This window comes from Pseudomonas sp. FSL R10-2189, from assembly GCF_009600325.1.
GTDB classification, from domain to species: domain Bacteria; phylum Pseudomonadota; class Gammaproteobacteria; order Pseudomonadales; family Pseudomonadaceae; genus Aquipseudomonas; species Aquipseudomonas helleri.
This window is the reverse complement of the sequence record NZ_WIVZ01000039.1, coordinates 1-51,135: the sequence shown is the minus strand read 5'-3', so window position 1 is coordinate 51,135 and position 51,135 is coordinate 1. Positions and strand designations below refer to the sequence as shown.

The following is a 51,135-nucleotide window of genomic DNA, read 5'->3' as shown; positions in this document are numbered from 1 at the left end:
ACCTCAAAGGCATCGCCTTGCAGAGGCTCGAAGGTAAAACGCAGATCGCTTTGACGGGGCATGGGCGCTCCTGAGGCACGCTACCGCGCGCCCCGTCATGGCAACGGGGCGGGCGATGGCGAACACATAAAACTGCCTGCCAGAGCGGGCAGAAACAGCGGTGGGTTAAACCGGCTTGCGCCAGTCGTCTGAGGCTTCGGTCCCTGCAACCACGTGGCTCCAACTGACCTTGCGGTAGGCCAGGCTGGTCTTGATCAGTTGGGTGTAGTTGGCGTTATCGCTGTCTTGGGCGTGGGGCAGCAGGGTGTGGATTTCGACGACGGTGGCGTCTTCCAGCTTGGTGGTGAAGAAGTGCTCCTGTTTGCCATCGGTTGAGGTACGGAACCACTTGACCTCAACGGTGGGCAGCATTTCGCCGGTGGCCAGCGCCTGGTAGAGCATGGGCGAGGCCTTGCTCAAGGCACTGGTGAAGATCAGCGGTTTGTGTACCCGTTGCCCCGAAGGCTGGCCGCTTTGCGGGTCGGTGGGGGTACTGATCAGGTGGTCGACTTCCTGGGCCAGAATTTCGTCCTCATGGCCTTCCACATACACGTTGCCCACCGAGTCGCCGGTAAACGCGCCTTTGGTGATGTGGCCCTGGGTCTGGCCGTGGATGCTGATGTAGGCAGGTGTTGGCATGACAAACTCCTTGTAACGATCAATAGAACAACCCGATGGGGTTGCTACCGTCGGTGTGACGGCATGGGTTTATGGCCCGGTAAGGGCCAAGGGTTTGCAGGCGCCCGACGCGGGCGCGCTGAAAATCGGCTACAGCGTGAGAATCCGGTCGAGGGAAACCAGCACTTGCTGGGTGATGCCGTGCAGGCGCACGGCGTACACCGTGTACGCCACGACCAGCACCGCACCCGCCATGGCCCAGGGTGTCCACAACGGCCACGCGCGTTTGATGCGGTAGTTACGCGGGGCGACGTGGGTCAGGGGTTCGGTCAGGCGTTTGGGCGTCTCGCCGCGCAGCGGGCGCAAGAGGCCGTGCAGGTGATTGATGATCCGTTGCAGTTCGTCATCGCCTCGGGGCACGTTGCCGTGTTTGCCCTTGAGGCCCGTGCACAGGCACAGGTACATGAACTCCAGCACATGCTGGTATTTGGCGGCGTCGGTGGCCATGCGGGCGAGCAGGGTGAAGAACTTCTCGCCGCCCCAGGATTCATGATGAAACACGCTGAGCAGCGAGCGCGTGCTCCAGTTTGAACACCTGCCCCACGGCGTGCTCATCACCACTTCGTCCACCAGCAGGCACAGGCTGTAGGAGTATGCCTTGAGCGCGCCGGGGTCATAGTCCAGCGAATTGAGCTCTTCAATGATCGTGCTGATCTGGTTATGCAGGTCGCGGTAAAGCGCGTTGATATCGGCATGCCGGTCCAGGTGGCGCAGGCGTATCAGCAAGCCGATCAAGGGCATGGCCGGGTCGCACAACGGGTTCCAGGCCAGGCCGCGCAACTCGAATTCAGGGTCGGCCAGGTACGTTTGCGTTTGCTCTGTGATGACTGGCGGGGCGGGGGTAACCGCGTCCTCAAGCGCTTTGATGGGGGACTCAGACGTGGTGTCTTCACTCATTTTTTTCACTCCTGATCGCCCAGAACTGCAGTTCCAGTTCAGGGAAGTCGCCGGCGACATGGAAGCCAAACCCGCTACCCGTGCTCAGGCTCTGCCAGCCAGGGTGATGACGGTCGAGTTCGAAGTAGCTGAAGCCGGCATGGAACGGCAGATGGCGCGGCGCCACGGGCAGCGGGATCAGGGCAATGCCCGGTAACTGCAAGCTGACCAGTTCGCCCAAGGCTTCGGTGGCGCTGATCTTTATCTGTTTGGGCAACTGCTCGCGCAGGGTTTCCAGCGGCAGATTGGCGCGTACCGCGAGGATGAACTCGGCAGTGTCCAGCAGGCGCTTGTCGCCCAGCAGCGCAGTGAGCACGCCGAATTCCTGGGCGACGATGGGCAGCGACACGGCGCGCGGCTGCAAGACGGTCCCCAGCGCCCGGCGCAAGGTGTGCTCCAGGGGTTTGAAGCAGGCCCGCAAGTTGTCGTGCTGGTAGGCCGGGTACTCTTGGGGCAGGTGGCCCTCGTCGGTAAAGGTCACCAGTTCGCCGCAGGCCTGGGCGAAGGTGATGTACAGCCGCTCCGGGTGGACATGGCGTTGCCGGGCCAGGTGCTGGAACAGCGGGTACATCCGGTTGAGGGTTTGCAGCAGGTTGAAATCGGTGACATCGGCCACCCCCGATTGCCCCGACGAGCCGATGCGTTCAGCCAGGTTTTTGGCCCGCTCACGGATCTGCCCGGCCACTTCCCCGAGGTAGCGTTGCAGCACCGGTACGGCCTGCAAGGACACGCAGGTGGGGTAAAAATGCTCGTCCATCACCAGGCTGCCGTCCGGGCGTTTATCGAGGATCTTGCCCACGGCGATACAGGTAAAGGCACTGCGGTCTTCGTCCTCAAGCATCAGCTTGAGGTTGGGCACGGCCACGTTCATCGTGGTCACATCGCCGACTTCGCTGTGGGTGTCACGCACATCCACCTGCTGGGCCAGGTAACGGCTGTTGGCATAGCCTTCGGGCCAGCGTATTTCCAGGGCCTGAGCCGACTTGAGCGGCAGCGTCAGGAACACGGTCTGGTTGGCCGCACTGCTGTGGGTAATTTCCAGCGGGGTGGGCGGCGCCTGATCAGTGGGGATATCAAAAATGCTGCCGTCGGGCATGATTCCGCGTGCCCGGGTCAGGGCGATCTTGCCAAAGCTCAGGTACTCGCTGTTGAGCGCCAGTTCGCTGAAACCATAGAGCGTGTCGTTGAGGCTGTTGAGGCGTTGCTGCACGGCCGCTTCGGCGGCGCGGGCCTGTTGCTGGAAATGCTGGGGTTTGACAAACAACCCCTCGTACCAAATGACCGGGTGACGTGAACTCATCAGTGGGCTCTCTGCGTGAAAGGGGGTGAAAAGGCATTCATCGGGTTTCCCCTTTGAGCTCAACGCTGGCGGCGTCCAGTTGCACCAGCAGCGCGTATTGATGGCCCTTGGGGTCTACGCGCAGGGTCTGCTTCCACTGGGCGTTGTCGGCGTCGTAGTAGTGGGCGATCACCGCGATAAACCGCGTGTCTTCGTCCAGGCTCTGCGGGTCGATAAATTTGAATTGGCCCGGCTGCAGCAGGTAGTCGTCGGCGCGGATCCAGGTGCTGCCCAAGGTTTTTTTCAGGTCATCCGTCAGCGTCTGGAGACTGGCGTTGCGCAGCAGGCTGTCATCGCTCAGTTGCAGCACCTTGAACCCGATGGGGCTGGCGATGGAGCGCGGCGCTTCAGTGTCTTGCGGGGTAGACAAACTGACACCGGGGGCGTTGTAGTCACCAAAGGGCGAGGCTTCAACCACCGACATTTGCGCGCCCTCGTCGGGCTCCGGCAGGCCCGCTGACTGCGGCGTGACGGTCTCGTGAACGTGATCCAGCAGCGCTTGCAGTTGCTCGGTCAGCGCCTGCGGGTTGGCGGCCTCCACGTTCACGGAATAGGGCGAGCGAATCGGCGTTTCAGCGGGCCCGGCGCCGGGGATGATCAGGCGCTGATTGACGCTGTGGCTGGCATACAGGCTCAACGAATAGCGGCTGGGTTGATCATCAGGCCCGCCCACCGGGATCGAGGGCGTCCAGATCACCTGGCCGATCTTGCCGAGCAGGGTGCAACCGACCAACGCCAGGCAGCCCAGCAGCAACAGGGCGAAGCGGATATGGCCGCCCATGTGCGTGCTGTCGAGGTGCACGGCGCGGTGGGGTTTTGCGCGCTCGACGCGGGGTATGTCAGCGCTGGCGTGGGCTGCAAAATCCAGCACGTCGTGCAATGGCGGCGCTGCGGTTATCGCCCCCAGCGCCAGCAGCGGGTCGCTCTCCCGGGCGGGGTCCAGAGGGCGACTCAACTGCTCGAATTCGTGGCAGATGTGCGTGTGTGTGTCTGTCGGGGGCAAAAAAGGCAACGTGTGGGCGTTCCAGTCTTCAAGGCCATCCCGGCGACCGGTGAGCAGTTCAGTGAGCGAGCGCTGGCTCAGGTGGCGACGGTCGTCTGCCAGCTCATGGGCATCCAGGTGTACGGCAATTTGGTAGTCGCCGATGTGTAAAAAATCCCCCTCGTTCAACTGCACGGTGGTGCCACGGCCCAAGGGCAGGGCATGGCCGTTGGCATAGGTGTGGCCGCAGTGATCGGTGACGCAGGCGCGATTGCCCAGCCAGTGGATCTGGCAGTGGTAGGGGCGAACGCTGCGGCTGCGGTCGTTGAGCCGCCAGTCGCAGTCCGCACTGCCGATGCTGCCGCCGTGTAAGGCAAAACGGTGGGTGGGCTGGCAACCGTGGAGCAATTGCGCGGGGTTGCTGATGACCAGCGTGAGGTTCATGCCCGCCCCCTGATCCGTACCACAGCGGGGTGACGGTGTGCCTGGCACTCGATGAAACTGGTCCAGCCCAAGTGAGTCCCGCCTTCGCGGCGCAGGTTGAACGGCGGCACGTCTTCTTCGCGCAAGCCCAGTTCCACGTAATAAGCCGGTACGTCCCGCGCCAGAAAATCCAGCAACTGGCGCAACCGTGCACACTGACTACCGCTGGGCAGGAACTCCCGAAAGCGCTTTTGCGACAGGTTGGGGATCACCAGGGTGAACTGGCTGGCGCGTGTGCGGGCACGGTCGCCGATGGTGAAGTTCTCCCCGAGTACACCGTTAAGTGAGCCGAGGGCCACGCGATGGCGCTTGAGCAAGGGCACCGAGCGCGGTTCAAACTCACGGATGTAAACGCCGTGCAGATCAAAACAATGCTCTACAATCCCGCTCACCACTGACGGCGCACGGCTGCGGCTGGCAATCAACCCGGCAAAGCTCAACAGACGCCCCCAGGGCAGCGGTGTCGCGCCGCGCAGGTCGTTGTCATTGAGGCCAATCAGGGAAAACACATAGCGCGAAAAGCGGTCGCGAGCGTTTGCCTGGAAGCGGATGTAGTAGCGATATTTTCGCCAGCTGTGGTGCAGCAAGGTCAGCAGGCGATGATTGAAAAAATCGAGGAACTCGGGGCGAATGCCACGGCCCTGCGCTTGCTCATAAGCCAGACGGTCCAGGTAATAACCGGGCAGCGGCGAGTCGGCGCCCTGCAAGCCCAGAAACGTGGTTTGCACGCGGTAGCGCTCGTTGCCGAGCGTTTCATCGACACGCTCGGCAACGGTCAGGTCCGAGGCCGGAAAGCCCATGCCCGCGTGGCTTTGCAAACGAACCCGGCGACGGCTGGCGCGGCTTGCAGGCTGGGCTTCGAGGTCATCGTCGTGCAGCGCGTGCAGGTGTTCCAGCAGACGATGGAACGAGTAGTTCCGCGCATCGGCCAGGAGCGTGTCGGCTAGATCACGGGTTGTCTGCCGGTCAACAGTGGCCATTCATAGCACTCGTTGTTAGTGGTATTGATCACTTCCAGCTTGTGGAAGGAGTTGATGCTTGCGTAGAGCGCGAAGAAGTGCGAAAGCACGCTGGCGAACAGGTACAACTCGCCCTCGCAGAGGAACGCCTGCTGGTCCAGCTTCAAGCGGGTGTGCAGGCCGCGCACGGGCAGGCCCTTCATCAGCCAGTCAATGGGCGTGGTGACGGCTTCGCCAATCCCGTCCAGGCGCTTGCGGGTGGCGCGGGTCTGTTGCAGGTCGTGCAAGGCGGCAAAGTCATAGGCGCGGATCACCGCCTTGAGTGGCTCTGCCGAGAGCAGCGACAGGTAGTTCAGCGACAGGTTGGAAATCAGCGTCCAGTGCAGGCTGGCGTCCAGCACCGGGCGATACGAGCGCGTGGGCGCGATCAGATTGGTGTAGGTGGCAAAGGACGGCGTGGTTTCGGTCGACAGCGACACGTCATCAATGCCCAGCGCCTGGGGTAAATCACGGTTGCTGCAGGTCAGTTCGATGGACGCGGTTTCATGCTCGCCGATGTAGTCGCGTTCATCGCCACGCACAAAGGCTATGCGCTGCTGCAACCCTTCACGGCCGTGGGACTCTTCGATGTGGGTGCGAAAGTACAGCGCCGTACGGCCCTGGGCGTGTTCGATCTCATGCTGAAAAGACTCAAAGGGCGTGAAGGTGCGCAGCGGGTCACCCTTGTGTTCTTTGTCGCTGGCGCTCCAGCCAGCCACGCGGTCAACACTGAAAATCTCATAGGCGTCTGGGCGCTGCCCGGTGGGGATGACCCGCTGTTCCAGGCTGCGCCCGTCCAGGGCAATGGGTTCGGCGTCGTGGCTGAACAGGTTGACCGCCGGGGCGCAGAACAGGTGCAGGTCGTGGGTCTGCAAACGAATGTCGCCGGGCATGGGCCGGGAGAACTGGAACTCGAAGCGGATCTCATCGGTGCTGATGGCGGGCCAGGCTTTGCCCAGGCGGGTCAGGCTGAAGAAGTGAAAGCGCTGCGGGAACACGAAGTATTCCTGCAAGATCCGGTAGCCGTCGAAGACATTGCGCGGGTAGGGCAGCAACGCCTCTTGCGGGGTAAACCCCGGAAAACCGATGTCTTGGGGGTTCAGCCCGTAGGCGGTGCCATTGACGTACAGGGTCACGCTTTTGAGGTAGTGGGCGATCCACAGGTACAGGGTTTGCGCCGTGGCATTGCCACCGCCAAGGTGAAAATCCAGTTGATCGCAGCCCAGGCTGCTCAGCGGTTGCCGGGTCAAGACGCTGAGGTCGATGCGCACCACCGAGGCTTCACGGCTATGGGCATCACTCACGCACTTGACCGCCAGCGGGTACAGGCTGACCTCGGTGCAGGTGCGAAATTCGCAACTGATGCCGTCCACCGGTTTGGCAAACAGCGGTGTGCCTTTGGGCAGCACCTGGCGCTGGCTGATGGCGTCGGGCAGCGGTTTGAAACGCACGATGGTGCAACTGGGCAATGGCCGCAAATAGTTGGGCCAGAGCATCTGCAGCAGCGGATGCGTCAATTCCGGCAGGTCATCGTCTATCTTCATGCCGAGCTTGGCGGTGAGAAACGCAAAGCCTTCCAGCAGCCGTTCCACATCCGGGTCATTGGCCTTGTCACCCAAAAACTGCGCCAGTTGCGGGTTGTCCTCGGCAAACTCACGGCCCAGCTCACGCAGGTAACGCATCTCTTCGGCAAAGCGTTCTTTCAAGCCCATGGCGTCCCCCTTTATTTAACGCGGGTGTAGCCGTCGCGGCCGTGCATGGCCACGTCGATCAGCACCCTTTCGTCCTTGTGGTTGAGCTGCACCTGGCAATCGAGGCGAAAGTTCAGCTCCAGTGGTAAATCCGGGTCGGGCTGATAGCGCACGCCAACGACCTTGATCCTCGGCTCGAATGCTTCGATCGAGCGGCGTATGTCGGCGCTGATGGCGATCACCAGGTCAGAGCTGCCTTGGGCTGCGCCATTGAAGTCGCGCAGGCCCAGTTCAGGGCTGCTTTGCGAGCAGCCCTGGCGGGCATTGAGTACGTGCTCCAAATGGCGCTTGATCGCGTCGATACGCTGGCGGGCCTGTTCGTCCGCGGTGCCCGGGCGGTAGCGCGGTGCATCAGGCTCCAGACGTTCGAACAGGCTGGCGCGGCCCAATTACTGGGTGTCCAGCCGACCGACCAGTGAGATCTCGAAGTTCGCGCCCATGTACTTGAAGTGCGGGCGGATCGACAGCGACACCTGATACCAGCCCGGATTGCCGGCCACGTCCTGCACATCAATCTGGGCCGCACGCAACGGGCGACGGCTGCGCACATCGGCTGAAGGGTTGTCCTGATCGGCGATGTACTGCTTGAGCCAGGTGTTGAGTTCGCGCTCCATGTCCTGGCGTTCTTTCCAACTGCCGATCTGCTCGCGTTGCAGGACTTTGATGTAGTGGGCCAGACGATTGACGATAAACAGGTAGGGCAATTGCGTGCCGAGCTTGTAGTTGGTCTGGGCTTCCTGACCTTCGCGGGTCTTGGGGAAGGCTTTGGGTTTTTGAATGGAGTTGGCCGAGAAAAACGCTGCGTTGTCGCTGTCCTTGCGCATGGTCAGCGGGATAAAACCGGCTTCTGCCAGCTCATATTCCTTGCGATCAGAAATAAGCACTTCGGTGGGGATCTTGGCTTGCAACTGGCCCAGTGATTCATACAGATGCACCGGCAGATCCTCTACCGCGCCACCGGATTGCGGGCCGATGATGTTCGGGCACCAGCGGTAACGGGCGAAGCTGTCGGTGAGTCGGGTGGCCATCAGAAAGGCCGTGTTGCCCCACAGGTAGTTGTCATGCTGACCGTCGATGGCTTCGTCGTAGCTAAAGCTGCGCACCGGGTTTTCCAGGCCGTCATAGGGCGTGCGTAACAAAAAGCTGGGCAGGGTGGCGGCGATGTATTTGGAGTCTTCCATCTCGCGCAAGCTGCGCCATTTGGTATGGCTGGGGCCTTCAAAGATGTCGTTGACCTCTTTGATCGATGGCAGGTCCTGGAAGCTTTTGAGGTTGAAGAATTCGGGGCTGGCGGCCATCACGAACGGTGCGTGGGCCATGGCGCCTACAGAGGCCACATAGCTGAGCAAACGGATGTCCGGTGACGAAGGGCCGAAGGTGTAGTTACCGATCATGGCAGCGATGGGTTCACCACCAAACTGGCCGTAACCTGCGGTGTACACGTGCTTGTAGAGGCCGCTGCGGGTGATATCGCCAGCGTTGTCGAAATCGTCGAGCATTTCTTCTTTGGTGACATGCAGCACGTCGAGCTTGATGTTCTCGCGAAAGTCCGTGCGATCCACCAGCAGTTTCAGCCCGCGCCACGCCGATTCCAGTTGCTGGAACTGCGGCTGGTGGAGGATTTCATCCATCTGCTTGCTCAAGGCAAGGTCGATTTCGCTGATCATCTGATCAACCCGGAACTTGTTCACGGGCTGTTCGTGATGGCCGCTTTGCAAGATCTCGCTGATGAACGCGGCCACGCCTTGTCTGGCGACCGCATAGCCTTCCTGGGCCGGGGTCATCATGGTGTTGGCCAGCAGTTGATCGAGTAGCGAGGTGGGGGCATCGGTCACCCGGATTTGGGCGTTGGCACTTTCCATCGGCATGGGTGGTACTCCGTTTTATGAACTCGGTTTCGGCAGTCGCAGGGCAGTGAACAGGCAGGTAACGCTTGGCGTTTGGGCCTAGGCGTCAGGCGAATCCTTGGGGGCAGGCAGGGTCAGGTTCAGTTCGCGAATAAGCCGTTGGCGCGAAGCATCGTCAGCCAGCAGGCTTTGCAACTGTTTGCGGAAGGCGGGGGTATTGCCCAGCGGGCCTTTTAACGCCACCAGCGCGTTGCGTAACTCCAGCAGTTTGTTCATTTCAGGCACTTGGCGAGCGATGGCATCGGGGCCGAAATCGTTAATCGACTTGAACTGCAAATTAATGCTCAAGTCGTTCTCGATATCGTTGGTCAAGACGCAAGGCACTGCCATTTCCAACGTTACTTCAGCTTTGGTCAGTACGTCGTTGAAGTTGTCTTTATCGATACGTACGGGTTGTCGGTCTTCAAGGGCGGACTCTTCGCCGTGGCCTTTAAAGTCACCGGTTATCAGTAACTTTAACGGTAATTCAACTTCGGCCTGTTGATCGCCTGTGGCCGGAATGTATTTGATGTTGATGCGTTCTTTTGGAGCCACGGAACCGTGATCTTTCGACATGGGAAAAGTCCTTTTCATTCGAAGGTAGCCCTATTAGGAACCGATTTCTCTAGGCCTGTCATGTCGGCCAAAGCCGTTAGTTGTGTGGCTTTTCTCTGTAGGAAATTACGATTGTGAGTTTGGTAGTACTTGCCCTACATAGTTGCAGGAGGTCGCTGAGAGATATGTCTGTTAATTGCACTAATAGCGTTATTTGTGGAGTGTTTTACTTGCTACTTAATTGCCGGTTAGTCCACGCTCCGGACAATTAAGGCGTTATACGTCGAACTTTTTATCAGCGAGAAAGAATCTTGCGCGTTATGTCATGCCCATCATTCATACAGGAGGTGCAAATGCGAATAAACAGAGGGCGGGCATGGGCGCTAGGCGTCTCTCTATTAGTGCTGGCGGGGCAACAGGCATTGGCCATGCCAGCAGCGCGAGACTGTACGACCGTTGTGTCGTCGTTAAAGCGTCTGGAATGCTTTGATCAGGCGGCCGGAACGCCGATTCGCAGCATGGCGCCACAACCCATCACTTATGTGGGGCGAATGTTGCCCATCGTCGATCTGGTGCAGCGCAATGAGGCCCAACGCAGCCCCGGTGACTTCCGCTTTTTGATCTCCCACTGGCCAGAGCTGGAGGATGATCGAGCACAACGGGTGGTTATTTCTGCCCCGGCCCTGGGAGCGTTTGCCCCCCGGCCGACCCTGGCCATCAGTTGTGAATCCAAAATCACTCGCTTGCAACTGGTGCTCGATGAGCCAAGCAAGCGCAACAAACTCCACATCCAGCTGTTTGCAGATGACAAGCCGGTTTCTAACGCGACATGGCAAGTGATGGATGAGGCGGGGCTGGTGGTCGAGTTCAGTCGGGGGTTACCGACCATTGCGCTGTTGCGGCAGATCATGGGCAGCCAGCGTCTGGAACTGAAAAGCACGCAGGATGTAGCCCTGAATGGGCTGGTGTTTGACGCGCAAGGCCTGGACGCGTTGATTGCGCAGGAGCGTCAAGCATGCCGCTGGTGATCGAGGTACCGGCCGATATTGTCCCGCTGTTGCTGGCGCCGATTGAACCGGAACAACCCGCCGGGTATTTCGATATCGAGGACGAAACCTATCAGGCAATTGATCAGGAAATGATCAAGCTCGGGGGCTTGCGTGAGGCCAGCATCGACTGGCCGTATATCGATGAAGCGTCCCGCCAGTATCTGGCCAGACAGTGCAAGCACTTGCGCATCCTCGGGCATTTACAGGGGGTGTGGCTGCGCACCCGGCAGTGGGCGCGCTGGGCCGATGCCATGGGCTTGCTGGCAGGTGTCGTCGAGTTGTATTGGGACAGCGCCCACCCCAAGCCCGGGCCGACCGGCTACCTGGCCAAGCGCAAACAGATCAAGCGCCTGCTTGAAGAGTTGGGGCAAGCCTTGTCGGGCCTCGACCGCAGCAGTTTTGCCCCGGTGCATCAGGCCATGGCGGAGCAGGCGTTGCTCGACCTTGCGCGCTGTGCGGTGGCGGCCAAGCTCGACCCTGCACCCATTGAGGCGCTGCAACGGCAGTTGGCCAAATACAGTGAACCGCCGGTGCCTGAGTCGGCCAACCAGGCCCCGTCTTCCGGCGTCCTGAACCCGACCTTGTTCACCCGCACCAGCGCGCCGCCCGTGGGCAGCGAACGTGAGCAACGGCGTGCCTTGCTGGCAATGGCCGAGCAACTCAATCAACAAGACCTCTATGACCCGGTGGGCTATCAACTGCGCCGTTTTGGCCTGTGGGCGCACCTGCATGCTGCCCCGGCCATCACCCGCGACCGCCGCACAGAATTGAGCGCGGTGCCTCAAGACATTGTTGACGCGTATCAAGAAGCGCTGGGCGCCAATGCCCTTGAGCCCGCCTTGCTGTTGCGCATTGAAAAAAGCGTCGCGGCCTCGCCGTACTGGTTGCGTGGCAGCTACCTCGCGGCCCAGGTGGCCTCGCGCCTGGCGATGGATGACGTGGCCTTGGCCGTGCGCCGCTGTTGTGAGCGGCTGGTGTGTCGGCTCCCGGCTTTGCTTGAGCTGAATTTCAGCGACGGCACGCCCTTCGTCGACGCGCCAACCCAGGCCTGGATCAGCGGTGCCGACCAGCGCGAGGGCACCAGCAGTGCGGTGCCTGAGTACGCGGGCCTGCGCGACGAATTGGTGACTCAACTGAATACCGAAGGCGTTGAGGTGGTGCTGCTGCGTTTGCAGGCATTGCACGCAGCCCATGAAGCCCCGCGCCAGCGCAGCCACACCACGGTAATCGCCGCTGATTTGCTGGGGGCCCGTGGCCTGTCCTGGCTGGCCGATGACCTTTACGCCGGGGTGGCTCGGGTGATGCGCGAAACCAGCGCCCAGGCGTGGGAACCCGAGTTGTATCAGAAGTTGGCCCAGCACCTTGGCAACCCCTCGTTGATCAAGGCCGTTCAGGAGTAGGAGCAGTTTATGGAAAGGGTCTGGAGTTACATCAAGCGTTGGGGTTGGCCCGTGCTGCGGCATTTCAAGCAGGCTCTGGCGCTGATGGTTGTCCTCGGCGTGGTCTTTGCGCTGATCGGCATCTGGTGGCTGGGACCGCACTGGACATGGCGCGAGCATCAACCCTTGGCGGCACTGGCGATGCGCGTATCGGCCAGCGTTGTGGTGGTGGTCGTGCCGCTGTTGTTCTGGGCCTGGCGGGTGCGTCAACGCTTGCTCAGGCTCAATGCCGAGCACGCGCGTGAAGCGGCGGTTGTGCTGGATCCCTGCCTGCCTTATGTCGAGGCGCAGGAGCGTTCACTTGATCAAAGCCTGAGCCATTTATTGAACAATATGGAGCGTCGCCGTTCGCTCTATCAATTACCGTGGTACCTGGTGCTGGGCGAAGAAAGCGCGGGCAAGACCAGCCTCGTCACCCGTTCAAATCAGAGCTTTTCCCTGTCCCATATCAACAGGACGGGGGCCCGCGCGCAGCCGGAAGAAAAACTGGCGTATGCCATCGACTGGTGGATCGGCGACGAAGCCGTCTTGATCGACCCGCCGGGTGAGTTGCTCACGCAACCGAAGCCCTTGACGCAAGAACAGCGCGCCGAGCAAGCGCAAGAACCGGTGGCGGCCAAAGGTAAAGTCAGGCCGGTATTGCCGGCGGACACTCACCCGCGCCTGTGGCTGCACCTGCTGGACTGGCTGGGGCGCAATCGCAGCCGCCGCGCCCTGAATGGGGTGGTGCTGGTGATCGATGTACAAGCCTTGCTGATGCAGCGCCCCGAAGCGCGCAAGGCTCGCGCTAACGTGCTTCGCACACGGGTGTATGAATTGACGCGGCACTTGGGCACACGCCTGCCGGTGTATGTGGTGCTGAGCAAATTTGATCTGCTGGAGGGCTTTGAGGAGTTCTTTTCTCAGCTGTCGCGCCGGGGCCGTGAAGACTTGCTCGGCTTTACCTTCAGCCTGGACGCTGTCGACGATTTCGATGCATGGCTGGCGGAGTTGGCGGAACATTACAGCGCATTTGTCGAACGCCTCAACGAGCAGGTTTTTGACAGCCTCAGAGGCGCCCGCTCACTGGAGGACCGTGACCGGCTGATGGGTTTTCTGCGCCAGTTGGCAGGGCTGCGCCCGGCACTGTTTGGCTTCTTGAATGAAATGCTTGGCACCGACCGTTTCACCACACCGGCGCTGGTCCGGGGCGTGTATTTTTCGTCAGTCTTCCAGCAGGGCACCCTGAGCAATGCGTTCGTTAGAGAGGCGGGCCAGCCCTACCACCTGCCGCCACCACCTGCCGAGGTCAAGCCTGCGCAGGGCAAGGCCATCTATTTTGCCCAGCAACTGTTCAAGCAAGTGATCTACCCCGAAGCGGGGCTGGCCGGTGACAACATCAAAGTCGCCCGCAGCAAGCAACGACTGCTGATCGCAGGTTTTGGCGTGGCTTCGCTGGGCTGTTTGCTGGCGGTGGGCTTGTGGCAGTACTACTTCACCGTCAACCGTGACAAGGCTGCGAACGTTTTGGCCAGAAGCCAGGAGTTCAGCACCGGGGACATTGACGCCAGCCTCGATGCCACCGGGCGCAATTTGCTGGCACCGCTGGACCAGATCCGTGACGCCGTCTCGGTGTATGGCGATTACCGTGAGGCCTGGCCGTTGCTGTCCAATATGGGGCTGTATCAGGGCAGGGCGATTGGCCCGCGGGTTGACGAGGCCTATTTGAACTTGCTGTCCCGACGCTTTTTGCCCGCCATCGCCAGCAGCGCCCTGGAGGCGATCAACATTGCGCCTGCGGGCAGCAATCAGCAATTGGTGGCGTTGCGGGTGTACCGCATGATCGAAGACCGCCAGAACCGCCGCCCGGAGATCGTCGAGGACTCGGTTGCCAAACAGTGGCAGCGCGCGTATCCGGGCCAGGGGCAACTGCAGGCAGACCTGATGCGCCATCTCAATTACGCGTTGAAATATGCCGACGCGGACTTGCCGCACTACCGTGAACGGATCGCCCAGGTGCAGCAGCAACTTCGCCAGCGGCCCATGGCTGAGCGGGTGTACAGCACGTTGAAACAGGATGCCCAAGAGCGCTTGCAACGCCCGCTGGACTTACGCAACGAGATCGGCCCGGCTTTCGATATTGTTTACCGCCCGTTGGTGGTCAGCGCGGACACCGATGGCAGCGAGTTGCAGTTGGCGCCATTGCTCACCGCCAAGGGCTTCAAAGAGTACTTCGAGCCCGGTACGCAAGACATCATTGAGCTGGCCATGATCGATCAGTGGGTGCTCGGTGAGCGCCAACGCCTGGACTACTCGCCAGAAGACCGCAAGGTCCTGACCCAGCGGGTACGTGCCCTGTACAGCGCTGACTACGTGGACAGCTGGCGGCGGGCGCTTAACCAGTTTGTGGTCACTGACTTTCGTGACCTGAGCCATGGGGTTGCCGTGCTGGAGCAGGTCACCGGCCCGGCGGCGCCGTTACGGCGTTTGCTTGAAACGCTGCGCGACAACACCGTGATCTACCCGGCCGTGCCGTTGATCGAGGGCGCTGCGGTGGTCAGCCTGGACAAAGTGCCCGAGGGCCCGCAACAGGCGGCGGGTATTCGGCGGGCTTTTACCGACTTGGCGCAGTTGATCATTCCCCAGGGTGAGCGGCCTTCCTACTATGAAGAGACCCTGCGCGCCATCGGCGCCGTGCATGACTATGCCAAGGCCGTGCACGACAATCCTGACCCCGGCAAAGCCGCGTTGAAGACCGTCCTCAATCGCTTTTCGCTCAGCGGCAGCGACCCGATTGCCAACCTGCAACGGGTTGCCGTGGGCTTGCCGGAACCGATGAACCAGCAGGTCAAAAAACTCGCGGACCAGACCTCGCAAGTGCTGGTGGTAGCCGCCCTGCGCGAGCTGGAAAAGCGCTGGGACAGCGAGATCTACAGCTTCTATCGTGATCGATTGGCCGATCGTTACCCGTTCAAAACCACGGGTGAAGACGCTTCGCTGGACGACTTTGAAGCCTTTTTCGGGCCGCAAGGTCGCTTGCAACAGTTCCATGATCAGTACCTGGACATCTTCCTCAAAGACAACCTCGACGTGCTTTACTCCGAGAGCCTGGGCGGCTACCTGGTGCGCAGCGACGTGCTGGAACAGTTGAAAAAAGCCGAGCGTATTCGCGACACCTTCTTTAACCATCGCGGGCATTTGGCGGTGCAACTTACCATCGAGCCGCTGGCTCTGAGCACCACGCGCCTGAGCAGCCTGCTCAGCGTTGACGGCCAGTTGATCCCCTACCAGCACGGCGCGCCACAGCGCACAGGGTTGGTGTGGCCCAACGACCTGGGCAATGCCAACGGCAGTCAACTGACCCTGGTCAACAGCAGCGGCAACACCGCCAGCCTGAGCTATCGCGGCCCGTGGTCACTGTTTCGGCTGCTCAGCCGAGGCCACCTCAACGGCCGTACCGACACCAGCGTCGACCTGACCTTCGCCATTGCCGACGGGTTGATGCGCTACCGCGTGGTGGCCGAAAAAGCCAACAACCCCATCACCCAGCGCACCTTTGAAGGCTTTGCCTTGCCCAGAACCTTGCTGGAGGAACGCCGCCAACCCAAGGACGGCGACAACGTCACGCAGTTGTCAGGGCGGTTCAAGCGTCTTGCCCTATCTATGTAGCACCTGCCTTCGTTCTCCCTGAGTAGGTTGTTGGCTCCGCCCACCCACTCAGGAAGAGCATATGCTCGATGAAAATCCTCTACTGAACACCCATGTGCTGCCGCCGTTTTCAATGATTCGCGCTGAGCATTTGGTGCCCGCTGTTGAACACATCATTGCTAAAAGCCAGACAACCGTAGCTGGCATTATTGCCAGCCAAACTTCATTCCCGACCTGGGACGATCTGGTGCTGGCGATGGATGAGGTAAAGGCCCAACTGGAAGAAACGATTCAAATAATTGACGTGCTCAGCACTGTACACACCCATCAGGAATGGGCTGATGCAGTCAGTCTCTGCGGGAGCCTGATGACGCAATACAAACGGCAACTCGCGCAAAACACCACGCTGTATGCGTTATACCAGGCCCTGGCCAACAGCCCGATTGCAGCGTTGTTCAACAGTGCGCGCAAACGGGTACTGGAAAAAATACTGCTCGAATATCGCCATGCCGGGCTTCACCTCGGCCCGGTGCACCAAGAGCGGCTGCGTGAATTAAAGGACGAAACCCGCCTGCTGGAACAGACGTTCAGTGCCCATGTGCAGCAAGCCACTCAAGCCTGGGGCAAACACATTGAAAACGAGTCGCTGCTAGCGGGCCTTGCGGCACCGTTAAAGCAGCGTCTGGCGAGCGCGGCGCAGCATAAAAATCTGACCGGTTGGTGGCTAACACTGGATGACGAAGTGTTTCACGCCGTTATGCTGCACGCGCAGAACCGGCCCTTGCGCGAGGAGGTATGGATCGCCCGTTACACCCTCGCCACAGCGCAGGGCCCGCAACCTGAACAGTTGAACAACGATGACGTGTTGACCCGGCTGCTCAGCAACCGCCATCAAATCGCAAGGTTGCTGGGCCATGAGCACTTTGCCCAATTGGCCCTGCAAGGGCAGATGGCGTCGTTGACCGATGAGGTCATGAACTTCTTGCGTCATGAACTCGAATCACAACGCGCCACGTTTACCCTCGAGAGAGCGCAACTCGAGGCCCTGATGGTGGAATACGACATTCCTCAGCTCGAACCCTGGGATTATGAATACCTTGCCCAAATACTGCGCCAGGCCGACGGCGTGTCCCAGGATGCGCTGAATGTGTATTTCCCGTTGCCGACGGTTGTGCAGCGTCTGGTGCAATTTACCCGGCGGTTGTTTGGCGTTGAACTGGTTGAACAGACGCAGTTCGACCGTTGGCACCCGGACGTGCGCCTTTACGAGGTCATGGAACATCAACAAATCCTCGGCTACTTGTTTATTGACCCTTATGGCCGCCAAGAGACTGATGGGGCCGTTGAAGTGCTGACGCTGCGCAACCGCCGAATGACGGCCGAAGGACGACCCCGATTACCGATTGCTGTGCTGTCCGGCCGGTTCGCAAAAGGTGACGCTGAGCAACCCTGTTTACTGAGCCACACGCAATTGCGCAGGCTGGTGCATGAATTTGGCCATTGTCTGCAGCACCTCTTGACGGGGCAGGGGTACCGGGAAATTTCCGGGATCGGAGGCATGAGCCCTGATGCGATTGAATTTTCCAGTCAGATCATGGAGCAGTGGTGCTTTAGCGACGAGTTTCTGGTCTGGATGTCGGCGCATTATCAGACTAACGAGGCGATGCCTGCTGATGTGGCGCAGCGGTTAACGCGCGTTGTACACACCCAAACCAGTTGGGCCACGGCCAATGTATTGCTGCTCATGATGTTTGATGTCGAGGTCCATCGCACTCAAGGCGATGGGCGCAGCCCACACCAGGTATTTGAGGTCCTGAATACGGAAGTCGGGCACTTGAAGTGGCCACATGACGTGAGTCCGTACAACAGCAACGGGTTGATGACATCACCCCATGTGGCCCGAGGCTATTCCTATAAATGGTCCGGTGTGTTGGCCAGCCAGGCGTTCGAGCAATTCAGCCATCGAGGCCTGTTTGATGCAGAGACAGGGCAGGCCTTTCGCGATGCCTTTTTTACCTATGGCGATGGGCGTTCCTTGAAGGACTCCATGGAGGCCTTTCTGGGCGCCGACAGGGAAGACCGTTTTCTTCCGCCATCCGCCGCGTTGCTGCGAGTCGACAATACCCAGGACGTTGCGACTTTGATGGGGCAATTGACGACTTCGCAGCAGCAGATGATTGAGTTGAATGACGCTTTGCCACGGCCTGCCGACATCGCGGCGCAGCATTTGAATAACTGGTTTAAAACCACGTTCCCCGCGCTGGCGGACAGTGTGGCAGTGAAGGATGTGTCTGTGTGCACGGTGCATGAAACGCTCATCCCTCAAGTAGACCGAGTGCCTGATGGGCCACTGTATGGCCGCACGATCATTTCCAGTGTCCCCCTGGATGTGTTGTTCTGGCAGGCGGCTGCCGGCCGCTTGAATACCGGCGAACTCTTTCTCAACCTGCAAAATATTGAAATTGTTCATCAAACCGGCAGTGTCACGCAGGCACCGGCGGCCCTGAACAGCAACGATGCCAAGAGTGCCTTCGAGCGGTTGTTGGTAGAAACCCGGCCGTTGTCATTCGAACGCCAATGGGAACATGCCCTTGAACACTTCTGGAGCAAAGCAGCGGGTTTCACTCAGAACCGCCCTGCCAATGAATGGCTGGCAGATCAGTTAAGCCACCAGTTAATGACGCAGGCCAATCTTCATGCGCTGGACGGAACGCTGGAGGCGCCGCTGCACCATGCCGTGACCGACTACGCGCTCTCGGCACCCGAGGCAGAGGCACGCGCAAGCCTGCTCGCAACCGTTCGGCCAGGTGTGTTCTCACTGGCCTACACACCGCAGAGGTGGCGGGTCAGTTTGCCGGTCCGCAACTGTGTGGTGTTTACCGCGCGAGACAACGACGTTGAGCAGGGCGCAGCGCTGCTCTGGCGTCTGGGTGAGCCGCTGGAAGTGTTCTACAGCCTGGCGCAACTGAAGGTGAATGTGCAGGAAAGCGGCGATACGATTGGCGAGATCACGCATCGACCGTTGCCGGGTAACTTCCTGGCTCAACAAGTCATGGAACTGCGTCAGGCGCAAAAAAAAGCTGTGCTGCAAGCGCTGCTCGACGGACCAAACGAAGGGGAGTCGGTCAACGACTGGATACAGCGTGTGGACGAGGCCGCAGACCTTAGCGACCGGCTGGACCTTGCCGTCCCGATGAATGCCCGGCAACTCAAGCAATCACTGAGTCAGTTGAATACCTGGCTACATGGCAGTCGCCACGCCACCGGAAAGGATCGTGTGGCCTGGTGGAAGGCTTGCAGGGCCTGGCAACAGGCCGTAACGGATGCGCAGTCTCTGCCAGCAGACCCGGTAACGCTGGCAACACCTGAGGCCATCGAGGGGTGGACGCGCACTGAGCTTGAGCGATTGATCAAGGAAAAATACCCGCCAGCCGACCCGGATCGGGTTTTTCTGACGATCGAGAAACGCGTCGTAGATCCCCATGCGCCTACGGGGGCATCTGCGTTCGGCTCGGGAGTGGCACTCTCAGGGCATCAGAGGATTATTTTTGACCGGCGTTCTTTGACGCAATGGGCCATCTCCAATATGACGCCGGATGAGAGCAATGCTCGTGATCACCTTGAGGAGGGCCCGCTGGACTTTGACGCCATCCGCGATCTGGTGAAATCAGCCAATGTCGGGGTAGTGCTTGACGCATGGATTATTGGTGCAGCCCGCCGCACGCAGACGTTATGGATGTCGCTCAAAGCCAGGCAGATGCGGGTTGAGGTACATGCCGCCCACTTGTCAGGTGATCTCAAACATGACGCCAGCAATACCCGGTTGAACCTGGTGCTTGCCGCTCTTGATGGGCGTCAACCTCAGGAGCGTAACAAGGTCAATGACCAAGAGGTGGTGGTTTATCAGATTAAATGGGGGAGCGGCACCCTGAGGGATATTCTGGCGTTTGGCGTCAAGGACCTTGAGAACCGCCCCTCATTAACGTTGTACACGCCCGGGGCTCCGGATGCCCGGGTGTTCCGGGATGCCGATGCTGATTCGTTCGCAGATCTGATGAGTGCGGTGGTGACGGCCCTCACAGCAACACGAGAAATGACCCTGTGGGTGATTTCAAAATTACCGCTGTCAGCGCAAGCCGACCAGATTGCCAGCCTCGAGTCGAAGGAGCCCGAGCGTCCTTTGAGTGAAAAGATTGCGCAGTTTGTGCTGGATATTTTTTCGCCCATCAAGTTTCGAGTGAACCTCGGTTTTCCTGCTCAGGGTGCGATTAGCGCCGTGGACATCGACCTGTTCGAAGCCTTGTATGAAACACACATTATTCATGCGCGAGATGCTGCCAACGTGTTGACGGTTTCCCATGCCGAGCGTGACAGCGAAGCGGCCCAAGTCGGGCGCAGCAAAGGGTTAGTGCTGGTGCTGGGCATGATCTCGATACCTCAGGTAAACCGGCTCGGTGGACTTCTGGGGCGGGCTGTCATTCCGACCATGATCGGCGGTGCTGCGGTGGTGTCCATCAAGGATGAAGGTGGCAGTGGCAGTCAGTGGCTGAGTGATTTTATCGGTGCCATGGGGGAGGTGGTCGCAGAGGCGGGCGAAGACCTTATCATGAGTCGGGCAGCGGGCAGGCGCGGTAACAAATACGCAGGCAAGCGTTATATGACGCTGACGACGTTGCCTCGCATGGTGGATCCATCATTGCGGCCTTTTCTTCTGGAGGGGTTTGATGGAAGCGGCCTTCAATCCGAGGGTCGGAATGTGTATCGCGGTCGAGACGGGCAGGGCTATGTAAAGCTTGACGGGGGCTTTTACAAAACCACTGTGCAGGGCGGTGAGCGGTTTGTTTATAGCCCCAGGAACATTTCTAACAGGCGCACCGTGGTTTGGGAAAATGGCCGTTGGCAAGTCGAGGCTCCGAATCGTTTATTGGGGGGCGGCCCGGTGATGAGCCTGTTCAGAGCCCCGGAAACACCTCAACAGAAAAAATACAATGCGCTGCTTGAGGGTTACCTGGTGGACCGTTACAACCCGCCCAGTGACATGGTACGAGAGGCGGCAAGCGTGATCGGGGCCATGCCCCAGGTGCTGGCTCAGCGGGTGCTGGATGAGAGCATCATTGATGCACGGGTGAGCGGTATTGAGGCTTACCGGTCGTTGATGAAGCTGCTGAACCGCCAGCGTCGACTGCCACCTGAATACAAGGCCTCGAGCGATACGCTGGTGTACAAACTGGACGTGTGGAGTGCGATCCACTCGGCAACGAGGGACTTTGAAGCCGGTGTGCCAGGCTTGAAATTTTCCGATGTCCAAAAAACTAAAATTTTCGATATGGCATTGCCTTACAGAAATGCCTATTACGAAACGACCGGTATGAACATAGCGGTGATGCCGGACAACGCGACAGGGGCTGTGTTTATTGGCATTACACCTCTGCGCGGAAAAAAAAGGCGCGAGCTGGACAAAATCAACAAGGATTACAACGACCTCACCCTTTCATTGACACCGAAGATTGTCAGTACGCTGCAAGCGCAGTTTCCGGGGCAAGGGCCAGAAACAGTCACTGCGCTGGAGCGCTATCTCGCAGTACCAGAAAATGTTGAGCATCATCGAAAAATCACTCGCATGTTATTGAGAGAGGAAATGCAAGCGCGGGGCATGCCAGGGTTGCTTACCGAGATCAGAAACAAGCGCATCCCTTACTTTGTTGCCATCAAGGGGACAGCGCAGCAAAAAATCATGATGGCCACTGCCCAGGAGATTGATCACTTCTCGCAAAACCTGATCAAATACACCGAACCCTTTGAGATTCAAGCCGTTACACAGACGGCGACGCATAAAGTGACAGGCAAGTTACCCACGCCATCCACGACACCCGCAGCGTCCGAAGGGCCTGTTGCTGACAGGTTTTCGGTCAACGTAAGCCCGCTGGCTGAAGCGCAAATGGCTTACGACAGCTTCCCGGAAGCGGCCCGGATCAAAATGACCAGCATCATGGATGACATTCGTGCGGGCCGTGTGACCAGCAAGCGAATCAATGGTTATTACTGGTATGACATGTCCCAGTTGGATCCTGGCAGTGGCAGGGGGGCTTGGCGCGCTGCGTTTGAACGCAAGGGCGATACGTGGGAGTTGCAGGGGTTTTATGACTATCACACCCATCGGGCTGCCACGGTGTGGAGTTACTGACGCGTAATAAAGTCGATAAACGCCCGCACACGTTGCGGTACGTGGCGCGCGTGCGGGTACAGAAGGATAAACGGGCGCCGGGCACCGCCGAAGGCGCTCAACACTTCACACAGCTCGCCGCGTTCCAGTGCCTGCTGCACCGTGAAACGGTAGGTCTGCATCAGGCCTGCACCGTGTTTGACCAGTGTCACTGCGCCCAGGTAATCATCCAGGCAGGCGCAGTTACCTGAGGTTTCCAGCTCAACCCACTGACCGTCCCGCTGAAACGCCCACGGCAAATTGCGCCCGCTGCTGGGGAGCTGGTATTGAATGCAGTCATGTTGGGCCAGTGCTTCCAGCGAGGTGGGCGTGCCCGCTTCGCGCAAGTAATCAGGGGTTGCCACCACCACCAGTTCGGCCTCTTCCAGAGTACGGGCGATCAGCCCGGAATCGGTCGGCGCCTTGCCTCTGATCGCCAGATCAAAACCGTCATCGGCAAAGTCGATGTTGCGGTTGCTGATGTGCACATCAACTTGAACGTCAGGGAATTGCCGACGAAACGCAGGCAACTTCGGCAGCAACCGGTAGTGAGCATAGGGCGTGGGCACACTGATGCGTAACAAGCCGGAAGGCTGGCTTTGCTGGCCGGTGACTTCTCGCTCGGCATCGACCAATTGCGTCAGCGCCTGTCGGCATTGCTGGTAGTAAAGCCGCCCGCTGTCGGTGAGGCGCATCTGGCGAGTGGTGCGCACAAACAAACGCACCCCCAAGCGCTCCTCCAGGCGGGCCACCGAACGACTCACCGCTGCCGGTGTAACCCCGGCCAGATTGGCCGCTGCCGTGAAGCTGCCGGTTTCGGCTGCCAGGCAAAACAGTTCAATACTGCCCAGTTGAACATCATCGAAGTGACGGGTCATGGCGCGGCCAATTGATTACATGAGGTATTTATTCAAATGCCATGGGCCTCATTTTTCAAGTGTAAAACCTGGCCTAGAGTGCCTCCACCTGTAAGGCATACGCCTTGAACCTGCGGAGAAGCATCATGAGTTCAGCTAAAACAGTCATCGTTACCGGCGCCTCCAGCGGGCTTGGCCTGGCCATTGCCAAGGCTTATCTGGACCTGGGGTTTAATGTGGTGGGCAATGCGCGGACCCTGGACCGCCTGCAGGAGGCTGCTGACTCGCTCGGCAACCCGGCCAACTTTCTGCTGGTAGAAGGCGATATCGCCTTGGCGAACACCGCCACCCGTTTGTTTGAGCGCGCCATCGAAGCGTTTGGCAAGGTCGATATCTTGATCAGCAACGCCGGGATCTTCGTGCCAAGTCCCGTAGTGGATTACACCGAGGCGCAGCTGGAATCAATTGTCGACACCAACCTCAAAGGTTTTTTCTACCCGGCCCAGGCGGCAGCCCGGCACATGACGGCCAACGGTGGCGGTCAAATCGTTGCCATTACCGCATCCATTGCCCTGCAACCCAACGTCAAAGTTCCGGCCTTGTTGCCGGTGTTGATCAAGGGCGGCCTTAACAGCGCCGTGCGTGGTCTGGCGCTGGAACTGGCGGCCTCCCAGGTGCAGGTCAACGGCGTGGCGCCCGGCATTATCGCGACCCCGATGCACGGTACAGACCAACCGACCCGCGACTTCCTGAAAACCCTGTCGCCGAGCGGGCGCATCGGTACGCCTCAAGACATCGTTGATGCCGTGCTTTACCTCACCTCATCGACTTTTGTCAGCGGCGCCATCATCCCGGTAGACGGTGGCAGCACCGGCGGCACCTGGTAATCAACGAGGAAACCGACATGCCCTACGTCAATATCAAAGTGACCGATGAAGGGGTAAGCGCCGAACAAAAGCGCTTGCTCATCCAAGGGGTGACCGAGTTGCTGGAGCGCGTGCTGAACAAGGCGCCGTCGACCACCTACGTGGTGATCGACGAAGTCTCGACCGATAACTGGGGCGTGGGCGGCGAAACCACCACCCAGTTACGCGCACGGCAAAAGCTCAACGCTCAGACAGTGGAATAAAGAGTCGGCGTCTGTCCGACTGAACATTTCAACCCGTAGGAGCGAGTTCAAGCTCGCTCCTATCAAACACAAAATAAGTGGTTGATTTTAAAGGCTATAGGAGCGAGCTTGCTCGCGAGCTGTTGATCTTGATCTAAGAGCCCCCTCACCCTAGCCCTCTCCCGAAGGAGAGGGAACCGATTGGGGGATGCCGAAGATATTCGCTGGCCTGTTTGCTGCGCGACAGCGGGGCGTCTCCCCAGTGGGCGGTGTTGCAGCAGGGTTCTAAGCTCATAACCAAATGATCTGCAAGATATTTGCGCCTCACGCCACACAAGGATTCAAACCTTTTTTTGAGTCCTTCAGATGTCGCATTATTTTGACAGCGCTCAGCAACAAGACATTAAGGCCCTGGCTCACACCTTTACCGGTCGTACGCAATGGCCCACCTGGTTGTTGTTGATTGCGGTGCCCAGCGCCTGGTTTGCCTTGATGCTGGCCAGCCCGGTGCTTGGCGCGGGCTGGACCATTGTGCTGTTGATCCCGGTGGTGGTGCTGTGGATGTCAGTCCAGCACGAGCTGTTGCATGGTCATCCCACCCGTTTCAATTGGCTGAACAAGGTACTGGGCTATGCGCCCTTTGCCCTGTGGTACCCGTACACCTTGTACCGCGACAGCCACTTGCAGCATCACCACGATCATGACCTGACCATCCCCGGCGTCGATCCCGAAAGCCGTTACCTGAGCCAGTCAGGCTGGGAGCGCAGTTCCAGGTTGTTTCGCGCTGTGCTCTGGCTGAACAAAACCGTGCCGGGCCGCTTGCTGGTTGGCCCGCCTTTGGCGTTGTACGGGATGGCCAAAGAAGAACTTCAGCGCCTGCGCCAAGGCGAGCGCAAAGCCTGGCTGATGTGGCTGACCCACGGTTTTTTCACGCTGCTGATGTTTGCCTTTATCGCCCGCTACAGCGCCGTGACGGTCTGGCAATACGTGTTTTTGGTCACCGTCCCGGTGCTGTCTGTCGGCATGGTCCGCTCTTTTTACGAGCACCGCCCCGCAGCCCGTCCCGAACAGCGTACGGTGCTCAATGAAGCTGGCTGGCCGTGGACCTGGTTGTTCCTGAATCTGAACTTGCACTTGGTGCACCACGATCTGCCGCGTCTGCCCTGGTTCTACATGCCCAGGGTGTACCGGGCGCGGCGTGAACAATGGCAACAGCGCAGCGGCCATTATGTGGTGCACGGCTATGGCGAGTTGATTCGTCGGCACGCGGTGCACGCCATTGATAGCCCCAAACACCCGTTTGTTTAACGTCACCAGGAGCGCTGTATGTCAGGCGGTTATGCAGAGTTATTGATGTACGTGGCCCCGGCGCAGGTGCGTGAGGCCAATGAACAATGGCTGATACGTATCCTTGAGCTGTTGCAGGCCACGCGCCGCGACGCCGGTGGCATTGAGTTGCTGGAGCTGTTTCGCTCGCCCGATTTGTTGCTGACCCAAACCTGCGGCTACCCGCTGCTGACTCAGTTGCAAGGCCAGGTGCAAGTGGTCGGCCGCCCGCGTTATGAATGGCCCGACAGCAGCGCCGGGCGCCATTGCAGCGTGATTGTCGGCCGCGAAACCGACCCGCGTGTCGAGCTGGCGGATTTCAGGGGCAGCCGCGGGGTGATCAATGACCGGCACTCCAACAGTGGCATGAACCTGTTCCGGCATCGGCTGACGCCCTTGCAGCAAGACGGGCGTTTTTTTGCCTCGGTGGCCACCAGCGGCGCGCATCAACAAAGCCTGCGCTGGGTGCGTGAAGGCTGGGCAGACCTGGCCTCCATCGACAGCGTCACGTTTGCCTACCTGGCGCGCTATGCCCCTGCCGAAGTCGCCGGGCTGCGCATTGTTGCGCGCACCGCCATCAGCCCCAATTTGCCCTACATCACCGCACTCAGTGCCGGCAGCGCGGGCGCTGAGCGTATTCGCGAGGCAATGAACCTTGCTTTGCAGCAGTTGCCACAGGTAAGTGCCACCTTGGGTTTACAGGAAGTATTACCGGCCAGCGAAACTGACTATCAGGTCGTTATTGGCTACCAGCGTGAAGCGAGCGCGGCAGGTTATGAGGCTTTGCTTTAACCGCCCTGCGACACCAACGGCTACGCTGAAGACAGTGCGGCCGATAGTTTTGCCCCTATCCATGACAAGAGAATCCGTATGAACAACCTTAAAAAATGGCTCGGTGGCTCGCTGCTGGCACTTGGATTGTTGAGCCAGCCGGTCCTGGCTGACAGCAAAAACACCCCGATTCACTTTGGTGACATCACCTGGGAAAGCGGCAGCTTTATCACCGAGGTGCTGCGCATTTTGACCGAGAAGGGCTATGGCGAGGCGACTGATACCTTGCCGGGCAGCACGGTAAGCCTTGAGGCGGCGCTGGCCAAAAACGACATTCAGGTGATCGGCGAGGAGTGGGCCGGACGCAGCCCCGCGTGGATCAAAGCCGAAGCCGAGGGCAAAGTCTCGGGGCTGGGTGACATCGTCAAAAACGCCAGTGAAGGCTGGTGGGTGCCTGAATACGTGATCAAGGGTGACGCGGAAAAAGGCATCAAGCCGTTGGCCCCGGATTTGAAGTCGGTGGACGACTTGAAGCGCTACAAAGACGTGTTCCGTGACCCCGAAGACCCAAGCCGTGGGCGCTTCCTTAACAGCCCGACGGGCTGGACCTCCGAGATCGTCAACAGCCAGAAACTCAAGGCCTATGGCCTGGACAAAGACTTCGTGAACTTCCGCACCGGCTCCAGCGCCGCCCTGGACGCTGAAGTCGCTTCGTTGATCCGTCGAGGCAAACCGGTGCTGTTCTACTACTGGTCGCCGACCCCGCTGATCGGTCGCTACAAACTGATCAAGCTGGACGAACCGGCCTTCGATGCCGAGGCCTGGAAAACCCTGTCTGACGCCAACAATCCTAACCCTAAGGGCACGCGCTCATTGCCGGCAAAACTGGCGATTGGTGTATCAACCCCGTTCAAAACCCAGTACCCGCAGTTGGTCGAGTTCTATGAAAAGGTCGATTTCCCGATCGATTTGTTGAATAAAACCCTGGCTGACATGAGTGAAAAACGCACCGAGCCGCGCCAGGCTGCCGAAGCGTTTTTGCGCGACCAGCCGCAGATCTGGCACAGCTGGGTGACTGCCGAGGCGGCGCAAAAAGTTGATGCGGCGCTTAACGCCAAATAATTCACTGAGTACGAGCCATGCATGTTTCCTGAAAATCTGACGTTTTCCATCGCCGGCTGGGTCAATACCTGGGTCGATGCGCTGGTCAGCAACTACGGGGATGTGTTCCGACACATCTCCGACACCTTGTTGTGGGCCATCGTTAACCTTGAAAACCTGCTGCGCCTGACCCCGTGGTGGCTGATGCTGCTGATCGTCGGGGTGATTGCCTGGCACGCCACGCGCAAAGTGTTCAGCAGCGTGCTGATCGTGGGACTGTTGTTTCTGGTCGGCGCGGTGGGGCTGTGGGACAAGCTGATGCAAACCCTGGCGCTGGTGATGGTGGCCACGGTGATTTCCGTGCTGCTGGGCATCCCGCTGGGTATTTTGGCGGCGCGCAGCAACCGCTTGCGCACGCTGCTGATGCCGCTGCTGGACATCATGCAAACCATGCCCAGCTTTGTGTACCTGATTCCGGTCTTGATGCTGTTTGGCCTGGGCAAGGTCCCGGCCATTTTCGCCACGGTGATCTACGCGGTGCCGCCGTTGATTCGTCTGACCGATCTGGGTTTGCGTCAGGTAGACCACGAAGTGATGGAAGCGATCAATGCCTTCGGGGCCAACCCCTGGCAACAACTGTTCGGGGTGCAATTGCCGTTGGCCATGCCGAGCATCATGGCCGGGATCAACCAGACCACCATGATGGCGCTGTCGATGGTGGTCATCGCATCGATGATTGGCGCCCGTGGCTTGGGCGAGAACGTGCTGGTGGGGATTCAGACACTCAACGTCGGCAAGGGCCTGGAGGCCGGGCTGGCGATTGTGATTCTGGCTGTGGTGATCGACCGCATAACCCAGGCCTATGGCCGACCACGGCATGGGGCAAAAGATGAGTGAGGCTGTGATCAACAAGATCGAAGTGCGCAATGTCTTCAAGGTGTTTGGCAAGCGCGAGAAAGAAGCCCTGGCCATGATCAAGGAGGGCCAGAGCAAAGCCGACGTGCTGGCCAAAACCGGCAGCGTGGTGGGCATCAACGACTTGTCGCTGTCGATTCAAGCGGGCGAAGTGTTCGTCATCATGGGTTTGTCCGGGTCGGGCAAGTCGACGCTGGTACGTCACTTCAACCGCCTGATCGACCCGACCAGCGGGCAGATTCTGGTGGAGGGTGAAAACATCCTTGAGTACGACATGCCGACTTTGCGCCAGTTTCGGCGGCAAAAAATCAGCATGGTGTTCCAGAATTTTGGCCTGTTGCCGCACCGCAACGTGCTGGAAAACGTAGCGTACGGCCTCAAGGTGCGCGGGGAGAGCACGGCGCAGTGCAACGAGCGCGCCCGGCACTGGATCACGGTGGTGGGTTTGCAAGGTTATGAGCAGGCGTTTATCCACCAGCTCTCGGGTGGCATGCGCCAGCGCGTGGGGTTGGCCCGTGCATTGGCCACCGACACCGAGATCATTTTGATGGACGAAGCTTTCAGTGCCCTCGACCCGCTGATCCGCGCCGAGATGCAGGACCAACTGCTGGAGCTGCAACGCACGTTGCAAAAAACCATCGTTTTTATCACCCATGATCTGGACGAAGCGCTGCGTATCGGCAACCGCATTGCCATCCTCAAGGACGGGCAGTTGGTGCAGGTGGGCACGCCACAAGAGATTCTGCACACGCCTGCGGACGATTACGTGAACCGCTTTGTTCAGCGCCAGCGGGCGAAAATCGAGTGAAATAATCAAAAGATCGCAGCCTTCGTGCCTCGTCAGCGACTACGGTTGCTCCTACGTTGTGTAGACACTCATGTCCTCGGCGCAGGTCGGGCTATTGATAGCGAACAGCAAGCACGCCTTTCTTTTCACTGATCGACAGGGTCGGTGCGGCGTGTAATTGCTTCAACGAGCTGACATGGGTGCCGCCGCACGGGTAGCTCGGCAGTTCGCCAAAGCCGATAAAGCGCTGGTCGGCGTTGACCTGAATGACCCGTGGCAAGTCAGCGCTGATCCACTGCTCAAGCTGTTCTTTGATCTGCTCGATGTGCATCGGTTGAGCGTTCTCACCCGGCATAAAACTGACCCGGCATTCCCCCGGCCAGTGGTGGGCCTTGATCGGCTTCCAGCCTGCGCGTTCGCCGCACACGCCAATCAAATGCCCCATCGAATGCAGCCGGCTGTTTAACTCACGGCGGGCCTCATCCACGCGGGCTTGCGCCGTACCCAGCGGCACGGCTTGCTGGACGATATGCACAATCCGGTCGTGCTCCTGGAACACCTTGAGCACTTCACTGGCGCCAATCCAGCCAGTGTCGCTGGGCTGTCCGCCGCCCTGCGGATGAAAAGGTGTGGCCTTGAGAATGACGGCAAAGCCGTCGTCGTGCGCGGTGCAACTGAGTACGTCGACGTCGGCGGTGAGGGTGTCGTCGGTATAAAACAGGCGTGAGGTCATGTGGCGAGTCCTGAAACAATTAGGTTTAAAGTATAGGGACGCTCCTTGGGTGTGATAATCCCTCCAATTTTCAATGGGCCTGTGCGCTGTGAGCATAAATCTACCGCTGTCATTACTGGCTGAAATGGTGGTCTTCGTGAGGGTGGTCGAGGTCGGCAGTTTTTCCGAGGCTGCGCGACAGCTGGACACCTCGCCGTCTGCCATCAGCCGCAGTGTCGCCCGACTGGAAAAGGCCCTGGCGATCCGCCTGCTGCAGCGCACCACCCGCAAGCTGCGCCTGAGTGATGTGGGCGAGGAAGTGTTCAAGCGTTGCCAGGAGGTGGTGGGGGCAGCGCAATCGGTCATGGACCTCAGCGGTCGCTATAGCCAGGAGGCTGAAGGGCTGATTCGCGTCAGCGTGCCCAAGGCGGTGGGGCGCTACGTGGTGCATCCGCACATGCCCGAGTTTTTGCGGCGATATCCCAAGGTCGATGTGCAATTGATTCTGGAGGACCGCCACGTCGATCTGATCGACGACAACGTGGATTTGAGCATGCGCATCACCGATCAGCCGCCGCCGGGCCTGGTGGGTCGCCAGTTGTTTTTGATCGAGCATTTGCTCTGCGCTACGCCTGCTTACCTGGCGGAACATGGCACGCCCCGCCAGCCGGAGGATTTGCGTCACCACAGTTGTATCTACCTGGGCGAAACCCCGGCGGATGCCCGCTGGAAATTCAAGCAAGGCAGCAAGACCGTGACGGTCGGGGTCACCGGGCGTTACGCGGCCAACCACACGGGCGTGCGGCTGGATGCGGTGTTGCAGAACATCGGCATTGGCAGCTTGCCTTACTTCACGGCGCGTCAGGCGCTGGAGCAGGGCGAGGTTGTGCAGGTGCTGCCGGCCTGGAATTTTATTGCGTCGTACCACCGCGGTGTGTGGTTGCTGCATACCCCGACGCGCTATCTGCCGCCCAAGCTGCGGGTGTTTATCGACTTTCTGGTTGAGCGGCTGGCGCAAGAGCCGACGCTGGGGCCAAAAAAAGACCCGCGCGGTTAACCGGGCGGGCCTTGGCAATCAGTGCTGTGGGCTGTCTGCGTCGGTCGGCAGCGCCATGAACTGCTTTTCTTGATTCCAGTCGAACGGCTCGCCGTTTTCTTCGGCTTCAAAGCGGCGTTCTTCCAGCGCCTCATACATGTCCAGCTCTTCATCGGCGAGGAAATTGAAGCAGGAACCGCCGAAGAACCACAACAGGTCGCGCGGCACCACGTGGGCGATTTGCGGGTAGCGTTCGATGACCTGGCAGAGGATGTCCTGGCCCAGGTATTGGCTTTCATCAAAATCGGTCAACAGACCGGCTTTCATTTCATCGAAGCGTTCAATAAACAGCGCATGGCTTTCTTCCGGGATTTGCTCGGCGTCACCGACGGCAACCAGGATGCTGCGCAGCATATCGAGCAGGGCGAGATTGTGGTTGAGGTCATTAGTGGCCATGGTGGAGTCCTCTAGAGCAAAACGGGCGCGAGAGTATAAAGCTCTGCGCGCCCGCTGTCCTGCTAGCGAATCTTTCCTTCGCTGTGGGTGAGTTCTTCTTTGGCGAAGTCATCCACATCAATCACCTTGCGCCGTGCGGCTTCAGCGGCGCGCAGGGTTTCGGCTTCGGCCGGTTGGAGGATGCCCGCGTGCAACGCCGAATCGATGGACGGCTCGCCCGGTACCGGTTTGAACTGGCCACTTTTCAGCGCGTCGTGGAGCTTTTTGTGCAGCGGGTGAGCGGCTTTGAGCAAATCGGCGGCATGTTGCAGGGCGCCCACCGCGTCATCGGCAGATTGCGGGCGGTAGCAGCCGGCAAGCACCGCTTCGAGTGTCGGATCGCCTTTGGCCCGGCCCAGCACGGCCGCGACTTCAGCATCCAGCGCATCAGAAGGCCCGGTATGGCGACGGCCAAACGGGAACACCACGCCGCGCAACAGAAAGCCCAGCGGTCGGCTCGGGAAGTTTTTCAGGATCTCGTCCAGCGCCCGTTCCGAATGCCCGAGGCTTTCTTCCATGGCCCACTTGAACAGCGGGTTGAGGTGCTCGGGGGAGTCCAGATCGTGGTAACGCTTGAGCGCTGCCGAAGCCAGGTACATATGGCTCAGCACGTCACCCAGGCGCGCAGACAAACGCTCGCGGCGCTTAAGCTCGCCGCCCAGCAGCATCATGCTCAGGTCAGCGAGCATCGCAAAAGCCGCTGCCTGACGGTTCAAGGCGCGGAAGTAGCCTTGGCTCAGGGTGTTGCCAGGCGCGTGTTCGAAGCGCCCCAGGCCCAGGTTCAACACCAGGGTGCTGGCGACGTTGCTGACGGCAAAGCCGATGTGTTTGAGCAGCAGGCCATCAAACTCGATCAGGGCCTGTTCGCGGTCTTCGCGTCCGGCCAGGGCCATTTCCTTGAGCACAAACGGATGGCAGCGAATGGCGCCCTGGCCAAAGATCATCAGGTTGCGCGACAGGATATTGGCCCCTTCAACGGTGATGAAAATCGGCGCACCCTGCCAGTTCCGGCCCAGATAGTTATTGGGCCCCATGATGATGCCCTTGCCGCCGTGCACGTCCATGGCATGGCTGATGCACTCGCGGCCGCGCTCGGTCAGGTGGTACTTGAGAATCGCTGACAGCACCGACGGTTTTTCACCCAGGTCCACCGCGTTGGCGGTGAGCATGCGGGCGCTGTCCATCAACCAGGCATTGCCGCCGATACGCGCCAGGGCTTCTTGAATGCCTTCAAAGGCCGCCAGCGGCACGTTGAACTGTTCGCGCACCTGGGCGTATTGCCCGGTCACCAAACTGGTGAACTTGGCGGCACCGGTGCCAACCGCCGGTAGCGAAATCGAACGCCCGACCGACAGGCAGTTCATCAGCATCATCCAGCCTTTGCCGAGCATTTCCTGGCCGCCAATCAGGTAGCTCAGGGGGATAAACACATCCTTGCCTGAGTTGGGCCCGTTCATGAACGCGGCGCCCAGCGGCAAGTGCCGACGACCGATTTCAACGCCGGGGGTGTCGGTGGGGATCAGCGCCAGGCTGATGCCCAGATCTTCCTTGTCGCCCAACAAGTGCTCCGGGTCGTGTGCCTTGAACGCCAGGCCGAGCAGGGTGGCGACGGGGCCGAGGGTGATGTAGCGTTTTTCCCAGTTCAGGCGCAGGCCGATGACTTCTTCACCTTGCCATTGGCCTTTGCAAATGATCCCGGTGTCGGGCATCGCCCCGGCGTCGGAGCCCGCCAGCGGCCCGGTGAGGGCAAAGCACGGGATGTCATCGCCACGCGCCAGGCGCGGCAGATAATGGTTTTGCTGTTCTTCGGTGCCGTAGTGCAGCAACAGTTCGGCCGGGCCGAGGGAGTTGGGCACCATCACCGTCGAAGCCAGATCGCCGCTGCGGGTGGCGAGTTTCATCGCGACTTGCGAGTGGGCGTACGCCGAGAAGCCCTTGCCGCCGAACGACTTGGGGATGATCAGGGCGAAAAAGCCGTGTTCCTTGATGTGCGCCCAGGCTTCTGGCGGCAAGTCCATGGCCTGGCCGATCTGCCAGTCAGTGACCATCGCACAGAGTTCTTCGGTGGGGCCGTCGATAAACGCCTGTTCTTCTTCGGTCAGTTGAGCTTTGGGGTAGGCCAGCAACTGGTTCCAGTCGGGGCGGCCGCTGAACAACTGGCCATCCCACCACACGGTGCCAGCGTCGATGGCATCACGCTCGGTTTGCGACATGGGCGGCAAGACTTTCTGGAACCAGTTGAACAGCGGCGCGGTAAAGCGTTTGCGGCGCAGGTCAGGCAGTAACAGCAAGGCCGCTGGCGCTGCCAGCAACACCCACAAGAGCACCAGCACCCAGATCGGCGCATGGCTGAAGAAGTCCATGATCAGCAGGTAAATCGCTACCACGGCAATCGCCGTCAGCGGGGAGACGCGCCGGTGGGCCAGCCAGGCAACGCCTACGATCAAAACCACTATCCATAACAACAGCATATCCAATCCTCCATGGAGCCAGGGGGCGCACCCTTGTGAGCTTAGTCGCAACTCTTGAGCAAGGTCGTCCAATAGTGACCTTGTGCGGGAGGCACAGTTCAGCTTCACGGCGTAGACTGCCCCGGCGTCTATCAATCAGGAGTTCAATCATGCTGAAAGTGTGGGGTCGCAAGAATTCGTCGAATGTTAGAAAAGTGTTGTGGTGTATCGAAGAGTTGGCGCTTGAGTATGAGCGAGCAGAGGCGGGCGGTGCGTTTGGTGTGGTCGACAGCCCGGAGTATCGGGCGCTGAACCCGAATGGCCGTGTGCCGATGCTGGAAGACGATGGGTTTGTGTTGTGGGAATCCAACGTGATCGTGCGCTATCTGTCCGCCGAATACGGCTCGGACACGTCCTGGTATCAGGACGACAACCGTGTTCGCGCCCAGGCAGACAAGTGGATGGACTGGACCACGTCGTCTTTTGCCGGTGCTTTTCGCGATGTGTTCTGGGGGATTTTGCGCACCCCGGCCGAGCAGCAGGACTGGGTGAAAATCAACGCCTCGATCAAGACCTGCGCCGAGCTGCTGGTTATTCCTGACCAGGCGTTGGCCGAAAAGCCTTACCTGTCCGGTGATGAAATCGGCATGGGCGACATCCCGCTGGGGTCGTTTATTTACGCCTGGTTTGAAATGCCCATCGAACGCCCGCCGATGCCGCACCTGGAGGCCTGGTATGCGCGCCTCAAGCTGCGCCCGGCCTACCGCAATGCGGTCATGACTGCGTTGACTTAATAGCCACTATTAATACGGGCGACTGTACTTGTGCGGCAAGGCCAAGCACCATGGCACCTGTTCATTGGCTTTGTCGGACTTGTCTTACGGACAGTTCGCCCTTATTGAGTCATCCCTCTTATTCCCATCTTGGTGCGTAATCCGATATGAGTTCCGCTCTGTCCATACGGCAGCTAACCAAAACCTACGGCAACGGTTTCCAGGCCCTGAGTGGTATCGATCTGGATGTCGCTGAAGGTGACTTTTTCGCCTTGCTGGGCCCTAACGGTGCCGGCAAATCCACGACCATCGGCATTCTTTCCACGTTGGTGAACAAAACCAGCGGCACGGTCAATGTCTTCGGCCATGACCTGGACCGCAACCCCGCCGCGCTCAAGCGCAGCATCGGGGTGGTGCCGCAAGAGTTCAACTTTAACCAGTTTGAAAAGACCTTCGACATCGTCGTGACCCAGGCGGGGTACTACGGTATTCCGGCCAAAATCGCCAAGGAGCGTGCCGAAAAGTACCTGACGCAGTTGGGGCTTTGGGACAAGCGCGACACCCCTTCGCGCTCGTTGTCGGGCGGTATGAAACGTCGACTGATGATCGCCCGGGCGCTGGTGCACGAGCCGCGCCTGTTGATCCTCGACGAACCGACTGCCGGTGTGGACATTGAACTGCGCCGCTCGATGTGGACCTTCCTCACTGAGCTGAACGAGCAGGGCACCACCATCATCCTCACGACCCATTACCTGGAAGAGGCTGAGCAGTTGTGCCGCAACATCGGCATCATCGACCACGGCACCATCGTCGAAAACACCAGCATGCGCCAGTTGCTCGGGCAACTGCACGTCGAGACCTTTGTCCTCGATCTGAAGCATCCGCTGGCGTCTACCCCGCACCTCATCGGCTACCCGTGCCTGTTGCTCGATGGCACCACCCTGGAAGTACAAGTCGACAAAGCCGTGGGCATTACCGGTTTGTTCACCCAACTGGCCGCGCAAAACATCGAAGTGGTGAGCCTGCGCAATAAAACCAACCGCCTTGAGGAGTTGTTTGTGTCGCTGGTCGAGAAAAACCTGGCAAAGGTGGCCGTATGAGTTCTGAACTGCGTCCCAACCTGGTGGCGTTGAACACCATTATTTATCGTGAAGTGCGCCGTTTCATGCGCATCTGGCCGCAAACCTTGCTGCCGCCAGCGATCACCATGGTCTTGTACTTTGTGATCTTCGGTAACCTGATTGGTCGGCAAATCGGTGATATGGGTGGTTTCACCTATATGGAGTACATCGTGCCGGGCCTGATCATGATGTCGGTGATCACCAACTCCTACGGCAACGTGGTATCGAGCTTCTTTGGTGCCAAGTTCCAGCGTTCGATTGAAGAACTGATGGTGTCTCCGGTGTCGCCCCACACCATTCTGATCGGCTTCACCGTGGGCGGTATCTTGCGCGGCTTGATGGTTGGCTTGATCGTGACCTTGCTGTCACTGTTCTTCACCCACTTGCAGGTGCATCACCTGCTCCTGACCATTGTGGTGGTGGTGCTGACCGCGACGATCTTCTCGTTGTTGGGCTTTATCAATGCCGTATTTGCGCGCAACTTCGACGATATCTCGATCATCCCGACGTTTGTGTTGACGCCGCTGACCTACCTGGGCGGGGTGTTCTACTCGATTACCCTGTTACCACCGTTCTGGCAGAGCGTGTCCTTGGCCAACCCGGTGCTGCACATGGTCAACGCCTTCCGCTACGGGATCCTCGGCGTATCGGACATCAAAATCAGCGTGGCGCTGACCTTTATGGTCGTCGCGACTGTGGTGTTGTACTTCGCCTGCGCCAAGCTGCTGGTCAGCGGCCGCGGCATGCGCCAGTAGCCTTCACACCTGTAGGAGCGAGCTTGCCTCGCGATCTTTTCAAGATCAAAAGATCGCTAGGCAAGCTCGCTCCTACACAACGGTGCAGGGCACGTTTTACAAAGCCTTGCGCTGCTGCTTGCGCCGCTTCCACTGCCGGCTGACCCACCAGCGCCAATACACCATGGTCAAGCAGTAACCCACCCCGCCCAGCACCACCCCGCACACCACCGAACCCAATAAAAACGGCTGCCACACGGTCGAGAGCTGGCTGCTGATCCATGCCCACGTGAGTTCATCGGGCATGCTGCGGGCCGGAACGTCCATCAGCCATGCGCCCAGCACGTAGGTGCAGTAAAAAATCGGCGGCATGGTGATCGGATTGGTCAGCCAGACCAGGCTGACCGAAATCGGCATATTGCTGCGCACCATGATCGCCAGGCAGGCGGCCAAAAGCATTTGAAAGGGCATGGGGATAAAAGCGGCAAACAGACCCACCGCCATCGCCCGGGCGACAGAGTGACGATTGAGGTGCCAGAGGTTGGGGTCATGCAGCAGTGAGCCCAAAAACCGTAAGGATTTGTGTTCCTTGATGCGCGCCGGATCTGGCATGAAACGTTTGATTGAACGCCGTGGCATGGGCTTCTCGCTTGGAACAGGGAGGCAGTATGCCCACATTTTGCAGGTCGGCTCTTCAGACTTTGTGACAATGTTTTAGGTCGCGACGATAAATCCCGGCTAATCCGAGGGCAGGGATTACTTCGGATCAGGTTATGTACTCAGGGATGTTGGCGCTGGCTTCGGGTTTGATCGTGCTGCGATTTTTACCGGCAATACCCGCCCTTGAGTGGGTGCTGTTGATGCTGGGTGCCGGGCTGTTGTTAATGGTGGTGCGGCTTTATCCGGCAGGGTTTTTTCTGCTTGGGCTGAGCTGGGCCTGTGTGCAGGGGCATTCGGCGCTTGATGACCGGCTGTCGCCTGCGCTGGATGGTCGCACGTTATGGGTCGAAGGGCGGGTGGTCGGTTTGCCGCAGCAGTCCGACGCGGCCGTACGTTTTGAGTTGCGTGATGCTTATTCGCGCCACGCCACATTGCCTTCTACCTTGCGCTTGAGCTGGTACGGCGGGCCGCCGGTCAACAGCGGTGAGCGTTGGCGATTGGCGGTCACTCTCAAGCGGCCCAAAGGGCTGCTTAACCCCCGTGGCTTTGATTATCAGGCCTGGCTGTTGGCCCAGCGCATTGGCGCCTCGGGCACCATCAAGGATGGTCAGTTATTGGCGCCCGTCCGGCATGCCTGGCGCGACGGTTTACGCCAGCGGTTGCTACAAACCGACGCTAACGGCCGGGCGCCATGGTTGGCCGCATTGGTGATGGGCGATGGTTCGGGGTTAAGCGTTGACGACTGGAAGCTGCTGCAAGCGACCGGCACGGTACATTTGCTGGTGATCTCGGGGCAGCACATTGGCCTGTTTGCCGGGCTCATTTATGGCTTGGTGGCGTTGCTGGCGCGTTATGGCCTGTGGCCACGACGGCTGCCGTGGTTGCCCTGGGCGTGCGGCTTGGCTTTTGCCGGAGCACTGGGTTACGGCTTGCTGGCCGGTTTTGAGGTGCCGGTACAGCGGGCCTGCGCCATGCTCGGGCTGGTATTGGTATGGCGCCTGCGGTTTCGCCACTTGGGCGTGTGGCTGCCCTTTTTGCTGGCGCTCAACGCGGTGCTGATCATTGAACCGCTGGCCAGCTTGATGGCGGGTTTTTGGCTGTCGTTCGCCGCCGTTGCGGTGCTGATTTTTACGTTTAGCTCACGGTTGGGCCCGTGGAGCTGGCGAGCGGCATGGCTGCGTCCGCAAGGGTTGATCGCGGTGGGCTTGTTCCCGATGCTGTGGATTCTCGGGCTGCCCATCAGCCTGTCCGGCCCGCTGGCCAATCTGGTGGCGGTGCCGTGGATCAGCCTGTTGGTGTTGCCTGCTGCGTTGCTGGGCACTGTGTTGCTGCCGGTGCCCTGGGTCGGTGAAGGGCTGCTTTGGGTGGCAGGCGGCTTGCTCAATGGCCTGATTTGGGGGCTCACAGGGCTGGCCGGGACACTGTCGCCCTGGTTGCCTGCCAGCGCGCCGATCAGTGTCTGGCTGCTGGCTGCACTCGGTGCCTGGCTGCTGTTGCTGCCTGCCGGGATGGTGCTGAGGGCGCTGGGATGGCCGCTGGTGCTGCTGGCAGTGTTTGCCCCGCGAACGCTTGTGCCGCCGGGCGAGGCAGAGGTGCTGCAACTGGATGTCGGCCAAGGCCTGGCAATCATCGTGCGAACCCGCCATCACACGCTGCTGTACGACGCGGGGCCAAAAGTGCGCAACCTTGACCAAGGCGAACGTGTGGTGGTCCCGGCACTGCAAGCGATGGGCATCGGTACGCTGGACATGATGCTGATCAGTCACGCCGATTCGGATCACGCGGGCGGTGCGCTGGCGGTACAACGAGCAATGAAGGTGAAACGGGTGGTCAGCGGTGATGTACCGCTATTGGCCGAACAGCTGCAGGCCGGGCCTTGTAACAGCGGTGAACGCTGGGAATGGGACGGGGTGACGTTTGCGTTGTGGCAATGGGACGGCGCGACCGACGGTAATCAGCGTTCGTGCGTGTTACAGATCGAAGCCAACGACGAACGGTTGCTGTTGACCGGTGATATCAATATCGACGCCGAGCGGGCTTTTCTCGACAGCCCCCTGGCGGTGCCCACGCACTGGTTGCAGGCACCGCACCACGGTAGCCGCACCTCGTCCTCGATGGTCTTTCTAAAAAACCTGTCACCTTCGGCAGTGTTGATCTCCAGAGGGCATGGCAATACCTTTGGGCATCCGCACCCGCAGGTGATGGCGCGCTACAAGGCGCTGGGCATGGGGATCTGGGACAGTGCCGAACACGGTGCCGTACGCTTTCGGCTGGGCACCTTCGGGGTGGCCGAAAGCCTGCGCGAGCAGCGGCGGTTCTGGCGGGATTAACGTCGACCTTGTGGTAAAGTGGCGCACTTTTTCGAGGGGATTGTCACTGTGTGGGAACTGGTCAAATCCGGCGGCTGGATGATGCTGCCGATCATTCTGAGTTCTGTTGCCGCGCTGGGCATTATTGTCGAGCGCCTGTGGACCCTGCGCGCCAGCCGCGTGACCCCGCCGCACTTGCTCGGGCAAGTGTGGGTCTGGATCAAGGACAAACAGCTGGACAAAGAAAAACTCAAGCAACTGCGCGCGGACTCCCCGCTCGGTGAAATCCTGGCGGCTGGCCTGGCTAACTCCAAGCATGGTCGCGAGATCATGAAAGAGTGCATTGAAGAAGCCGCTGCCCGGGTTATCCACGAACTGGAGCGCTACCTCAACGCGTTGGGCACGATTGCTGCGATGGCGCCGTTGCTGGGCCTGTTGGGCACGGTGTTGGGCATGATCGATATTTTCAGCGCTTTTATGGGCACCGGCATGACCACCAACGCGGCGGTGCTCGCGGGCGGGATTTCCAAGGCCTTGATCACCACGGCGGCGGGCTTGATGGTGGGGATTCCGTCGGTGTTCTTCCACCGTTTCCTGCAGCGCCGGGTCGACGAGTTGGTGGTCGGCATGGAGCAGGAAGCGATCAAGCTGGTTGAAGTGGTGCAGGGCGACCGCGAAGTCGACATGGTCGGGAGCAAAGCGTGAAATTTCGCCGCAAGCCACGGGAAACGGTCGACATCAACCTCGCGTCGCTCATCGACGTGGTGTTCATCCTGCTGCTGTTTTTTGTGGTCACCACTACGTTCACCCGCGAAACACAACTGCGCGTCGACCTGCCCGAGTCGGTCAGCGGCGCGCCGACCGAAGATCAGAACACCAAGCTGCTGGACATCGCCATCAGCGCCGACGGGGTGTTTTCGGTCAACAACCAGTTGCTGCCGAAAAACGATCTGGCAAGCCTGATGGATGCCCTGCGTACGGCTTCGAGCGGCGACACCAGCCTGCCGGTGTCGATCAGCGCTGACGGCAAGGCCCAGCACCAGTTCGTGATTACGGCGATGGATGCCGCCGGCAAGCTCGGCTTCAGCCATTTGCGCATGACCACCGTTGAGTCGCAGGCGACCCCCTGATGGCCCTGTCTGATCGTTTGTTGCGTGCCTGGTACACTGGGCATCCGCTGCTTAAATTGCTGAGCCCGCTGGAATGCCTCTACCGCCGTGTGGTTGAGCGCAAGCGTGCGCGGTTTATGGCGGGCGAGGGCGAGATCTATCGCGCCCCGGTTCCGCTGGTGGTGGTTGGCAATATCACCGTGGGCGGCACCGGCAAAACACCGTTGATCTTATGGTTGATCGAGCATTGCCAGCGCAATGGCCTGCGGGTGGGCGTGGTCAGCCGTGGCTATGGCGCCAAGCCGCCACAGTTGCCTTGGCGTGTGACCGCGCAGCAACCTGCCGCACAGGCCGGTGATGAGCCTCTATTGATCGTGCAGCGCACCGGCGTGCCGCTGATGATCGATCCCGACCGCAGCCGCGCAGTCAAAGCCTTGCTCGACAGCGAACCGCTGGACTTGATCCTCTCGGATGACGGCTTGCAGCATTACCGGCTGGCCCGTGATCTGGAGTTGGTGCTGATCGACAACGCCAGAGGCCTGGGCAACGGCCATTGCCTGCCTGCCGGGCCATTGCGTGAACCCTCCGAGCGCTTACAGAGCGTAGATGCGGTGTTGTATAACGGCGCCGAGCGCGATCCGCAGGCGGGTTTTGCCTTTAAATTGCAGCCCACGGCGTTGATCAATTTGCGCAGCGGAGAGCGTCAGGCGCTGGACTTTTTCCCGGCTGGCCAAGCGCTGCATGCGGTTGCCGGGATCGGTAACCCGCAGCGTTTCTTCACCACCCTTGAAGCGCTACACTGGCGCCCAATCACCCATGCTTTCGCTGACCATGCGCCTTACAGTGCCGAGGTCTTGAATTTTACGCCGCCGCTGCCCGTGGTCATGACTGAAAAGGACGCCGTGAAATGCCGCGACTTTGCGTCGCCCGACTGGTGGTATCTGGCGGTCGACGCGGTTCCATCAGAGGCTTTTGTCCTTTGGTTTGACCAACAGCTAAAGCGTCTTTTGCCCTAACTCTTTTTTACTTTTCGGGAATTCCTATGGACACCAAACTGCTCGATATCCTCGCTTGCCCAGTGTGCAAAGGCCCGCTCAAACTCAGCGCCGACAAAACCGAGCTGATCAGCAAGGGCGCCGGCCTGGCTTACCCGATCCGCGATGGCATTCCGGTCATGCTGGAAACCGAAGCCCGTACCCTGAGCACCGACGAGCGCCTGGATAAATGACCCCGACCTTTACCGTGGTAATTCCGTCGCGGTTTGCCTCGACACGTTTGCCAGGCAAGCCGCTGCAAATGATCGCGGGCAAGCCGATGGTCCAGCACGTCTGGGAGCAAGCCTGCAAAAGCAGCGCCCAGCGTGTGGTCGTCGCCACCGACGATGCGCGCATTGTCGAGGCCTGCCAGGCGTTTGGCGCCGAGGTGGTCTTGACCCGCGCAGACCACGACTCCGGCACTGACCGTCTGGCCGAAGTCGCCGCACAGTTGGGCCTGGCCAGCGATGCCATCGTGGTCAACGTCCAGGGTGACGAGCCGTTGATCCCGCCCGCATTGATTGATCAAGTGGCTGCGAACCTGGCCGCCCACGCCGAGGCGGGCATCTCGACCTTGGCTGAGCCGATTGCAGACGTTGAGCAACTGTTCAACCCTAACGTGGTCAAGGTGGTCAGCGATATCAATGGCCTGGCCCTGACGTTCAGCCGTGCCACCTTGCCGTGGGCGCGGGATGAGTTCGCCCAACAGCCCGACGCATTGCCTGCCGGTGTGCCGTACCGTCGCCACATTGGCATTTACGCCTACCGTGCCGGTTTCCTCCAGGACTTCGTCAACTGGGGCCCGTGCTGGCTCGAGAACACCGAGCGTCTTGAGCAGTTGCGCGCCCTGTGGCATGGCGTGCGGATCCACGTCGCTGATGTGCTTGAAGCGCCGCCAGCCGGTGTCGATACCCCTGAAGACCTTGAGCGCGTTCGGCGTTTGCTGGAGGGTTAATGCGCGTCCTGTTTGTGTGCCTGGGCAATATTTGCCGCTCACCCACCGCACAAGGCGTGTTGCGCCAAAAGCTGCGTGACGCCGGTTTGGCTGAGCGCATCGAGGTGGCCTCTGCCGGGACGGGTGGCTGGCACGCGGGCGAAGCACCTGACGTGCGCAGCCAGCGGGCGGCCAAACGCCGCGGCTATGACTTGTCGGCGCAACGTGCGCAGCAAGTCAGTGCTGCCGACTTCAATCGCTATGACCTGATTCTGGCGATGGACAAGAGCAATCTGCGCGACCTCAAGGCCTTGCAGCCAGCAGGCGCCAAGGCTGAACTGGATTTGTTCTTGCGTCGTTATGCGGCGGTCAAGGATGAAGTCCCGGACCCTTATTACGATGGCGAACAGGGCTTTGAAGAAGTGCTCGACCTGGTTGAGCGCGCGTGCGATTTGCTGGTGATTGAATTGAAGGGCCGTTTATGAGTTTGCAGTTGCAGGTTGATGCGTCACTGAAGTCATTCAACAGTTTTGGCGTGGAGGTGCGTGCCAGCCTGCTGGCCGAAGCGCACACCGACAGTGATGTGCGTGAAGCCCTGCACTATTCGGCCGAGCAGCAACTGCCGTTGCTGGTGATCGGCGGCGGCAGCAATCTGTTGCTCACCGGCGACGTTCACGCCCTGGTGCTACGCATGGCCAGTCGCGGTATTCGGGTGCTTGCCGACGATGGTCAGCGCACCGTCGTCGAGGCTGAGGCGGGGGAGGTCTGGCACGCTTTTGTGCTGTGGACGTTGGAGCAAGGGTTGTCCGGCCTGGAAAACCTCAGCTTGATCCCCGGCACCGTGGGCGCCGCACCGATGCAGAACATTGGCGCCTATGGCGTCGAGATCAAGGACGTGTTCGAGGGCCTGACAGCCCTGGACCGCCACACCGGCCAATTGCGTGAGTTCAGCCTGGCCGAGTGCGAGTTTGGCTACCGCGACAGCATCTTCAAGCAGCAGCCGGGCCGCTGGTTGATTTTGCGCGTGCGTTTTGCCCTTAACCGCGCTGAGCGTCTGCATCTGGAATATGGCCCGGTGCGCCAGCGTTTAAGCGAGCAGGGCGTTGAGCAGCCCACGGCCAAAGATGTAAGCCGGGCCATTAGCAGCATCCGCAGCGAAAAACTGCCGGACCCTGCGGTGTTGGGCAATGCTGGCAGCTTCTTCAAAAACCCGCTGGTGTCGGCTCAGCAGGCGGACGAGTTGAAGCTCGCCCACCCGGGGCTGATCGGTTATCCACAGGCCGATGGCCAGGTCAAACTGGCGGCAGGCTGGTTGATTGAAGCCGCAGGCTGGAAAGGCTTTCGCGAGGCGGATGCCGGTGTGCACCGCTTGCAGTCGCTGGTGCTGGTGAACTATGGCGCGGCCACCGGCTTGCAGCTGCTGGCCCTCGCGCAACGTATTCAGGCCGATATCCAGCAGCGTTTTGCAGTGCAACTCGAGATGGAACCCAACGTGTATTAAGGGCGGCAGTCTCGCTGGCTGATTTCACGCCCACGCAGGCTTGGTGTGTATCCCACTGTTTTTCAGGTCTGGACGAGTCATGAAGCAACTACCCGCGTGTGCGTTAGCGATAACCTTGGTGACGTTGACCGGCTGCATGACGGCCCCGCCAAGGGACCAAAACAATCTGTGCAACATCTATCGCCAATACCCGGCCTGGTACAAGGATTCGGTGGCGATGCAGACACAATGGGGCACACCGCCCAACGTGGCTATGGCGATCATGAAGCAGGAAAGCAGCTTTGTGGCCGACGCACTTCCGCCGCGCGCCTACCTGCTGTGGGTGATCCCGTGGGGTCGGGTCAGCCCGTCCTATGGTTATGCACAGGCCCAGCCGCCCGCCTGGAAGGACTTTGAGCGGGCGATGGGTCGCTCAGGTTCGCGGGACAACTATGCCGACGCCATCATGTTTATCGGCTGGTATACCGCAGGCACTCAGCGTCAGTTGGGGATTTCCAAGTGGGATGCTTATAACCAGTACTTGGCGTATCACGAGGGGCGTGGCGGTTTTACCCGCAACACCTACCGTGGCAAACCCTGGTTGATGCAGGTGGCGCGCAAGGTTCAGCAGCAATCGCAAACCTATGGCGCGCAACTTGCCCAGTGTCGTGATGAGTTGGAGAAAGAGCGCCGCTCGTTCTGGTTTTTCTGATTGCACAACAGAATAAAAAAAGCCCCGCCAGTTCAGAACTGGCGGGGCTTTTTAGTGGCCGACGGAATTAGGCGAGGGGTTTAGACTCGTGTTCCTGTTCCGGGGCTGCTGCTTCGCTGGCTGCTTTAGCGGCGGCCGCTTCAGCTTCACGCTTGCGACGGCGTACTTCACGCGGGTCGTTAGGTGCACGACCGTTGCTCGGTGCGCTGACAACTGGCGCAGCTACTACCACTTCAACCACTTCAGCGGTTTCGACCACTTCAACCGGAGCCGGTTGTGCCACAACAGTTGTCTCGACGACAGCCGCTTCAGCCACAACCACTTCAGCCACTGGCTCAACGACTGGCGCTGGAGCGGCCTCGACAATGGCAGGCTCGGCAACTGGCTCGCGGACAACACGGGCTTCCTTGACGTGCTCAGGTGCTTTCTCGACGACTGGCGTCTCGATCACCGGCGCTTCTTCGCGTGGCGCTTCTACTGCCGGGGCTTCGACAACGGCTTCAACCACAGGCTCTGGCGCGGCAATGACCGGTGTTTCAACAACCGGAGCAGGTTCGGCAGCTGCCTTGACTTCAAGCTCGGCCTGTACCGCTGGCACTTCAACTTCAGGTGCCTTGATCGCTTCAACCGGTGCAGTTGCTTCAACAACAGGCGCTTCGACAACCGGGGCTTCAACCACTGGCTTCTCAACAGCCGGCGCTTCAACCGCTGGGGTTGGCACGATGGCCACTTCAGTGGTTTGCGCTTCTACCGCTGCCACGGTTTCGGCGGGTGCCGATTCCTGAATGGCTTGGGTGGCACGTTCAGCTTGCTCGTTGGCCTGGGCTTCAGCAGGAGCGCTGATGGCCTGGGTGTGAGCGGCTTGTTGCTCTGCGACGTGCTCGGCAGCGACTTGAGGTGCGGCAGCAGCGTTTTCGGCGGTGGCTTCTTCGCTGTTTTCTTCCGAACCTTCAATCACGTTGCCGTTGGCATCGCGTTGACGTTCACGACGGTTGCTGCGACGACGCTGGCCACGGGAGCGACGACGTGGGCGATCACCCTCGTTGTTGTCCTGGTTGTCGTCCTGCGCCTGCTCTTCGTTGGTCGCGACTTCTTCGTCTTCGGCAGCCGGTGCTGGAGCCTGGGTTTCGCGTGGTGCACGTTCTTCACGTGGTGCGCGAGGCTGACGCTCTTCGCGCGGCGCACGGGCCGGACGTTCTTCTTCGGTCGCGACAACGGCAGCAGCTGCAGCCACTGCCGGGGCAGCGTCCAGAGGCTCGCGCAGTTCGCGAACGCGCTCTTCACGCTCGCCGCGTGGCTTGCGTTCTTCGCGTGGTGGGCGAGGTGCGCGCTCTTCACGTGGCGGACGCGGTGCACGCTCTTCGCGAGCGGTGGTTACGGTTGGGGCTTCTTCACGCGGCTCACGCAGTTCGCGCGGGGCGCGTTCTTCACGAGGGGCGCGTTCTTCGCGCGGAGCACGCTCTTCACGTGGCTTGCGCTCTTCGTCACGGCGACCGTTGCGGTTACGGTTTTGCTGGCGGCCATTGCGACGCTCTTCGTTACGCGCAGGGCGCTCGGTCGCCACCGGTTTTTCAACCACGGCTGGCGCAGCAGGCTCTTCCTTGGCAGCGAACAGGTTAACCAGCGACTTCACCAGGCCTTTGAACAGGCTTGGCTCGGCGGCTTTTGGTGCCGGTGCGGCAACCGGTGCGGCCACTTCGGTCGGGACCGGAGCCGAGGCGCGGGCCGGTGCAGTTTTAACAGCAGCTTCCTGACGAACCAGGGTGCGGGTCGCAGCGGCTGGCTGGACTTCTTCCACCTCGGCAGCAGCGGCAGCAATTTCGTAGCTGGACTGGTTGTTGTTGGCTTCCGGGCTGTCATCACGCAGACGCTGAACTTCGAAGTGCGGCGTTTCGAGGTGATCGTTCGGCAGGATGATGATGCGTGCGCGGGTGCGCAGTTCGATCTTGGTGATCGAGTTGCGTTTTTCGTTGAGCAGGAACGCTGCCACCGGGATCGGCACCTGGGCACGAACTTCGGCAGTGCGGTCTTTCAGGGCTTCTTCTTCGATCAGGCGCAGGATGGCCAGCGACAGCGACTCAACATCACGGATGATGCCGGTGCCGTTGCAACGCGGGCAGACGATGCCGCTGCTTTCGCCCAGGGATGGACGCAGGCGCTGACGGGACATTTCCAGCAAGCCAAAGCGCGAGATACGACCTACTTGTACGCGGGCGCGGTCGGCTTCCAGGCATTCGCGGACTTTTTCTTCCACGGCGCGCTGGTTTTTGGCTGGGGTCATGTCGATGAAGTCGATGACGATCAGGCCGCCGATGTCGCGCAGGCGCAACTGACGGGCGATTTCTTCAGCCGCTTCAAGGTTGGTTTGCAGGGCGGTTTCTTCAATATCGCTGCCTTTGGTGGCGCGCGCCGAGTTGATGTCGATGGACACCAGGGCTTCGGTCGGGTCGATAACGATGGAGCCGCCGGAAGGCAGTTCAACGACGCGCTGGAAAGCGGTCTCGATCTGGCTTTCGATCTGGAAACGATTGAACAGCGGAACGCTGTCTTCGTAGAGTTTGATTTTGCTGGCGTACTGCGGCATCACCTGGCGAATGAAGGTCAGGGCTTCGTCCTGGGCTTCAACGCTGTCGATCAGCACTTCGCCGATGTCCTGGCGCAGGTAGTCGCGGATGGCGCGGATGATGACGTTGCTTTCCTGGTAGATCAGGAACGGCGCGGAGCGATCCAGCGAAGCTTCTTTGATGGCGGTCCACAGTTGCAGCAGGTAATCGAGGTCCCACTGCATTTCTTCGCTGCTGCGGCCAAGGCCTGCAGTGCGCACGATCAAGCCCATGTCAGCAGGGGCGATCAGGCCGTTCAGGGCCTCGCGCAGTTCGTTGCGCTCTTCGCCTTCGATGCGACGGGAAATGCCGCCAGCACGCGGGTTGTTCGGCATCAGGACCAGGTAACGGCCGGCGAGGCTGATGAACGTGGTCAGGGCTGCGCCCTTGTTGCCGCGTTCTTCTTTTTCGACTTGCACGATAACTTCCTGGCCTTCGCTCAGGACGTCCTTGATGTTTACGCGGCCTTCAGGGGCTTTCTTGAAGTACTCGCGAGAGATTTCTTTAAGGGGCAGGAAGCCGTGGCGCTCAGAGCCGAAATCGACAAAGGCAGCCTCAAGGCTGGGTTCGATGCGAGTAATACGGCCTTTATAAATGTTGGCTTTCTTTTGCTCGCGGGCACCGGACTCAATGTCCAGGTCGTAGAGGCGTTGGCCATCTACCAGTGCAACGCGCAACTCTTCGGGTTGAGTTGCGTTAATCAGCATTCTTTTCATGTTGTACCGTCGGTTTCCGGGCTACCGGAAACGGCGTTCGGCACACACGACTTCTCATGGTCGGTGTCAGGTGCGTCAGGAGTAGTTGGCCACTCCAGTGTCCAGCGAGGTTCGACCAATGGGGGCGAAGTCGCGACTTACGCTTCCTGCTTGCTGTGGTGACTTAATAAGCACTCAGTCAGGAGGAGGAATCAACCAGCGGCTGTGGACGAGATGAAGCGTCTTGATAAAGCCTATTGCTACACAGTCCGGCGGTTGTGCATCTCCACCCTACACGTATCCTTGATAATTCGGGTGCTGCCGCGCGCAGAATCCGCAGCGGGTTGGCATTTACCGTGTTCTCCAAAAGGGGAGTTCACGCATCATGGCTAATAAAGGCGATGGTTTCCGAAACAATCGCTCGAAAAACCCGAAGCTGACTGCACTTTGTGAACTGGCCGTGAATATCGGCGTAAAAGGCGAGTTTGCACTCTGCTTTCCAGGCTCGCTTCAGGCCTCATGTCACCTGCGCTTGTTACAACTCCAAGTGTTCCGTATGCAGCAAAAGCCCCGTAGGACGGCCTTCCGTCCTCGTGAAGAGCGTTGGTCAGGGTCGGTTATTCACCGTTATACCGCTGTCCAGGCCGCTTTTGGCGGCGTTCGCGACTATAGCAGTAATGATTAAGTGCTTCAATTCCATAAAAAATTGTTATCATCCGCGCCATGACGACGACTACCCCCCCGACCCCCAGCGTTCAGCTGCTTGAGGTCACGCCGGAATATGCCGGCCAACGCATCGATAATTTCCTCCTCGCACGGCTCAAGGGTGTTCCCAAGACCTTGATTTACCGCATTTTGCGTAAAGGCGAAGTGCGCGTGAACAAGGGCCGGATCAAGCCTGAGTACAAGCTGCAGGCGGGCGATATTGTGCGCGTGCCACCCGTTCGGGTGCCTGAGCGCGATGAGCCAGTGCCCGTGGCGCAAGGTTTGTTGCAGCGCCTTGAAGCGGCCATTGTCTACGAAGACAAGGCGCTGATTGTGCTCAATAAACCCGCCGGTATCGCGGTGCACGGCGGCAGCGGCTTGAATTTTGGCGTGATTGAAGCCTTTCGTCAGTTGCGTCCGGAAATCAAAGAGCTTGAGCTTGTACATCGCCTGGACCGTGATACTTCCGGCCTGCTGATGATTGCGAAAAAGCGCAGCATGTTGCGCCATTTGCACGAAGCCTTGCGCGGTGACGGTATCGACAAGCGCTATATGGCGCTGGTGCGTGGGCGCTGGGAAACCTCGATCAAGCAGGTGCGTGCGCCGCTGATGAAGAGCAACCTGCGTTCGGGCGAGCGCATGGTCGAGGTGAACGAGGAGGGCAAGGAGTCGGTGACCGTGTTCAAGGTGCTGCGCCGTTTCGGCGACTTTGCCACCATGGTCGAGGCCAAGCCGATCACCGGGCGTACCCACCAGATTCGCGTGCACACGCTGCATGCGGGCCATTGCATAGCCGGTGATACCAAGTACGGCGATGAAGACTTCTCCAAAGAAATTCGTGATCTGGGCGGCAAGCGTTTGTTCTTGCATGCCTACATGCTGACCGTGCCGCTGCCGGACGGTGGCGAGTTGAAGTTGCAGGCTCCGGTTGACGACATGTGGGCCAAAACAGTGGAGCGTCTGAGTGCTGAGTGAGTACAAGCTGCTGATCTTCGATTGGGATGGCACGCTGGCTGATTCCGTGGGGCGGATTGTCACGGCGATGCGAGTCGCCGCGCAGCGCACAGGTCGTCCTGAACGTGATGAAGCGTCCATTCGCGGGATTATCGGCTTGGGTTTGCCAGAGGCCATCTTGACGCTTTATCCGGACATGGCTGAGCCAGAAATAGTTGTTTTTCGTCAGCACTACGCTGATGTCTATATCGCCATGGATGAGCAGCCTTCGCCATTGTTTGCGGGGGTGGCTGACACCCTTGAGGCGTTCCGGGCGGATGGCTACCGTTTGGCCGTTGCGACGGGCAAGGCGCGTCGCGGGCTTGATCGTGTGCTGAAGGTGCATGGCTGGGAGCGCTTTTTCGACGTCACCCGCGCTGCAGACGAAACCGCCAGCAAGCCGAACCCATTGATGCTCAATCAGATCCTCGCCCATTGCGATGTGCCGCCGAGCCAGGCGTTGATGGTCGGGGATGCGTCCTTTGACCTGCTGATGGCGCGCAATGCTGGTATCGACTCGGTTGCGGTGAGCTATGGTGCTCAATCAGTGGAGCGTTTGCTGACGTTTGAGCCGCGTCTGGCAATTGATAAGTTTCCCGAATTGCGTACCTGGCTGGGTCGGCAGGTTAAATAAAGTCTTTGCAGGGGTAGAGCATGGTTGATCAATGGAAGGCGCCGGCTGAAGGCGAGCCGACAGTCGGTGATGATAAAAGCTGGAAGCTGCTGGAAAAGACTTTGTTGGCGGGTGTGCAGGAGCAGCGTCGTGCGCGCCGCTGGGGCATCTTTTTCAAGTCGCTGACTTTCCTGTACCTGATCGCGATGCTGTTTTTGTTTACCCCGTTGATGGACATGGAGCGCAATGCAACCAAGGGCGCCGGTTATACCGCGCTGATTGATGTGCAGGGTGTGATTGCGGACAAAGAAGCTGCCAGCGCCGATAACCTGATCACCAGCTTGCGCGCTGCTTTTGATGATCCCAAGGTCAAAGGTGTGGTGCTGCGCATTAACAGCCCTGGCGGCAGCCCGGTGCAGTCGGGTTATGTATATGACGAAATACGTCGTCTGCGTGGTTTGCACCCTGACACCAAGGTGTATGCAGTGATTTCTGACCTGGGTGCTTCGGGTGCGTATTACATTGCCAGTGCGGCTGATGAGATTTATGCCGACAAGGCGAGCCTGGTGGGTTCGATTGGTGTGACGGCGGCAGGTTTCGGCTTTGTCGGAGCCATGGAAAAGCTGGGGGTTCAGCGTCGTGCCTACACCTCGGGTGAGCACAAGGCTTTTCTTGATCCGTTCGAGCCTGAAAAGCCGGATGAAACCAAGTTTTGGCAGGGTGTGCTGAACGTGACTCACGAACAGTTCATTGCCAGCGTCAAGCAAGGGCGTGGCGATCGCCTGAAAGACAAGGATCACCCGGAGTTGTTCTCTGGTCTGGTCTGGACCGGGCAGCAAGCCTTGCCGCTGGGGCTGATCGACGGCCTGGGCAGTGCCAGTTCGGTGGCGCGTGATGTGATCGGTGAAAAAGAGCTGGTCGACTTCACTGTGCAAGAATCGGCGCTTGACCGCTTCTCGAAAAAGCTGGGTGCCAGCGTGGCTGAGAAACTGGCCATGTGGATGGGTTTTCAAGGCCCGACACTGCGCTGATCGTTGAGCTCCAAAAAAACCGGCCTGAATGGCTAATGCCAGTCAGTTAAGCTGACTGGCATTTTTATTTTCGGGTCGGATATTTTGCTGGGCGCTGCTTCACTGCT

Annotated in this window: 43 protein-coding genes; 28 read left to right on the top strand and 15 right to left on the bottom strand. The window is 59.7% G+C overall.

All coding sequences use genetic code 11. From position 1 onward, the window contains the following. Window positions 1-165: 165 nt before the first annotated feature. The 9 genes from GHO32_RS22125 to tssB all read right to left on the bottom strand — a co-directional run bounded on the left by GHO32_RS22125 (window position 166) and on the right by tssB (window position 9,668). The gene (locus GHO32_RS22125; RefSeq protein ID WP_048373680.1) at window positions 166-678 is read right to left on the bottom strand and encodes an Hcp family type VI secretion system effector; all 513 of its coding nucleotides are present in this window, start codon (window positions 676-678) and stop codon (window positions 166-168) included. 129 nt (window positions 679-807) lie between these two features. Then, a complete protein-coding gene (gene icmH / locus GHO32_RS22120) occupies window positions 808-1,614 on the bottom strand; it encodes a type IVB secretion system protein IcmH/DotU (RefSeq protein WP_153335421.1) in 807 nt (268 codons plus the stop codon). Continuing rightward, a complete protein-coding gene (tssK, locus tag GHO32_RS22115) occupies window positions 1,607-2,953 on the bottom strand; it encodes a type VI secretion system baseplate subunit TssK (RefSeq protein WP_153335420.1) in 1,347 nt (448 codons plus the stop codon). The genes icmH and tssK overlap by 8 nt, the downstream gene beginning before the upstream one ends. Before the next feature lie 37 nt (window positions 2,954-2,990). Then, on the bottom strand, window positions 2,991-4,418 hold the full coding sequence (gene tssJ / locus GHO32_RS22110; protein ID WP_153335419.1) for a type VI secretion system lipoprotein TssJ: 1,428 nt from the start codon (window positions 4,416-4,418) through the stop codon (window positions 2,991-2,993). Then, on the bottom strand, window positions 4,415-5,437 hold the full coding sequence (tssG, locus tag GHO32_RS22105; RefSeq protein WP_153335418.1) for a type VI secretion system baseplate subunit TssG: 1,023 nt from the start codon (window positions 5,435-5,437) through the stop codon (window positions 4,415-4,417). Before tssG ends, tssJ begins: the two co-directional genes overlap by 4 nt. Continuing rightward, window positions 5,401-7,167 carry a type VI secretion system baseplate subunit TssF gene (gene tssF / locus GHO32_RS22100; RefSeq protein WP_153338311.1) on the bottom strand — a complete coding sequence of 589 codons (1,767 nt, stop codon included), beginning with the start codon at window positions 7,165-7,167 and terminating at the stop codon, window positions 5,401-5,403. Before tssF ends, tssG begins: the two co-directional genes overlap by 37 nt. A gap of 11 nt (window positions 7,168-7,178) precedes the next feature. Further along, window positions 7,179-7,595: a type VI secretion system baseplate subunit TssE gene (tssE, locus tag GHO32_RS22095; RefSeq protein WP_048373670.1), complete on the bottom strand. Its 417-nt coding sequence runs from the start codon at window positions 7,593-7,595 to the stop codon at window positions 7,179-7,181. Further along, window positions 7,596-9,068, bottom strand: a complete 1,473-nt coding sequence (gene tssC / locus GHO32_RS22090) for a type VI secretion system contractile sheath large subunit (RefSeq protein ID WP_088500278.1) — start codon at window positions 9,066-9,068, stop codon at window positions 7,596-7,598. It abuts the gene before it with no gap. A gap of 84 nt (window positions 9,069-9,152) precedes the next feature. Next, window positions 9,153-9,668: a type VI secretion system contractile sheath small subunit gene (gene tssB / locus GHO32_RS22085; RefSeq protein WP_153335416.1), complete on the bottom strand. Its 516-nt coding sequence runs from the start codon at window positions 9,666-9,668 to the stop codon at window positions 9,153-9,155. A 332-nt stretch (window positions 9,669-10,000) separates the two neighbouring features. On the opposite strand from tssB, the gene vasI reads away from it, so the two are divergent. The 4 genes from vasI (at window position 10,001) to GHO32_RS22065 (ending at window position 21,946) form a co-directional block, all read left to right on the top strand. Beyond that, window positions 10,001-10,675 carry a type VI secretion system-associated protein VasI gene (gene vasI / locus GHO32_RS22080; RefSeq protein ID WP_256665580.1) on the top strand — a complete coding sequence of 225 codons (675 nt, stop codon included), beginning with the start codon at window positions 10,001-10,003 and terminating at the stop codon, window positions 10,673-10,675. Then, complete coding sequence (gene tssA, locus GHO32_RS22075; RefSeq protein WP_153335415.1) at window positions 10,663-12,096, top strand: type VI secretion system protein TssA; 1,434 nt, start codon at window positions 10,663-10,665, stop codon at window positions 12,094-12,096. The genes vasI and tssA overlap by 13 nt, the downstream gene beginning before the upstream one ends. A 9-nt stretch (window positions 12,097-12,105) precedes the next feature. Next, window positions 12,106-15,783 (top strand): type VI secretion system membrane subunit TssM, encoded by a 3,678-nt coding sequence (tssM, locus tag GHO32_RS22070; RefSeq protein ID WP_153335414.1) that lies wholly within the window; start codon window positions 12,106-12,108, stop codon window positions 15,781-15,783. Window positions 15,784-15,844: 61 nt separating this feature from the next. Next, a complete protein-coding gene (locus GHO32_RS22065; RefSeq protein ID WP_153335413.1) occupies window positions 15,845-21,946 on the top strand; it encodes a M3 family metallopeptidase in 6,102 nt (2,033 codons plus the stop codon). On the opposite strand, the gene GHO32_RS22060 is transcribed toward GHO32_RS22065, so the two are convergent. Then, the gene (locus tag GHO32_RS22060) at window positions 21,940-22,842 is read right to left on the bottom strand and encodes a LysR family transcriptional regulator (protein WP_153335412.1); all 903 of its coding nucleotides are present in this window, start codon (window positions 22,840-22,842) and stop codon (window positions 21,940-21,942) included. The two genes, GHO32_RS22065 and GHO32_RS22060, sit on opposite strands and share 7 nt — an antisense overlap. Window positions 22,843-22,967: 125 nt before the next feature. Here GHO32_RS22060 and GHO32_RS22055 point away from each other — a divergent pair, with 125 nt between their 5' ends. From GHO32_RS22055 to GHO32_RS22025, 7 genes are all read left to right on the top strand, one after another. Beyond that, the gene (locus GHO32_RS22055) at window positions 22,968-23,708 is read left to right on the top strand and encodes an SDR family NAD(P)-dependent oxidoreductase (RefSeq protein ID WP_153335411.1); all 741 of its coding nucleotides are present in this window, start codon (window positions 22,968-22,970) and stop codon (window positions 23,706-23,708) included. 17 nt (window positions 23,709-23,725) lie between these two features. Continuing rightward, the gene (locus GHO32_RS22050; protein WP_256665579.1) at window positions 23,726-23,950 is read left to right on the top strand and encodes a 4-oxalocrotonate tautomerase family protein; all 225 of its coding nucleotides are present in this window, start codon (window positions 23,726-23,728) and stop codon (window positions 23,948-23,950) included. A 345-nt stretch (window positions 23,951-24,295) separates the two neighbouring features. After that, a complete protein-coding gene (locus tag GHO32_RS22045; RefSeq protein ID WP_153425970.1) occupies window positions 24,296-25,237 on the top strand; it encodes a fatty acid desaturase in 942 nt (313 codons plus the stop codon). Between the two features lie 18 nt (window positions 25,238-25,255). Continuing rightward, window positions 25,256-26,047: a phosphate/phosphite/phosphonate ABC transporter substrate-binding protein gene (locus tag GHO32_RS22040; protein ID WP_153335408.1), complete on the top strand. Its 792-nt coding sequence runs from the start codon at window positions 25,256-25,258 to the stop codon at window positions 26,045-26,047. Window positions 26,048-26,125: 78 nt separating this feature from the next. Continuing rightward, window positions 26,126-27,148 (top strand): ABC transporter substrate-binding protein, encoded by a 1,023-nt coding sequence (locus GHO32_RS22035; protein WP_123750172.1) that lies wholly within the window; start codon window positions 26,126-26,128, stop codon window positions 27,146-27,148. 21 nt (window positions 27,149-27,169) lie between these two features. Continuing rightward, a complete protein-coding gene (locus tag GHO32_RS22030) occupies window positions 27,170-28,024 on the top strand; it encodes a proline/glycine betaine ABC transporter permease (protein WP_153335407.1) in 855 nt (284 codons plus the stop codon). Continuing rightward, window positions 28,017-28,850 carry a glycine betaine/L-proline ABC transporter ATP-binding protein gene (locus GHO32_RS22025; protein ID WP_153335406.1) on the top strand — a complete coding sequence of 278 codons (834 nt, stop codon included), beginning with the start codon at window positions 28,017-28,019 and terminating at the stop codon, window positions 28,848-28,850. Before GHO32_RS22030 ends, GHO32_RS22025 begins: the two co-directional genes overlap by 8 nt. Window positions 28,851-28,941: 91 nt before the next feature. On the opposite strand, the gene GHO32_RS22020 is transcribed toward GHO32_RS22025, so the two are convergent. After that, window positions 28,942-29,562 carry an alanyl-tRNA editing protein gene (locus GHO32_RS22020; RefSeq protein WP_153335405.1) on the bottom strand — a complete coding sequence of 207 codons (621 nt, stop codon included), beginning with the start codon at window positions 29,560-29,562 and terminating at the stop codon, window positions 28,942-28,944. A gap of 88 nt (window positions 29,563-29,650) precedes the next feature. Here GHO32_RS22020 and GHO32_RS22015 point away from each other — a divergent pair, with 88 nt between their 5' ends. Beyond that, window positions 29,651-30,598, top strand: a complete 948-nt coding sequence (locus GHO32_RS22015) for a LysR family transcriptional regulator (protein ID WP_368668502.1) — start codon at window positions 29,651-29,653, stop codon at window positions 30,596-30,598. 18 nt (window positions 30,599-30,616) lie between these two features. Here GHO32_RS22015 and GHO32_RS22010 read toward each other — a convergent pair whose 3' ends face one another. Together GHO32_RS22010 and GHO32_RS22005 are read right to left on the bottom strand one after the other, a co-directional pair. Next, window positions 30,617-31,033, bottom strand: a complete 417-nt coding sequence (locus tag GHO32_RS22010) for a PA2817 family protein (RefSeq protein WP_048373645.1) — start codon at window positions 31,031-31,033, stop codon at window positions 30,617-30,619. 62 nt (window positions 31,034-31,095) lie between these two features. Then, window positions 31,096-33,543, bottom strand: a complete 2,448-nt coding sequence (locus GHO32_RS22005; protein WP_153335403.1) for an acyl-CoA dehydrogenase — start codon at window positions 33,541-33,543, stop codon at window positions 31,096-31,098. A 149-nt stretch (window positions 33,544-33,692) separates the two neighbouring features. Here GHO32_RS22005 and GHO32_RS22000 point away from each other — a divergent pair, with 149 nt between their 5' ends. From GHO32_RS22000 to GHO32_RS21990, 3 genes are all read left to right on the top strand, one after another. Then, window positions 33,693-34,316 carry a glutathione S-transferase gene (locus tag GHO32_RS22000; RefSeq protein WP_153335402.1) on the top strand — a complete coding sequence of 208 codons (624 nt, stop codon included), beginning with the start codon at window positions 33,693-33,695 and terminating at the stop codon, window positions 34,314-34,316. A 146-nt stretch (window positions 34,317-34,462) separates the two neighbouring features. After that, a complete protein-coding gene (locus GHO32_RS21995; RefSeq protein ID WP_153335401.1) occupies window positions 34,463-35,395 on the top strand; it encodes an ABC transporter ATP-binding protein in 933 nt (310 codons plus the stop codon). Continuing rightward, on the top strand, window positions 35,392-36,171 hold the full coding sequence (locus GHO32_RS21990; RefSeq protein ID WP_048389040.1) for an ABC transporter permease: 780 nt from the start codon (window positions 35,392-35,394) through the stop codon (window positions 36,169-36,171). The genes GHO32_RS21995 and GHO32_RS21990 overlap by 4 nt, the downstream gene beginning before the upstream one ends. 96 nt (window positions 36,172-36,267) lie before the next feature. Here GHO32_RS21990 and GHO32_RS21985 read toward each other — a convergent pair whose 3' ends face one another. Further along, complete coding sequence (locus tag GHO32_RS21985; RefSeq protein WP_153335400.1) at window positions 36,268-36,789, bottom strand: DUF2062 domain-containing protein; 522 nt, start codon at window positions 36,787-36,789, stop codon at window positions 36,268-36,270. A gap of 134 nt (window positions 36,790-36,923) precedes the next feature. On the opposite strand from GHO32_RS21985, the gene GHO32_RS21980 reads away from it, so the two are divergent. From GHO32_RS21980 to GHO32_RS21940, 9 genes are all read left to right on the top strand, one after another. After that, window positions 36,924-39,140, top strand: a complete 2,217-nt coding sequence (locus GHO32_RS21980; protein ID WP_178113923.1) for a DNA internalization-related competence protein ComEC/Rec2 — start codon at window positions 36,924-36,926, stop codon at window positions 39,138-39,140. A 48-nt stretch (window positions 39,141-39,188) separates the two neighbouring features. Then, window positions 39,189-39,824 (top strand): MotA/TolQ/ExbB proton channel family protein, encoded by a 636-nt coding sequence (locus tag GHO32_RS21975; protein WP_048373695.1) that lies wholly within the window; start codon window positions 39,189-39,191, stop codon window positions 39,822-39,824. Beyond that, window positions 39,821-40,249, top strand: coding sequence for an ExbD/TolR family protein (locus tag GHO32_RS21970; RefSeq protein WP_368668501.1), 429 nt, complete (start codon window positions 39,821-39,823; stop codon window positions 40,247-40,249). The genes GHO32_RS21975 and GHO32_RS21970 overlap by 4 nt, the downstream gene beginning before the upstream one ends. Continuing rightward, window positions 40,249-41,244, top strand: coding sequence for a tetraacyldisaccharide 4'-kinase (lpxK, locus tag GHO32_RS21965; protein WP_153335399.1), 996 nt, complete (start codon window positions 40,249-40,251; stop codon window positions 41,242-41,244). Before GHO32_RS21970 ends, lpxK begins: the two co-directional genes overlap by 1 nt. A 26-nt stretch (window positions 41,245-41,270) precedes the next feature. Continuing rightward, the gene (locus GHO32_RS21960; protein WP_003442540.1) at window positions 41,271-41,456 is read left to right on the top strand and encodes a Trm112 family protein; all 186 of its coding nucleotides are present in this window, start codon (window positions 41,271-41,273) and stop codon (window positions 41,454-41,456) included. Continuing rightward, window positions 41,453-42,217 (top strand): 3-deoxy-manno-octulosonate cytidylyltransferase, encoded by a 765-nt coding sequence (gene kdsB / locus GHO32_RS21955; RefSeq protein WP_153335398.1) that lies wholly within the window; start codon window positions 41,453-41,455, stop codon window positions 42,215-42,217. The genes GHO32_RS21960 and kdsB overlap by 4 nt, the downstream gene beginning before the upstream one ends. Then, window positions 42,217-42,681, top strand: a complete 465-nt coding sequence (locus GHO32_RS21950) for a low molecular weight protein-tyrosine-phosphatase (protein ID WP_153335397.1) — start codon at window positions 42,217-42,219, stop codon at window positions 42,679-42,681. The genes kdsB and GHO32_RS21950 overlap by 1 nt, the downstream gene beginning before the upstream one ends. Next, window positions 42,678-43,697, top strand: a complete 1,020-nt coding sequence (murB, locus tag GHO32_RS21945; RefSeq protein ID WP_153335396.1) for a UDP-N-acetylmuramate dehydrogenase — start codon at window positions 42,678-42,680, stop codon at window positions 43,695-43,697. Before GHO32_RS21950 ends, murB begins: the two co-directional genes overlap by 4 nt. Window positions 43,698-43,776: 79 nt before the next feature. Further along, window positions 43,777-44,388, top strand: a complete 612-nt coding sequence (locus GHO32_RS21940) for a hypothetical protein (protein WP_048389051.1) — start codon at window positions 43,777-43,779, stop codon at window positions 44,386-44,388. 67 nt (window positions 44,389-44,455) lie between these two features. Here GHO32_RS21940 and rne read toward each other — a convergent pair whose 3' ends face one another. Further along, window positions 44,456-47,698, bottom strand: a complete 3,243-nt coding sequence (gene rne / locus GHO32_RS21935; protein WP_153338309.1) for a ribonuclease E — start codon at window positions 47,696-47,698, stop codon at window positions 44,456-44,458. A gap of 373 nt (window positions 47,699-48,071) precedes the next feature. On the opposite strand from rne, the gene GHO32_RS21930 reads away from it, so the two are divergent. Genes GHO32_RS21930 through sppA form a run of 4 tightly spaced genes read left to right on the top strand, consistent with a single transcriptional unit; the run spans window position 48,072 to window position 51,028 of the window. Next, window positions 48,072-48,371, top strand: a complete 300-nt coding sequence (locus GHO32_RS21930; RefSeq protein WP_148070699.1) for a hypothetical protein — start codon at window positions 48,072-48,074, stop codon at window positions 48,369-48,371. Between the two features lie 38 nt (window positions 48,372-48,409). Next, entirely contained in the window at window positions 48,410-49,366 is a 957-nt protein-coding gene (gene rluC, locus GHO32_RS21925; RefSeq protein WP_048389055.1) for a 23S rRNA pseudouridine(955/2504/2580) synthase RluC, read from the top strand. Further along, on the top strand, window positions 49,356-50,018 hold the full coding sequence (locus GHO32_RS21920) for an HAD-IA family hydrolase (RefSeq protein WP_368668500.1): 663 nt from the start codon (window positions 49,356-49,358) through the stop codon (window positions 50,016-50,018). Before rluC ends, GHO32_RS21920 begins: the two co-directional genes overlap by 11 nt. 20 nt (window positions 50,019-50,038) lie before the next feature. Then, window positions 50,039-51,028, top strand: a complete 990-nt coding sequence (gene sppA, locus GHO32_RS21915) for a signal peptide peptidase SppA (RefSeq protein ID WP_153336927.1) — start codon at window positions 50,039-50,041, stop codon at window positions 51,026-51,028. Window positions 51,029-51,135 lie beyond the last annotated feature (107 nt).

Excerpts from the sequence above, each read along its gene's own strand:
- GHO32_RS21985 (WP_153335400.1), bottom strand. The coding sequence starts at position 36,789 with ATGCCACGGCGTTCAATCAAACGTTTCATGCCAGATCCGGCGCGCATC.
- GHO32_RS22025 (WP_153335406.1), top strand. The coding sequence starts at position 28,017 with ATGAGTGAGGCTGTGATCAACAAGATCGAAGTGCGCAATGTCTTCAAG.
- GHO32_RS22000 (WP_153335402.1), top strand. The coding sequence starts at position 33,693 with ATGCTGAAAGTGTGGGGTCGCAAGAATTCGTCGAATGTTAGAAAAGTG.
- rne (WP_153338309.1), bottom strand. The coding sequence starts at position 47,698 with ATGCTGATTAACGCAACTCAACCCGAAGAGTTGCGCGTTGCACTGGTA.
- GHO32_RS22020 (WP_153335405.1), bottom strand. The coding sequence starts at position 29,562 with ATGACCTCACGCCTGTTTTATACCGACGACACCCTCACCGCCGACGTC.
- rluC (WP_048389055.1), top strand. The coding sequence starts at position 48,410 with ATGACGACGACTACCCCCCCGACCCCCAGCGTTCAGCTGCTTGAGGTC.
- tssA (WP_153335415.1), top strand. The coding sequence starts at position 10,663 with ATGCCGCTGGTGATCGAGGTACCGGCCGATATTGTCCCGCTGTTGCTG.
- GHO32_RS21930 (WP_148070699.1), top strand. The coding sequence starts at position 48,072 with ATGGCTAATAAAGGCGATGGTTTCCGAAACAATCGCTCGAAAAACCCG.
- GHO32_RS21960 (WP_003442540.1), top strand. The coding sequence starts at position 41,271 with ATGGACACCAAACTGCTCGATATCCTCGCTTGCCCAGTGTGCAAAGGC.
- tssM (WP_153335414.1), top strand. The coding sequence starts at position 12,106 with ATGGAAAGGGTCTGGAGTTACATCAAGCGTTGGGGTTGGCCCGTGCTG.
- GHO32_RS22045 (WP_153425970.1), top strand. The coding sequence starts at position 24,296 with ATGTCGCATTATTTTGACAGCGCTCAGCAACAAGACATTAAGGCCCTG.
- GHO32_RS22035 (WP_123750172.1), top strand. The coding sequence starts at position 26,126 with ATGAACAACCTTAAAAAATGGCTCGGTGGCTCGCTGCTGGCACTTGGA.
- GHO32_RS22005 (WP_153335403.1), bottom strand. The coding sequence starts at position 33,543 with ATGCTGTTGTTATGGATAGTGGTTTTGATCGTAGGCGTTGCCTGGCTG.
- tssC (WP_088500278.1), bottom strand. The coding sequence starts at position 9,068 with ATGGAAAGTGCCAACGCCCAAATCCGGGTGACCGATGCCCCCACCTCG.
- tssF (WP_153338311.1), bottom strand. The coding sequence starts at position 7,167 with ATGGGCTTGAAAGAACGCTTTGCCGAAGAGATGCGTTACCTGCGTGAG.
- GHO32_RS22040 (WP_153335408.1), top strand. The coding sequence starts at position 25,256 with ATGTCAGGCGGTTATGCAGAGTTATTGATGTACGTGGCCCCGGCGCAG.
- sppA (WP_153336927.1), top strand. The coding sequence starts at position 50,039 with ATGGTTGATCAATGGAAGGCGCCGGCTGAAGGCGAGCCGACAGTCGGT.
- lpxK (WP_153335399.1), top strand. The coding sequence starts at position 40,249 with ATGGCCCTGTCTGATCGTTTGTTGCGTGCCTGGTACACTGGGCATCCG.
- GHO32_RS21950 (WP_153335397.1), top strand. The coding sequence starts at position 42,217 with ATGCGCGTCCTGTTTGTGTGCCTGGGCAATATTTGCCGCTCACCCACC.
- GHO32_RS21980 (WP_178113923.1), top strand. The coding sequence starts at position 36,924 with ATGTACTCAGGGATGTTGGCGCTGGCTTCGGGTTTGATCGTGCTGCGA.
- GHO32_RS21990 (WP_048389040.1), top strand. The coding sequence starts at position 35,392 with ATGAGTTCTGAACTGCGTCCCAACCTGGTGGCGTTGAACACCATTATT.
- tssG (WP_153335418.1), bottom strand. The coding sequence starts at position 5,437 with ATGGCCACTGTTGACCGGCAGACAACCCGTGATCTAGCCGACACGCTC.
- GHO32_RS22060 (WP_153335412.1), bottom strand. The coding sequence starts at position 22,842 with ATGACCCGTCACTTCGATGATGTTCAACTGGGCAGTATTGAACTGTTT.
- tssJ (WP_153335419.1), bottom strand. The coding sequence starts at position 4,418 with ATGAACCTCACGCTGGTCATCAGCAACCCCGCGCAATTGCTCCACGGT.
- GHO32_RS22125 (WP_048373680.1), bottom strand. The coding sequence starts at position 678 with ATGCCAACACCTGCCTACATCAGCATCCACGGCCAGACCCAGGGCCAC.
- GHO32_RS22055 (WP_153335411.1), top strand. The coding sequence starts at position 22,968 with ATGAGTTCAGCTAAAACAGTCATCGTTACCGGCGCCTCCAGCGGGCTT.
- tssK (WP_153335420.1), bottom strand. The coding sequence starts at position 2,953 with ATGAGTTCACGTCACCCGGTCATTTGGTACGAGGGGTTGTTTGTCAAA.
- GHO32_RS22010 (WP_048373645.1), bottom strand. The coding sequence starts at position 31,033 with ATGGCCACTAATGACCTCAACCACAATCTCGCCCTGCTCGATATGCTG.
- GHO32_RS22030 (WP_153335407.1), top strand. The coding sequence starts at position 27,170 with ATGTTTCCTGAAAATCTGACGTTTTCCATCGCCGGCTGGGTCAATACC.
- kdsB (WP_153335398.1), top strand. The coding sequence starts at position 41,453 with ATGACCCCGACCTTTACCGTGGTAATTCCGTCGCGGTTTGCCTCGACA.
- murB (WP_153335396.1), top strand. The coding sequence starts at position 42,678 with ATGAGTTTGCAGTTGCAGGTTGATGCGTCACTGAAGTCATTCAACAGT.
- tssB (WP_153335416.1), bottom strand. The coding sequence starts at position 9,668 with ATGTCGAAAGATCACGGTTCCGTGGCTCCAAAAGAACGCATCAACATC.
- GHO32_RS22050 (WP_256665579.1), top strand. The coding sequence starts at position 23,726 with ATGCCCTACGTCAATATCAAAGTGACCGATGAAGGGGTAAGCGCCGAA.
- GHO32_RS21940 (WP_048389051.1), top strand. The coding sequence starts at position 43,777 with ATGAAGCAACTACCCGCGTGTGCGTTAGCGATAACCTTGGTGACGTTG.
- GHO32_RS21995 (WP_153335401.1), top strand. The coding sequence starts at position 34,463 with ATGAGTTCCGCTCTGTCCATACGGCAGCTAACCAAAACCTACGGCAAC.
- GHO32_RS22065 (WP_153335413.1), top strand. The coding sequence starts at position 15,845 with ATGCTCGATGAAAATCCTCTACTGAACACCCATGTGCTGCCGCCGTTT.
- icmH (WP_153335421.1), bottom strand. The coding sequence starts at position 1,614 with ATGAGTGAAGACACCACGTCTGAGTCCCCCATCAAAGCGCTTGAGGAC.
- vasI (WP_256665580.1), top strand. The coding sequence starts at position 10,001 with ATGCGAATAAACAGAGGGCGGGCATGGGCGCTAGGCGTCTCTCTATTA.